Source organism: Paraburkholderia aspalathi (assembly GCF_900116445.1).
Classification (GTDB): domain Bacteria; phylum Pseudomonadota; class Gammaproteobacteria; order Burkholderiales; family Burkholderiaceae; genus Paraburkholderia; species Paraburkholderia aspalathi.
Map to the genome: position 1 here is coordinate 1 of NZ_FPBH01000005.1, position 57671 is coordinate 57671.

47 protein-coding genes and 1 pseudogene (1 of these 48 running past the window's edge) are annotated in these 57671 nt (G+C 58.0%); 17 read left to right on the plus strand and 31 right to left on the minus strand.

Annotated elements, in window-relative coordinates; all coding sequences use genetic code 11:
* Nucleotides 1-214 precede the first annotated feature (214 nt).
* Nucleotides 215-1072, minus strand: coding sequence for a DMT family transporter (locus tag BM438_RS09750; protein WP_244179329.1), 858 nt, complete (start codon nucleotides 1070-1072; stop codon nucleotides 215-217).
* A gap of 409 nt (nucleotides 1073-1481) precedes the next feature.
* On the opposite strand from BM438_RS09750, the gene BM438_RS09755 reads away from it, so the two are divergent.
* A complete protein-coding gene (locus tag BM438_RS09755; protein WP_093634088.1) occupies nucleotides 1482-2543 on the plus strand; it encodes a methyltransferase in 1062 nt (353 codons plus the stop codon).
* A gap of 409 nt (nucleotides 2544-2952) precedes the next feature.
* Here BM438_RS09755 and BM438_RS09760 read toward each other — a convergent pair whose 3' ends face one another.
* Nucleotides 2953-3855 (minus strand): LysR substrate-binding domain-containing protein, encoded by a 903-nt coding sequence (locus tag BM438_RS09760; RefSeq protein ID WP_093634089.1) that lies wholly within the window; start codon nucleotides 3853-3855, stop codon nucleotides 2953-2955.
* A gap of 103 nt (nucleotides 3856-3958) precedes the next feature.
* Between BM438_RS09760 and BM438_RS09765 the strand changes: the two genes are divergently transcribed.
* On the plus strand, nucleotides 3959-4843 hold the full coding sequence (locus BM438_RS09765; protein ID WP_093634090.1) for an alpha/beta fold hydrolase: 885 nt from the start codon (nucleotides 3959-3961) through the stop codon (nucleotides 4841-4843).
* Between the two features lie 100 nt (nucleotides 4844-4943).
* On the opposite strand, the gene BM438_RS09770 is transcribed toward BM438_RS09765, so the two are convergent.
* The 4 genes from BM438_RS09770 to BM438_RS09785 all read right to left on the minus strand — a co-directional run bounded on the left by BM438_RS09770 (nucleotide 4944) and on the right by BM438_RS09785 (nucleotide 9213).
* On the minus strand, nucleotides 4944-5954 hold the full coding sequence (locus tag BM438_RS09770; protein ID WP_093634091.1) for an Ldh family oxidoreductase: 1011 nt from the start codon (nucleotides 5952-5954) through the stop codon (nucleotides 4944-4946).
* Between the two features lie 154 nt (nucleotides 5955-6108).
* Nucleotides 6109-6849 carry a FadR/GntR family transcriptional regulator gene (locus tag BM438_RS09775; RefSeq protein WP_093634092.1) on the minus strand — a complete coding sequence of 247 codons (741 nt, stop codon included), beginning with the start codon at nucleotides 6847-6849 and terminating at the stop codon, nucleotides 6109-6111.
* A gap of 198 nt (nucleotides 6850-7047) precedes the next feature.
* A complete protein-coding gene (lhpH, locus tag BM438_RS09780) occupies nucleotides 7048-8055 on the minus strand; it encodes a trans-3-hydroxy-L-proline dehydratase (protein ID WP_093634093.1) in 1008 nt (335 codons plus the stop codon).
* 36 nt (nucleotides 8056-8091) lie between these two features.
* Nucleotides 8092-9213: a branched-chain amino acid ABC transporter substrate-binding protein gene (locus BM438_RS09785; protein ID WP_093634094.1), complete on the minus strand. Its 1122-nt coding sequence runs from the start codon at nucleotides 9211-9213 to the stop codon at nucleotides 8092-8094.
* Nucleotides 9214-9373: 160 nt separating this feature from the next.
* Here BM438_RS09785 and BM438_RS09790 point away from each other — a divergent pair, with 160 nt between their 5' ends.
* The 3 genes and pseudogenes from BM438_RS09790 (at nucleotide 9374) to BM438_RS09810 (ending at nucleotide 14813) form a co-directional block, all read left to right on the plus strand.
* On the plus strand, nucleotides 9374-11596 hold the full coding sequence (locus BM438_RS09790) for a N,N-dimethylformamidase beta subunit family domain-containing protein (RefSeq protein ID WP_093634095.1): 2223 nt from the start codon (nucleotides 9374-9376) through the stop codon (nucleotides 11594-11596).
* A gap of 1459 nt (nucleotides 11597-13055) precedes the next feature.
* Complete coding sequence (locus tag BM438_RS09800) at nucleotides 13056-13274, plus strand: hypothetical protein (protein WP_093634097.1); 219 nt, start codon at nucleotides 13056-13058, stop codon at nucleotides 13272-13274.
* An 821-nt stretch (nucleotides 13275-14095) separates the two neighbouring features.
* Nucleotides 14096-14813 (plus strand): annotated as a pseudogene (locus BM438_RS09810) (transposase).
* Nucleotides 14814-14998: 185 nt separating this feature from the next.
* Here the strand turns inward: BM438_RS09810 and BM438_RS09815 are convergent.
* Entirely contained in the window at nucleotides 14999-15718 is a 720-nt protein-coding gene (locus tag BM438_RS09815) for a carboxymuconolactone decarboxylase family protein (protein ID WP_244179349.1), read from the minus strand.
* Between the two features lie 198 nt (nucleotides 15719-15916).
* On the opposite strand from BM438_RS09815, the gene BM438_RS09820 reads away from it, so the two are divergent.
* The 3 genes from BM438_RS09820 to BM438_RS09830 all read left to right on the plus strand — a co-directional run bounded on the left by BM438_RS09820 (nucleotide 15917) and on the right by BM438_RS09830 (nucleotide 18833).
* Nucleotides 15917-16813: a LysR family transcriptional regulator gene (locus BM438_RS09820; protein ID WP_093634101.1), complete on the plus strand. Its 897-nt coding sequence runs from the start codon at nucleotides 15917-15919 to the stop codon at nucleotides 16811-16813.
* A gap of 184 nt (nucleotides 16814-16997) precedes the next feature.
* Nucleotides 16998-18011 (plus strand): aldo/keto reductase, encoded by a 1014-nt coding sequence (locus BM438_RS09825; protein ID WP_093634421.1) that lies wholly within the window; start codon nucleotides 16998-17000, stop codon nucleotides 18009-18011.
* A gap of 57 nt (nucleotides 18012-18068) precedes the next feature.
* Nucleotides 18069-18833 (plus strand): SDR family NAD(P)-dependent oxidoreductase, encoded by a 765-nt coding sequence (locus BM438_RS09830; RefSeq protein WP_093634422.1) that lies wholly within the window; start codon nucleotides 18069-18071, stop codon nucleotides 18831-18833.
* A gap of 93 nt (nucleotides 18834-18926) precedes the next feature.
* On the opposite strand, the gene BM438_RS09835 is transcribed toward BM438_RS09830, so the two are convergent.
* The 4 genes from BM438_RS09835 to BM438_RS09850 form a co-directional block, all read right to left on the minus strand.
* The gene (locus BM438_RS09835; RefSeq protein WP_234487135.1) at nucleotides 18927-19505 is read right to left on the minus strand and encodes a hypothetical protein; all 579 of its coding nucleotides are present in this window, start codon (nucleotides 19503-19505) and stop codon (nucleotides 18927-18929) included.
* Nucleotides 19506-19677: 172 nt separating this feature from the next.
* A complete protein-coding gene (gene lhpH / locus BM438_RS09840; RefSeq protein ID WP_093634103.1) occupies nucleotides 19678-20685 on the minus strand; it encodes a trans-3-hydroxy-L-proline dehydratase in 1008 nt (335 codons plus the stop codon).
* 313 nt (nucleotides 20686-20998) lie between these two features.
* The gene (locus BM438_RS09845; protein WP_093634104.1) at nucleotides 20999-21952 is read right to left on the minus strand and encodes a PDR/VanB family oxidoreductase; all 954 of its coding nucleotides are present in this window, start codon (nucleotides 21950-21952) and stop codon (nucleotides 20999-21001) included.
* Nucleotide 21953: 1 nt separating this feature from the next.
* Entirely contained in the window at nucleotides 21954-23003 is a 1050-nt protein-coding gene (locus BM438_RS09850; protein ID WP_093634105.1) for an aromatic ring-hydroxylating dioxygenase subunit alpha, read from the minus strand.
* A 100-nt stretch (nucleotides 23004-23103) separates the two neighbouring features.
* Between BM438_RS09850 and BM438_RS09855 the strand changes: the two genes are divergently transcribed.
* Entirely contained in the window at nucleotides 23104-24039 is a 936-nt protein-coding gene (locus BM438_RS09855; RefSeq protein WP_093634106.1) for a LysR family transcriptional regulator, read from the plus strand.
* 206 nt (nucleotides 24040-24245) lie between these two features.
* Here the strand turns inward: BM438_RS09855 and BM438_RS09860 are convergent, their stop codons facing one another.
* The 5 genes from BM438_RS09860 to acnA all read right to left on the minus strand — a co-directional run bounded on the left by BM438_RS09860 (nucleotide 24246) and on the right by acnA (nucleotide 31366).
* Entirely contained in the window at nucleotides 24246-24989 is a 744-nt protein-coding gene (locus tag BM438_RS09860) for an ABC transporter substrate-binding protein (protein ID WP_093634107.1), read from the minus strand.
* Between the two features lie 49 nt (nucleotides 24990-25038).
* The gene (locus tag BM438_RS09865) at nucleotides 25039-26385 is read right to left on the minus strand and encodes a 2-hydroxycarboxylate transporter family protein (RefSeq protein ID WP_093634108.1); all 1347 of its coding nucleotides are present in this window, start codon (nucleotides 26383-26385) and stop codon (nucleotides 25039-25041) included.
* A 113-nt stretch (nucleotides 26386-26498) separates the two neighbouring features.
* A complete protein-coding gene (prpF, locus tag BM438_RS09870) occupies nucleotides 26499-27680 on the minus strand; it encodes a 2-methylaconitate cis-trans isomerase PrpF (protein WP_093634109.1) in 1182 nt (393 codons plus the stop codon).
* A gap of 9 nt (nucleotides 27681-27689) precedes the next feature.
* A complete protein-coding gene (locus BM438_RS09875; protein WP_093634110.1) occupies nucleotides 27690-28763 on the minus strand; it encodes a lactonase family protein in 1074 nt (357 codons plus the stop codon).
* 2 nt (nucleotides 28764-28765) lie between these two features.
* Nucleotides 28766-31366, minus strand: a complete 2601-nt coding sequence (gene acnA / locus BM438_RS09880; RefSeq protein ID WP_093634111.1) for an aconitate hydratase AcnA — start codon at nucleotides 31364-31366, stop codon at nucleotides 28766-28768.
* Nucleotides 31367-31683: 317 nt separating this feature from the next.
* Between acnA and BM438_RS09885 the strand changes: the two genes are divergently transcribed.
* Together BM438_RS09885 and BM438_RS09890 are read left to right on the plus strand one after the other, a co-directional pair.
* Complete coding sequence (locus tag BM438_RS09885; protein ID WP_244179330.1) at nucleotides 31684-32682, plus strand: GntR family transcriptional regulator; 999 nt, start codon at nucleotides 31684-31686, stop codon at nucleotides 32680-32682.
* Nucleotides 32683-32942: 260 nt separating this feature from the next.
* On the plus strand, nucleotides 32943-34235 hold the full coding sequence (locus BM438_RS09890; RefSeq protein ID WP_093634112.1) for an MFS transporter: 1293 nt from the start codon (nucleotides 32943-32945) through the stop codon (nucleotides 34233-34235).
* A 52-nt stretch (nucleotides 34236-34287) separates the two neighbouring features.
* Here the strand turns inward: BM438_RS09890 and BM438_RS09895 are convergent, their stop codons facing one another.
* The 7 genes from BM438_RS09895 to BM438_RS09925 form a co-directional block, all read right to left on the minus strand.
* Nucleotides 34288-35571, minus strand: a complete 1284-nt coding sequence (locus BM438_RS09895) for an MFS transporter (protein WP_208620644.1) — start codon at nucleotides 35569-35571, stop codon at nucleotides 34288-34290.
* 187 nt (nucleotides 35572-35758) lie between these two features.
* A complete protein-coding gene (locus BM438_RS09900; RefSeq protein ID WP_341865750.1) occupies nucleotides 35759-37048 on the minus strand; it encodes an MFS transporter in 1290 nt (429 codons plus the stop codon).
* Nucleotides 37049-37273: 225 nt separating this feature from the next.
* Nucleotides 37274-37789, minus strand: a complete 516-nt coding sequence (locus tag BM438_RS09905) for an SRPBCC domain-containing protein (protein ID WP_167378361.1) — start codon at nucleotides 37787-37789, stop codon at nucleotides 37274-37276.
* 60 nt (nucleotides 37790-37849) lie between these two features.
* Nucleotides 37850-38125: a lysozyme inhibitor LprI family protein gene (locus BM438_RS46185; RefSeq protein ID WP_244179332.1), complete on the minus strand. Its 276-nt coding sequence runs from the start codon at nucleotides 38123-38125 to the stop codon at nucleotides 37850-37852.
* A 289-nt stretch (nucleotides 38126-38414) separates the two neighbouring features.
* Nucleotides 38415-38666 (minus strand): GlsB/YeaQ/YmgE family stress response membrane protein, encoded by a 252-nt coding sequence (locus BM438_RS09915; protein ID WP_093634115.1) that lies wholly within the window; start codon nucleotides 38664-38666, stop codon nucleotides 38415-38417.
* 112 nt (nucleotides 38667-38778) lie between these two features.
* Complete coding sequence (locus BM438_RS09920; protein ID WP_143131682.1) at nucleotides 38779-39717, minus strand: NAD(P)/FAD-dependent oxidoreductase; 939 nt, start codon at nucleotides 39715-39717, stop codon at nucleotides 38779-38781.
* Nucleotides 39704-41833, minus strand: a complete 2130-nt coding sequence (locus BM438_RS09925) for a hypothetical protein (protein ID WP_143131683.1) — start codon at nucleotides 41831-41833, stop codon at nucleotides 39704-39706. The genes BM438_RS09920 and BM438_RS09925 overlap by 14 nt, the downstream gene beginning before the upstream one ends.
* A gap of 526 nt (nucleotides 41834-42359) precedes the next feature.
* On the opposite strand from BM438_RS09925, the gene BM438_RS09930 reads away from it, so the two are divergent.
* The 5 genes from BM438_RS09930 to BM438_RS09950 all read left to right on the plus strand — a co-directional run bounded on the left by BM438_RS09930 (nucleotide 42360) and on the right by BM438_RS09950 (nucleotide 48962).
* The gene (locus tag BM438_RS09930; protein ID WP_093634118.1) at nucleotides 42360-44756 is read left to right on the plus strand and encodes a xanthine dehydrogenase family protein molybdopterin-binding subunit; all 2397 of its coding nucleotides are present in this window, start codon (nucleotides 42360-42362) and stop codon (nucleotides 44754-44756) included.
* Nucleotides 44663-45121 carry a (2Fe-2S)-binding protein gene (locus BM438_RS09935; RefSeq protein ID WP_093634426.1) on the plus strand — a complete coding sequence of 153 codons (459 nt, stop codon included), beginning with the start codon at nucleotides 44663-44665 and terminating at the stop codon, nucleotides 45119-45121. Before BM438_RS09930 ends, BM438_RS09935 begins: the two co-directional genes overlap by 94 nt.
* Nucleotides 45122-45428: 307 nt before the next feature.
* A complete protein-coding gene (gene hutH, locus BM438_RS09940) occupies nucleotides 45429-46991 on the plus strand; it encodes a histidine ammonia-lyase (RefSeq protein WP_093634119.1) in 1563 nt (520 codons plus the stop codon).
* A gap of 143 nt (nucleotides 46992-47134) precedes the next feature.
* On the plus strand, nucleotides 47135-47941 hold the full coding sequence (locus BM438_RS09945) for a transporter substrate-binding domain-containing protein (RefSeq protein ID WP_093634120.1): 807 nt from the start codon (nucleotides 47135-47137) through the stop codon (nucleotides 47939-47941).
* A gap of 91 nt (nucleotides 47942-48032) precedes the next feature.
* The gene (locus BM438_RS09950) at nucleotides 48033-48962 is read left to right on the plus strand and encodes a LysR substrate-binding domain-containing protein (RefSeq protein ID WP_143131684.1); all 930 of its coding nucleotides are present in this window, start codon (nucleotides 48033-48035) and stop codon (nucleotides 48960-48962) included.
* A gap of 34 nt (nucleotides 48963-48996) precedes the next feature.
* On the opposite strand, the gene BM438_RS09955 is transcribed toward BM438_RS09950, so the two are convergent.
* Nucleotides 48997-49581: a TetR/AcrR family transcriptional regulator gene (locus BM438_RS09955; RefSeq protein WP_093634122.1), complete on the minus strand. Its 585-nt coding sequence runs from the start codon at nucleotides 49579-49581 to the stop codon at nucleotides 48997-48999.
* Between the two features lie 216 nt (nucleotides 49582-49797).
* On the opposite strand from BM438_RS09955, the gene BM438_RS09960 reads away from it, so the two are divergent.
* Nucleotides 49798-50574: an SDR family NAD(P)-dependent oxidoreductase gene (locus BM438_RS09960; protein ID WP_093634123.1), complete on the plus strand. Its 777-nt coding sequence runs from the start codon at nucleotides 49798-49800 to the stop codon at nucleotides 50572-50574.
* 134 nt (nucleotides 50575-50708) lie between these two features.
* Here the strand turns inward: BM438_RS09960 and BM438_RS09965 are convergent, their stop codons facing one another.
* From BM438_RS09965 to iolG, 7 genes are all read right to left on the minus strand, one after another.
* The gene (locus BM438_RS09965) at nucleotides 50709-51770 is read right to left on the minus strand and encodes a maleylacetate reductase (protein ID WP_054033903.1); all 1062 of its coding nucleotides are present in this window, start codon (nucleotides 51768-51770) and stop codon (nucleotides 50709-50711) included.
* A gap of 38 nt (nucleotides 51771-51808) precedes the next feature.
* On the minus strand, nucleotides 51809-52105 hold the full coding sequence (locus tag BM438_RS09970; RefSeq protein ID WP_093634124.1) for a Dabb family protein: 297 nt from the start codon (nucleotides 52103-52105) through the stop codon (nucleotides 51809-51811).
* A 139-nt stretch (nucleotides 52106-52244) separates the two neighbouring features.
* The gene (gene mmsB / locus BM438_RS09975; RefSeq protein WP_093634125.1) at nucleotides 52245-53453 is read right to left on the minus strand and encodes a multiple monosaccharide ABC transporter permease; all 1209 of its coding nucleotides are present in this window, start codon (nucleotides 53451-53453) and stop codon (nucleotides 52245-52247) included.
* A complete protein-coding gene (mmsA, locus tag BM438_RS09980) occupies nucleotides 53446-54984 on the minus strand; it encodes a multiple monosaccharide ABC transporter ATP-binding protein (protein WP_093634126.1) in 1539 nt (512 codons plus the stop codon). Before mmsA ends, mmsB begins: the two co-directional genes overlap by 8 nt.
* A 91-nt stretch (nucleotides 54985-55075) precedes the next feature.
* Nucleotides 55076-56146 (minus strand): multiple monosaccharide ABC transporter substrate-binding protein, encoded by a 1071-nt coding sequence (chvE, locus tag BM438_RS09985; protein ID WP_093634127.1) that lies wholly within the window; start codon nucleotides 56144-56146, stop codon nucleotides 55076-55078.
* A 96-nt stretch (nucleotides 56147-56242) separates the two neighbouring features.
* Nucleotides 56243-57331 (minus strand): Gfo/Idh/MocA family protein, encoded by a 1089-nt coding sequence (locus BM438_RS09990; RefSeq protein ID WP_093634128.1) that lies wholly within the window; start codon nucleotides 57329-57331, stop codon nucleotides 56243-56245.
* A 24-nt stretch (nucleotides 57332-57355) separates the two neighbouring features.
* Nucleotides 57356-57671: the 3' portion of an inositol 2-dehydrogenase gene (gene iolG / locus BM438_RS09995; protein WP_093634129.1), read on the minus strand. Its footprint extends 677 nt past the window's final position; 316 of the gene's 993 nt are visible here — the last part of the coding sequence; its start codon lies off the right edge, out of view — the gene reads right to left on this strand; its stop codon occupies nucleotides 57356-57358.

Below are 57671 nucleotides of genomic sequence, written 5' to 3' on the forward strand. Positions count from 1 at the left end.
AGGCTCCCTGCGCGATTGGCACGATGTCAGTGTGCGCCGACGATGGGGAGTCCAATCCGTTAAAAAGAAGCCAATTTTGGAGTTAATCCGTCGCCCCGCATAGGGAGCCAGGAGTTCGGCCTTATGGAAAGCTTCGCATAAGACCGATGAAGGAGCGTTGAAGCAGGCAAGCGCGATCGTCAGTCCCAATACATCCACGTCGTCCACCGCCCTCTTACGCCCGCCTGCCGTGCTGGGTTCCCCGACGCACCACAACCAGGGCAATACCTCCGAGGATTGCTGCCGAGGCCAACACGATTCGGATGGTCACGCTCTCTCCAAGAAATATGACTGCGCCGAGCGTCGCGATCACCGGCACGCTCAACTGCACCGTGGCCGCATTGCCGGCTTTCAAACCAGGTAACGCCGCGTACCAGATGGCGTAGCCAATGCCGGAGGCCACCGCGCCGGAACCCGTTGCGTACCAGAAACCGGCGCTATCAATCGAAGCGTGGGCGGACATGGCGGCGCTGAGCGCTGCGGCAAGTGGGACTGCGCGCAGGAAGTTGCCGGCCGTCACCGCGGTGGGATTTCCTGCGCCCTTGCCGCGCAACGAATAGACGCCCCAAGCGACGCCGGCGCAGAGCATAAGGACCGCACCTCCGAGCGGTGGCGCCGAGAGGCCGGGAAGCAGCAGCCCGGCAAGGCCTGCCAACGCGCATGTCAATCCGATCCATTGCTGACTTTCGAAGCGTTCACCCTTTCGGATGCCGTAGCCGATCATGGTCGTTTGCACAGCGCCGAACAGAAGTAGGGCTCCAGTGGACGCCGGCAGGCTCAGGTATGCGAACGAGAAGGCGGCAGCATAGGCGAACAGCGCCAGCGCCGACAGCCAGTTTCCGGCGCCGCTCACCCTGCAGCCCCGGAGCCGCACTATCAGCGAGAGCGAGAGGGCGCCCGACGCGATACGGATCGACGTAAAGGTCGCTGCATCGATCCCGGTGCCTTTGAGGGCTAGCCGGCATAGCAATGAATTCGCTGCAAACGCGACCATTGCAAGCAGCGTCAGCACAGTGACACGCACGGGTGACACGGAAATCCCCCAAAAAACCTGAATCTTCCGCCAGTATCCGGCCATTGCGCTGCCAGTACGAGCGATGATGGTGGCGGAGCGATCCACATCGACGGTTGGAGCGACTGATTGTGTTTAGAAAGACGGCACTAAATGCGCGCTGATCGACCAGTTGATGGGCGTCAGTGACCAGTCGTCTCTGGCCCGAACGCGGCCTTTTGCAATCGGCTCATGCCGACCCAAAGGAACGCAATCCGTCCGAAACCGTACATCTGTTTAAAACGCGCTGGCCCCCGGGGCGACAGAAATCCGCTTTTGACCAATACATCAGGGGGTGGATTTCGCCTTGTACGTTAGCTATGCTGAACAATACCAGTTCACCCACCATGGCACCTGGCCCTTCACCACACGTCCGCTCTGGGAGTAGTTTATGCAAAGCACACCAAACGCGGGTCGGCAGGAATCAGGCGCTAACGGCGCGTCCCAGCCCGAACTCACGCCTGAGCGATTACTCCAACTGGGCATGGGATTCTGGGCGTCCAAGACATTGCTTTCCGCTGTCGAACTCGGCGTGTTCACGCGCCTGGCGAGCGGTCCTCACAATGCGGCGGAACTCACTGAAGCGCTCGGACTGCATCCGAGATCGGTTCTCGATTTCCTCGACGCGCTGGTCGCATTGAATTTGCTGGAACGTGAAAACGGGACCTACCGCAATACGCCGGACTCTGACCTGTTTCTCGACATGGCCAAGCCCAGCTATGTGGGTGGATTACTGGAAATGGCCAACGCCCGGCTATATCCATTCTGGGGCTCGCTGACCGAAGCGCTTCGCACCGGACAGCCACAGAACGAGGCGAAACAGGGTGGTAACCTCTTCGACTCGATTTATCACGACGAACACACGCTGCGAAGTTTCCTGCGAGCGATGAGCGGGGTCAGTCTGGGTGCAGCCAAGGCGATTGCGCAAAAATTCCCCTGGCAGAATTACGGCACCTTCATCGACATCGGCACGGCACAAGGTGCCTTACCCGTGCAGGTCGCGCTCGCCCATCCCCACCTACGCGGCGGTGGCTTCGATCTGCCGGTGGTGGGCCCCGTGTTTGACGAGTACGTGACGTCGCACGGCCTGCAGGAGCGACTCCTTTTTCATCCGGGCGACTTTTTCAAGGATTCCTGCCCCTCGGCCGACGTGCTCGTTATGGGACACATCCTCCATGACTGGGACCTTGAACAGAAGCTAGTACTCCTGGCGAAGTGCTACGCGGCACTGCCTCCTGGAGGTTGCCTGATCGTCTACGATGCGGTGATTGACGATGACCGCAGGCGGAATGCCTTCGGCCTTCTGATGAGCCTGAACATGCTTATTGAGACGTCCGGTGGCTTCGACTATACCGGCGCGCAGTGCTGCACATGGATGAAGGAAGTCGGCTTCACGCAGATACGTGTCGAGCCTCTTGCCGGCCCGGACTCGATGGTGATAGGAATCAGATAGAAGCGGGGCGGCAGCCCCTCAGCATCCTCCGCTGCGGACGTCGACGCCACGCTGTCAACGAGCCATTGCGCGCATTCCGTGACCGTCCGCAACGGCCGGCGAGTGTAGTTGTCGAACGAAGGTCGGCTTGCCGGACGGGAAGCCGACGTTTGAATGTCCATCCGAGAGCGCCGGCCAGCGGCCGTAGATGGCCGAACTCAGCCGGATGATGAGAGACTCAGTTCGACCCCGAGCAACTCTCTCCGAGCGACTCGAACATGCCCGCCTCAGTGGCGATAACAGCCCCATGTTCACCGCAAGGCCACTGTTGCCAACCGATAAAGCGGCTCGCCAAACCGCACGCCATATCGTCGCGGTTACCTGCAACTTCTCGTTGACTATGTCGACGCCCAAGGATGCGATCGATCAATCAGCCACGAAGTGCACGTGGACTGAAGCGGACCTGCTGGCCGGCGCGGCGTGCAGCATCTATCAGGGCCATGCTGGCGGGCGAGTCTGAGCGAGGAAACGCGTAGAAACGTGCAACCGGCAACTTGGGTAATCCTTGTTCGCGACCCATCACGCACAGGCCTTCGACTCGCTGACTTTCGGCGATGACCGTAACAGCAAAACCCGAGCGCGCCGCCGACAGGCAGCCCGCCATGCTGCTGCTCTCGAACACCAACCGCCACGCCCGGCCCGCCTTGTTCAGTGCTGTAATCGCAGACTCCCGATAGATGCATGGATCGGGAAAGACGGCCAGCGGCAGCGGCTGGTCAGGATCCAGTGGTTGATCCTCCGAGAACACCCAGATTAGCGGCTCTTCCCACAGCAGTTCGCCGCCTTTCTCGACGCGGTTGCATTGCTTGCCGAACACAAGATCCAGACGGCCGCGCTCCTGCTGGCGCAATAGATCGGCCGTGACGCCGACTTTCAGATCGATCGTCGCCTCCGGGTGCCATTGGCGAAAACGCTGCAATACCTTAGGTAGCCACGTTCCAGCAAAGTCTTCCGATGCACCGACCCGCAGCAGCCCGCGCAACGGCGCGCCGCGCAGTTTCGCGCGGACCTCGCGCTCCAGATCCAGGATATTGCGGCCGTAGGCGTACAAGGTGTCGCCGCCCTGCGTCAACTCAAGGCGGCGAGTCGTGCGTGTCAGCAGGCCAACCCCGACGATCAGTTCCAGACGCTTGATATGTCCGCTTACGGCCGACGGCGTCAGCGCCAGACGCTCGGCGGCCATGGCAAAGCTGCCGCTGTCCACGACTTCGAGAAAGGTGCGCAGCAACACGGTATCGAGCGGAACACCGTCGGCGGCAGTCAGAATGTCCATCAAATCATTCGACACGAAAAATTATCAATGGTGAATGATTATTCAGCAATCGACACGATAAGTCGAGCTATCGTGGCACATCCCTGATTGCACGAGGAACACCATGCACACCTATCGCCACGCCGCTACTGAGCGGCTCGACATCGCCTATCTCGAATGGAACCCACAGGGGCCGCGCACAACAGTGCTGCTGCATGGCTGGCCGGACAGCCCGCAGTGCTGGAAGAGCGTAGCGCCGATACTGGCCAGCTCGGGTTACCGTGTGCTCGCGCCGGCGCTGCGAGGCTTCGCGCCCACCCGGTTCCGCGATACGGCCACGCCTCGAAGCGGCCAGTTGTCCGCGCTGGGCCGCGATCTGCTGGATTTCCTGGACGTGCTGGGTGTGGAGCGGCCGGTTTTAGTCGGCCATGATTGGGGCGCACGCGCGGTCGCAAATGCTTGCGGCTTGCGAGACGGCGTGGCTTCACATCTGGCGATGCTATCTGTGGGATACGGTACCAACGCCCCGGACCAATTGTTGACCCTGCAGCAGGCACGCAATTACTGGTACCACTGGTTTATGGCCACGCCGCGCGGCGCGCGCGTAGTGCGGAACGAACGTAAGGCCTTTGCCCGACAGATGTGGGACACCTGGGCACCGGCCGGCTGGTATGCGGAGGCCGACTTCGACGAGGCAGCGCAGGCATTCGAGGGCGACGATTGGGCCGAGATCGTGCTCCATTCTTACCGCCACCGTTGGGGTTTTGTCGACGGCGATCCGGCCTATGCCGAGGACGAGACACGTCTGAATCCCGCGCCGGGGCTATCGGTTGCAACGCTGGTGCTGCACGGCGGGGCGGACACCTGCAACCATCCCGATAGTTCCAAGGGACGGGAGGCGTTCTTCCTCGGGCGCTATGAGCGAAGGGTGCTCGATGGAGTGGGACACTTCCCGCAGCGCGAAGCGCCGCAGGAAGTTGCCGATGCCATTCTGCAGTTCTGTCGATAGGAGACGGCGAACGTCCGCACGCAATCTGCTGAGAGAACATTCGCGGCGATTGCTGCACTCGAGGTATGGATTCAGGACGCGACCTATCACGCGAAAAGTCTCACGAAATCAGCTGGGTAAGTTCGTCGTGGAGTTCCTTTGAGAGCGACACGCCGTGCTCAATGCTACGCTGTCGCGCATCGAATCGTCGCTGGGAGGGCAGACGTGCGCCCTGACCCACGATTCCTTCAAACAGAGTCTCAGCGCGCTGCAGATTGTCTGCAGGGGCAGCGCCAGCGAAGACCGCTGGGTCGAACGCGATGACAATTTCACCATGGCAAGGGGCCGCTCCTACGCCTTCGTCAAAAGCCAGCGACTCCGGGCTGAGCATATCGCTGATCAACGGCCCAGCCAGCAATTCAACCATCGCTGAAAGCGCGGAACCCTTATAGCCTCCGAATGTAAGCATGGCCCCCCGCAATGCTTTGTCGGGGTCGTCGGTAGCTTGACCGTTTTCGTCAATCGCCCAATCGCTCGGAATCCTGGAGCCGGACCGCTTGTGCAGTTCGATGTCGCCACGGGCGATTCTGCTTGTAGCCATGTCGAACACAAACGGAAAGGCGCCTGGACGCGGCCAGGCGAACGCGATCGGGTTGGTTCCAAAGAGCGGCTTGTTTCCGCCAGCAGGTGCTACACAGCTATGGGTAGGCGTCATGGCCAGAGCGGCTACGCCTTCAGCAGCGATGGCCTCAACCTCCGGCCACAAAGCGCTGAAGTGAAAGCAGTTGTTGATTGCCAGAGCGGCGATACCCGATTTTTTCGCCTTTTCAACGAGTACCCGACTCCCCAATTCAAACGCAAGCGGAGAGAATCCGAACCGCGCGTCGACCTTAACAAGCGAAGGCGAGACATCGTTTATCTGCGGTTCAGCATCAGCATTGATTTTGCCCAACTTCAGTGTTTTTACGCACCCAATAAGGCGCCATACACCGTGTGAGTGGCAATCGTCCCGCTGGCCCGCAACGAGCACCTTCGCCATCGCGTCGGACTGATGGGCACTTAGACCATTGGATGCCAATACGTCAAAGGCCAACTTGTGCAAGTGATCAAGTGAAAGAACTATTTCTGCCATGTCTTCTGAAGTCCGTCTCTCATTAGTAGCCGCGCGGCCATGCGCGTTCGATTGGTATCCAGAGTCTGGTGATGATCGGCGGGGACATCGCCGCGGCGATCGCTTTGTCGACGATGGTGGAGTGTTCGAGGCCAGCTAATTGATCAAGCCGGCTCTACTTGGGCGCAATATCTCGCCGCACCCGCTTGATATGCTGCTCCACGTAGAACCCTGCTGCGTCAGCATCACCGCTCACGATTGACTCGTAAATAAGCCGATGCTCGGACGCATACAGACGTATCCGTAAGGGATCGAAGATTCCGTCGTCTTTGAGCCTTTTCCACAACGGTTGATCCATTGTTTTCGCTACTTCGTCTGCGATCTTGACGAGCAAAGCGTCACCGGTCATTACCGCTAGTTGGCGGTGGAACATTCTGTCGCTGTTGTTCCAAAGTGCGCGCTGCTCAGGATTGTCAATGTCCTGGATCGTCTCCATCTCCGCAAGGTATTGCTCAGCGAGGCGGTCGCGCTTGCCTCGTGCGGCGGCTCGTCGTGCGATTGCCGGTTCGAGGATGAATCGCGTTTCGAGCGTTCCCGTTGGACTAAAATCTGGTTCCGCGTTCTGAGCGCCATGATTGCCGTCGTCATTAAGTAAACGCTCAGAGGCCGCAGAGGACACGTAGGTACCAGAATTCCGTTTCGTCACAACGAGGCCTTCATTCTGAAGAGCCCCTATTGCCTCTCGAACAGCAGGTCGGCCGACACCATAGAGCGCCGCAAGTTCGCGTTCCGATGGCAGGCGGGACTCGGCCGCGAACCGTCCCGTGCGGATTTCCTCCTTGATCTTCTCTTCGACCTGCTCATAAATCTGCAGTGGTCTGAAATTCGATTCGAGATCCTGCCGTGTCGTACCCATCTCACTTCCTTTCATTTCCTGACGCCCGATGCGAGGGAGTTCACCTGTCATTGACGGATAATTATCATACGTCGTGGCGACATGATGCCACCTCCTGATGCGGCCACGCGTGAAGTGTTCCCCGTGGCTCACACAAGGCAAAAAGGTGTCACGTCAGTGCGGCAGTTGCCGTCGAAGTGAGCCTGGAATCTGCCCTCTCTAGCGCACCAGGAACCCGTAGGTCAAAGGATCGCGCTCGTCGATCAACCACGTCCCGTAGCCGCAGATAAACGCATTCCCTTCGATCTCTGGAATCACTGCGTCGAATTCACCGCATTTCGTCTCACCAAGCACGCGGCCTCTGAAGATCGTTCCGATAATCGACTCGTTCACGAGCGTTCCATCCGAGGGTAGCTTGCCACGCTGGTAGAGCTGAGCGACGCGTCCTGCCGTGCCGGACCCTGTTGGCGATCGGTCAACCTCGCGATCGGCGAAGATACAGCAGTTCGCCTGAGTCGATCCCGGATGACGGGGCGTATTCGAAATGATCGTGCCGTAGAGCCCTCTGATTTCCGGAATCTCTGGATGAACGATGTCAAACGCTGCGTTGGTTGCCTGTGTGATCTCGTCGCCGAACTGCTTCAGTCGATCAACGTTGCTTTCGCCTACCGCCATATCGTACTGCGCACCGTCGACGTAGAAATAGAACGCGCCTCCGTAAGCGATGTCTCCGGACACGGGGCCGAACGTTGGCGTATTGACGGTGACGTCCTTTTTCCAGACGAACGACGGCACGTTCACAAAACGCACATTCCCTGCATTTTCGCCGTCCCACTGGACGAAAGCTTCGAGGAATCCGCAAGGCGCGTCGATGCCGACGCGCGTTTCCGGCGACGTGCGCTCAATCCACCCCAATTCAACCGCTGCGGTGGCCAGCGCAATCGTCCCATGGCCGCAATGGGGACTGTAGTCTTTATTCTGCGTAAAGATGATGCCGAAGTCCGCGCCTTCGGTTACCGGCTCAGTGAGGAAGCCTCCGTACATATCGGCATGGCCTCGAGGCTCCAGCATCATGGCGCTCCGCAACTCATCCGCATGCCTCTGGATCCACTCCCGCCGCTCCACGATGGTTTTCCCCGCGAGACGCGGAAAACCATTGGTGATAATGCGAAACGGCTCACCACCGGTGTGCATTTCGATCGTGTTAAGTGTCCTGGTAATTCGCATAGATACTCCGTCTTGCTTACTATTTTCGTTGAGACCTTAGTTGCCGTAAGTTACGACAGCGCCATCCTTGAATGTGTACACGGTCGTCGCCGAGCTTTTCAGATCATGATGTACGTCGAACGAGTACTCGCCGGCCACGCCGGTGTAGGTGGACTTGGCGAGTTGCGCACCAATTTTGGCGCGGTCGGATGTCGTGCCAGCCTTCACCATCGCGTCGGCCAACAGCTTCATGCCGTCGTAATAGCTCACGCCGTACACCTGCGTATCGACGTTGAAGGTTGTCTTGTACTTTTTCAGGAACGCGCTACCTGCTGGCGTCTTGTCCAGCGAGACCCCACCTTGTGAGCAATAAGCATTCGTCGCTGCGGGACCTGCGATTTTGGCCATATCAGACGTACAGATTCCGTCGCCGCCCAGCAGCTTCGCCCGCAATCCGAGCTGACGCATCTGTTTGACTAGCGGGCCGCTTTGCGACGCGTAACCACCATAGAAGATGACGTCGGGATTCGTCGCCTTGATCTGGGAGAGGACGCCCTTGAAATCGACGGCCTGACCATTCGTGTATTGCTGGTCGATAATCTTCAGCCCGCGTGCCTTGGCCACGCTCATGAACTCCTCAGCCACGCCCTGTCCGTAGGCCGACCGGTCGTCCATGACTGCCGCTGTTTTCGCTTTAAGCTTATCGATGGCGAAATTAGCCATCGCTCCGCCGAGTTGCCCGTCACTAGCGCCGATACGAAATACCTCGTTGAAACCTTGAAGAGTCAGCGCCGGGTTCGACGCAACCGAAAGCATCGGAATGCCGGCGTTCTGGTAGAGCCGCGAGGCTGGGATTGCGACTCCAGAATTGTATGGACCAAGAACGGCAGCCACCTTGGCGTCGACCAGTTTTTGCGCGACCTGCACGCCAATCCGGGGATCCGCCTGGTCATCTTGCGATACCAATTTGAATGTTATGTTTTTACCGGCGATCGTCGTCCCGGCGCTATTTAGCTCGTCAACCGCCATGCGTGCGCCATTTTCGTTGTCTTTCCCTTCTGACGCTTGGGGACCGGTCAACGGCCCAGAAACCCCAACAAGAACAACCTCTTGAGCGCTCGCACTACCTAAGGCGAGAAGTGCAGCAACCGCCATTACCGAAGAGACAAATTTTTTCATCGCACACCCCAGTGGTTAAAGTACACTGGATTCGATAGTGACCACTTTTGGTTCTATTTTCAACCATTGCAAAATAAAATCTCACAGGGGGTTTCCCTGGGCGTAGGTGGTCGCAGAACAGCGTCTGGGACCACCACCAAGAATGATTGATCATTTGACTATGACTACTTCAGACTCCCAAATTCCCGCGATCGTCGGCTATGTGACCCCGTGGAGCGCACACGCCGGTCAGGAACTGGCGTTCAAAATCAGTTCGCGCGGCAGTCGCACTTTTACGGCAACGGTCGAGCGCATAGATTGTTGTGACCCAAACCCTGACGGGCCCGGGATGAAACTGGTCCCGATTGATGTCCAGTTGGAAAGCACCTACCCAGGAGAGGAGCAGCCAGTGTTTCCCGGCTCCTGCGCCTACGGCCCAATGCCGGTTCTGGAGGGCATTCAGCACGTCAAGCTTGACCTGACGGTTCAGCCCACACTTGAGGACGCCACCCTTCAGACATTGGTCGCTCTTCAGAACCATGATGGGACGCATGGTGTAGCGATTGCTCTCAATCGCGGCGAACTCGTTTTCCAGAGCCTCGCAGCAGGGGAACAGATCACAACTGGCTTAGCAGTCGCCGCCGATTTATGGACAAACTTGCGGATATTGATCGACCGTGACGGGCATGTTCAAGCAATCAGCTCAGGCACGAACGCGCGCGAAGAGGCGTTCAGGAACGTGGCAGACTTTGAAGCGCCGTTCTCTGCTGCCGCGTTTGACGGTTCGACGGTGTGCTTTGCGGCTATCTGGAGAGGACACCCAGAGCATGCCTTCAACGGCTTCATCGAAAGCCCGGCATTGCGTGCGCCCGGCAGCGATGCACGCGGCGATCAGCGCGAGGACAACGTGTTGGCACATTGGGACTTCACGCCAACGCTCGTCCACACGAATGTACCGAACAGGCTTGATAGCGACGCCCCATTGACGCTTGTGAACGCACCAATGAGGGCAGTTCGGTCGTCAGGGTGGACCGGACATGAGCTGGACTGGAAGCATGCGCCAGAGGAATACGCCGCGATTCGATTCCACGCCGACGACCTGTCGGACTGCGGCTGGCAAACGTCCATACATCTAAAAATTCCGGCCGACATGGCATCGGGTGTCTATGGACTGCGCGTGGACAATGGCGAGGGAGTCGATACGATCCCGTTTTACGTCACGGTTGCGTCGGGCGGGAAGCACGCGCGCATTGCGTACCTCGCGCCCACGCTGACTTACCTGGCCTATGCCAATAACGCCCGTGGAAATTTTTCGGGGGCGCTTGCTGCTCGCGTTGAAGCATGGGGGGCGTATCCGCACAATCCGGACGTCGTCACTTCATTCGGCACATCAACGTACAACTATCACAGCGATGGTTCAGGCATAAGCCTCTCCTCCCGCTTGCGCCCGGTTCTCACCATGCGTCCAGGCTATCTGACGTTCCTTGACGAGCATGGCTCGGGTCTGCGCCACTTTTCCGCGGACTCTCATCTGACCAACTGGTTAAGGGAAAAGGGATTTGAATTTGACGTCGTTACCGACGAGGATCTTGATGAGCGAGGCGTCGACGCGTTGAAGCACTACGACGTTGTCCTGACCGGATCGCACCCGGAATACCATACACGCCGAATGCTGGACGCGCTTCTGGCCTATCGGTCTGCGGGCGGAAGCCTGATGTATCTTGGTGGAAACGGTTTCTACTGGAAAATCGGGCGCGCCGTATCAGCGCCACATCTGCTTGAAATTCGTCGAGCCGAGGCGGGCATGCGGGTATGGGAAAGTCAGCCCGGTGAGTACTACAACCAGTTGGATGGCGAGTATGGGGGGATGTGGCGTCGCAACGGATTGCCGCCGCAAAAAGTTGCGGGAATCGGGTTTACAGCGGAGGGAGACTTTCGGGGCACATTCTATCGGCGCACGCCAGCCTCGTTTACCACCGAACATGCCTGGCTGTTCGCGGGGGTTAAAGCAGGAGCAGGAGAGCCACTTGGAAACTTCGGGTTGTCGGGCGGCGGCGCTGCAGGCTTCGAAATTGACCAAACTGCTGCCGATCTCGGCACGCCCGCCTACGTGACAGTGGTCGCGTACTCCGACAATCACGACGCCAGTTTCGTGACCGTTCCCGAGGAGCTACTCTTCAATCGAATGGTCGGCAAACCGAGAGTGCATAGCGGCATTCGAGCCCACATGATCTGCGGCTTCAGCCCGAGCGGCGGCGGACTATTCGCAGTCGGCTCAATCTCCTTTCTCGGAAGTCTTTACTGCGCCGGTTACGACAACGACATTTCAAAAATTGTCGAGAACTGTTTGCGCCGCTTTCTAGCCGTCTCCCTCACCTCCAACTCGAGCAAGTTGCCCGTATAGGAAGTGTGCTTGGAGGCGAGGTCATCAATGAAGGTCATTCCGTGACGCTGGCGTGCACAAGGTCTGGGGATCATCGATTCATAGACAGCGCGCAATCGGAAATAGGCATTACACGCCCGCAACGGCTGTTGCGCGCCGAGCGCCAGACATCCTGGCGTCGGTCACGAAGGTCACTAAATGGCCGACGGCCGTCTTATGCCCGACGGACGAGAGCAGGATCAATTGAGATCCGGCGCTGCTTGAATCAGAGTCCTTGCCACGTAAAGGACTCTCCCGATTGAACGTCGACGCCTATCGGACCGGCCTGGGAGTGGTGACTGAACACGATCGCGCGTGAGTGTGCCCCAGACAACCTTAAGAACGTAAGAATTGCATCGCGCTGCTGCTTGCCACGATAAGGAGAAATCTTCATCTTCTGTTCGTCTGATCGCACGATTACCACGTCGTTATGCTTAACAAGTCTCTCGATTTCATCGAATCTGAACGATGCCACGTTGACCCTCCATTAGCTGCAATCAGCCACATGAATGATCGCTATATCGGTCACCGCTCCAATCAGCTTGAGCGGCCGAAAGTTGCCGTAATGATGTTCTCCGGAGGAATATTCGGACGATCGCGATGGCTTTCTCGCGTCCGCGATACCGGGACGCGGGTGATCCGCAGATCGAGGTTGAAATCCTGATCAAGGTTGCAAGCCACGGCCGCCATACTAGATCGAATTATTCTCGGGGTCGTCGTTCCCCAACTTCCCGATTCTCCGTCACGACTCGGCGAACGGCTTCCAAAAAATCGGGGCGCGCCTCGGGGTCAGGGACTTCGATCAGCTTGCGCGGAGCCTTGGCTTGGGGCTTCAGTGTCACACCGTAAAGTTTTTGCGGCGCAGTCATAGTTCGTCTCCGGCTTCGATCACAGCTAATTCGGAAGGCAGGTTCGGTCTTGCTTCTGGTTTCCGAAAATCAGGCTTTCGGAACTTTACTGAGTTGGGGACTGTGGACTCCGTGCGTCGTGCGTCTCCAGGCTTCGTCGGCACGTTGCTGGGCTGATTTCACGGTATATGCGACCCCTTGCTTGCCCTTCGGACCTGGCGAAAACGCCGAAGTCAGACCGGAAAATGTCCGGCGGACGGTCTTGGTGACCATGGCGCGCTCCGCGTTTGTGTCGGAGTTACAAGTCTAGGTCTTTACGTGCAACCCGCGATACTGTACGTTTACACAGTACTTTGGCGAGCCCACCATCGGCGCGAGACGACGTCTCGAGCGAAACGGCGCCCGTACGATCACTCCGCGCCAGGTGAGTCAGCGCCAATCCACTACGCCCTTAAGAGAGTGCTAATGGAAATCAGGGAAGCGCGCCGGATTATCCGCGGTCTTCGGCATCAGCAACGAGTGCCAAGGCGCACCGAAGTCGCTGGAGCGAGTCCAGTACGAACAGCATGCGTTCGTCCGTCAGGAGGATTGAAATGACAGATGACCTGCGGCGACAACTCGGCGAAGTTGAGCAAGCCTTGGTGGCACTTGAGGGCGTGATTGCAGTGCGACGGGAGTACATCTCGCTGCTTCAGCGTTTGGGAACTCGTGACAAGGAGCTAGCGTCTCTCGACGCGCTTATAACTGCCTGGTCACGTCTGCAGTCGCAGCGAGACCGCCTCGCCGCAGCTATCGCCAACGGGGCGCAATGATAGCGTTGGGGAATGAGGCGATCTACCGACGTTTGTGGAAGAGTTCGCGCCCCGCGTAGACGGCAGAAAACAGGCCGACGATGACGGCCGCTACGGCCAACGATTCATCTTGTCGCCCAGAGGAGGCCGGCGACGTCGCATAAAACCAGAGGCCCATTCCGATTGCCGTCATGAACATGCCAAAGACAAGCCCCCACACCGGCCCCGCCGTATCGGAGCTTCCTAATCTGTGAGACATTTTCATCGCTATACTCCCCGTCCCGCACCGACATTTGCTGATTGCCGCAGCCTGCGAGTTCCGCATTGGCAAGATTTTACGGTAGCGTACGCGACCAAAAAGACGTCATCAACAAGCTAAATAATGATTGAGGTCTTTCAAAGTCTTGCGATCAAACGGACAGACATCCATATTAGCCGCCGCCCAAGGCCTCGGATTGGAGTCAACCGTTATCGTTCGGATACCTACTGATTGAATTCGCAAACCACATTACGCTGGGCTTTGACCGGTTCAGGTGAAATGCGAATGGAGACCATGGCGCTTCGACCGCCGCTCCGTCGTGCTACTCGATGTATTGGTGCCGGATGACGCGCAGGCAAAGCGTCTGGAGGCGTATAGCGCGGCGCTGCTATTCAGCGGTTGCATAAATCAGATGTTTGTAGCGGTCGGCAAATCAGTGAAAAGAGGCCAGAAAAAAGGCCTGTTCGCGATGCAGACGCACGCATATGACCGATAGAATTTCACCCTATACACACGTGACGCAATGTCGCGCGTTCGAGATCTGTCGGATCGCTTTCTCACATCGGATTTCCGGTAATTCAGCATGGCACGGCTTGCACGGCATTACGTCCCAGAACAACCTCAGCACGTTATCTTGCAGGGGCTCACGGGGCCCGCATTCCTGGACGAAGGAGACTACCTGTACTTCCTCGCCTGCCTGGCAGACGCAGCGCGCGTCGCCGATCTGGCAGTCCACGCATGGGTGCTCATGCCTGACGCGATACAGTTCCTCGTCACGCCTTCATACGAGTCGAGCGTGCCCGTGGCGATGCAGGCGGTCGGCCGTCGCTATGTCGAGACCTTCAACCGCCGCCATGGACGCCGCGGCGCGGTGTGGCGTGGCGAGTACCGGGCAACAGTGATTGAGCCCGATCGATATTTCCTGCTCGCGAGCCAGGTCATCGATCATGCGCCGGTGCGCAACCGCCTTGTAGCCGAGCCGGGAAACTATCAATGGTCTAGCTACACGCACCACATCGGGCTGCGTGTCGATAACTTCATCAAGGACCATCCACTCTACCGAGCGCTCGGCAATACGCCGTTCGAGCGCCAGCAGGCTTACCGCGATTTGAGCGCACAGCTTCTTGACGAACGCGAGGTCAATGACCTGATGCAGTCGACGCTCAAGGGCTGGGTGCTCGGCAGCGCCGCGTATTGCGAGTGGGCGGCCCAGACAGCCAACCGGCGTTTGATGCCCCTGCTGCTACGCGACCGGGCGCCCCAAGGTTTGCACGACACGCCCCCTCGCACACGCGGGCTAACCAAAAGATAAACCAGCAAGGAAACCTTGCTCGGATGCCTGATCGCAGCATTAGGAAGAAGTGGACATTCGGATGGGCTACAAGATCGTCGCATTCTCGCCGCCCCGGCGACGTTGAGTCGGTGGTCGGCTAAGCGCTTGGACAGATTTTCTCGCCCAGCAAAGCTCGTGGCGCCAAGGAGTGAGTTAGCCGGGACGCTTCTCAAGCACGTCCTTCACAACTGGAAGCGCCGTAAAAACATTCGGCCAGCCCGCATAGAACGCTAGTTGCGTCATGACTTCGGACGCCTGTGCCTTGGACAGTCCGTTATCCATTGCCCGGTTCAGGTGATAGGTCAGTTGCGCGACCTGTCCGGTGGCGACCAACGCGCTGACCGTGACGAGACTACGATCGCGGGGCGCAAGACCAGGCCGCAGCCACAGGTCGTTGAACAGCGCATCTCGGGTGAATTGAACAACTCCAGGCGAAACGGCGCCGAAGTTTTGCTGAACTGTGCTTTCGCGCTGGGCTTCGGCAGCCTCGTCGAGCGGCAAAAGGTCAACTGCTGCTGGCGGGAGTTGCGCCACCGCAATCCCATGTCTCTCGAAAACGGCATTCGTTACCTTCACAGCCGCGGTCGCGTTGGCCCAACCGGAGTAGAAAGCCAGATGCGTGATGATTTCCGAAATCTCGCCGGGCTTGAGGCCGCCCTCGAGCGCGAGATCGAGATAGAACGGCAACTCCGCGCTCTGATTGCGCGCAATCAATACTGAGAGCGTGACCACGCTGCGATCCCGCACGGACAACTGTGGACGTTTCCACAGGTCGCCCAGCACCACATCGTTCGTATAGCGCTCAAGAGCGGGTGAAACGGTGCCCATTCCGGTGAGCAAGTTGCTGGCGGACGCGCGATCCAGGCTTTCCATATCAGTTTTCCTTTCGAACTGCGAACAGGCAGCGGTACCGAGCGCAAGCGACATCATCGCGACAACGAATATCCTCATCGGCAGTTTCCTCGATAGCGCCTGACTGCATTTAAATGAGTCGATATCCGGAATCTAACGTGTCCACTCATGCTCGACTAGGCGCTAGAATCGGCAAACACCTATGAAATGAGTTCATCAATGCGTCGCGAGAGCTACAACGACCTGCTTGCACTGATTGCCGTCGCGCGCGAGCGCAGCTTCACGCGCGCCGCCGCGCAACTCGGCGTATCGCAATCAGCCTTGAGCCATACCATCCGGGCACTCGAAAGCCGGCTCGGAATGCGACTCCTGACCCGAACCACGCGCAGCGTCGCGCCGACGGAGGCTGGCGAGCGCCTCATTCGGACCATCACACCCCGTTTTGAAGAGATCGATTCCGAACTGGCGGCCGTGACGGAGTTTCGGGACAAACCTGCGGGCACGATCCGCATCACCGCGACCGATTACGCGACGGAAACGGTTCTGTGGCCCAGGTTATCGCCGGTCCTGCATGAATATCCAGACCTCAAGGTGGAGATCATCACCGACTACGGCCTCTCAGATATCGTGGCAGATCGGTACGACATCGGCGTTCGCCACGGCGATCAGGTAGCCAGGGACATGATCGCGGTCCGCCTCGCGCCCGAAATGCGCATGGCGATCGTCGGGACACCGGAGTACCTGAAGACGCGTTCGTTGCCAAGGAAGCCCCAGGATCTGACCGCGCACAACTGCATCAATCTTCGTTTGCCGACGTTGGGCGGCTTTTATCCATGGGAGTTAAAGAAGGGCAGTCGCGAGGTGCAGGTTCGCGTCGACGGACAACTCGCTTTCAACGGGACCTACCAGATGCTGGCTGCCGCGTTGTCGGGATACGGTCTGGCTTACATTCCGGCTGACCTCGCCCAGTCTCATGTCGAAGCGGGTCGCCTCGTGAAGGTATTGGAAGAATGGTGCCCCACCTTTCCAGGGCTGCACGCCTGCTATGCGACTCGACGTGAGTTCTCGCGGGCGATGACCGTGGTGATCGATGCAATCCGTTATCGCAAGGAATAGCCCAGGAACTGGAATGAAATTCATGAATGCAGTTCATGAGGGTTTGCCGTTTTACTGGCTTTATCACTAGATACCATCAACCTATCATCCTCCATACAGACGGCGATCAAAGCGCCCGCTGATGCGCCTTTCCGGCGTGCACGTTCTGTTAACCGCAGGCGCGGCCTGCATGGAGATGATGAGAGTGGACTATGGATATCTGGGGCGCAGCGCCCTCAAGGTTTCGCCCCTGTGCCTGGGTGCAATGATGTTTGGCGGCGAAACGGATGAAGCGACCTCGCGCCGGATTATCGACAAGGCTTTCGACCAGGGCGTCAATTTCCTCGACACTGCCGATGTGTACCACGCTGGCAGATCTGAAGAAATCGTCGGGCGGGCGATTGCGGATCGGCGGGATGACTGGGTCGTGGCAACCAAGTTTGGCTATCCGGCTTCAGTTAGCGCCCGCCCGAACGAACAGGGCCAGTCACGCAAATGGATCAACCAGACGGTCGACGCCAGCCTGAAGCGCCTTGGCACCGACTACATCGACATTCTCTACTTCCACCGGTCGCTCGTTGACGCGCCGCTCGAGGAAGGGATTCGTGCCATCGGCGACCTCATTCGCCAAGGCAAGGTGCGTTACTTCGGTCTGTCCAACTTCCGAGCCTGGCGTATTGCGGAGATCGTGCGCCTTGCCGATCAGTTGGGCATCGATCGCCCCGTTGCGATCGAACCGGTCTACAACATGGTCGACCGTACCGCCGAGGTCGAGCTGATGCCCGCGGCTGGACACTACGGCATTGGCGTCGTGCCCTACAGCCCGCTCGCCAGAGGTGTATTGACCGGCAAATATGCACCCAATGGTGCGCCTCCTGCCGACTCCCGTGTCGCGCGCGGTGACAAGCGCATCCAGCAGACCGAGTGGCGTCCGGAATCTCTCGCCATCGCACAGAAGGTCGCGGCATACGCCGCTGAACGCGGTACCACCTCGGTAGCGTTCGCCATTGCGTGGGTGCTCAGGAACAAGCTTGTGAGTTCCGCTATCGCCGGGCCACGCACGGAAGCGCACTGGGACAGCTACATGGACGCGTTGACGCTGCAACTGGGACCGGACGACGAAAAGTTTGTCGACAGTCTGGTACCTGCCGGGCATGCATCGACGGCTGGCTATACCGATCCGAACTATCCGGTTGAAGGCCGCCGCGTGACCGGTTGATCCGGCGGCAGAGAGCACTGCTGAATACCTTACCTGTACGAATTGAGGGAATTGATTGTGAATATAATTTTTGAGAACAAGGTTGCACTCGTCACGGGTGCAGGTTCTGGCCTTGGTTTGGCGACGGCGAAAGCATTTGCCTTGGCAGGGGCTTCCGTCGTGCTGGCAGACTGGGATAGAGAGAGCGTGGAGTCGGCGGCCGACGAACTGAAGGACCAAGGTTGTGCGGTCCTCGCTGTGCAGTGCGACGTGGCCGACGATGCACAGGTAGAGGCAATGGTCGCGCAAACCGTGTCGACCTTTGGAAGATTGGATATCGCCTACAACAACGCTGGCGTCCAGAATGTCCTTGCTGAAACAGCCGATTCGACTCGATACGACTACGACCGCGTGATGTCAATCAATCTGGACGGTGTCTGGAGTTGCATGAAATTCGAATTGCAACAGATGCGCCGGCAGGGCAACGGTGCGATCGTCAACTGCTCGTCTTTGGGCGGCCTCGTCGGCGGCGCGGAGCGTGGCACCTATCACGCGGCGAAGCATGGTGTACTGGGGCTGACCAAGAGTGCTGCCCTTGAGTATGCGGCACGAGGTATCCGGATCAACGCGATCTGCCCGGGTCTGTTCTGGACGCCGATGTCCGAGCAGATGGCGGCCTCCGGCCAGAGCGAAGCGCTTGATGCACTGCTGAAGGCGGTTCCAATGGGCAGATATGGGAAACCGGAAGAGATCGCCGACGTCGTTCTCTGGCTTTGCAGCGATGCTTCGAGCTATGTCACCGGTCAGTCCATTTCCGTCGACGGTGGCTTCATCATGCGATGAGCGAGGGGCAGCGCTTCAAAGCGCGTACCTTGAAGGTGATCGGCAGCACGCGTCCCTGAGGAGATGGCCGTGCTGCCAGGGAAGTCGGTTACTTTACTTAGGCGGCGGCAGCGAAGGATCGAGCTTCGCCGATTCCTTGACGAGCTGTTCCGTCATCGCGGCCGCAACCGGATTCGAGCCCTTGCCAGGCTTCGTGCTACTTTGGTCCGTGGCGACGCGAGCGGCCGACATATCCGGCGGAGGCAACGATGGATCGAGCTTCGCCGATTCCCTGACCAGTTCGTCCGTTTCCGGTGTCGCGCCTCGAGTCGTTATCGCGCGATGGTCCACGCCGTCTTGTCCACGCTGGGCGCGCTGCGCCGGAGTCACCTTCGGCGCACCCGAGTCCTGTACGTTCACCGACGCGACTGCCGTCGATGGCGCCTGCTTCGGTCGTGCTTCAGGTTTCGGTTGCGCAGTAACTTGTGCGGCGGCCGGGCCGGATGCGGGTGCTACTGCCAAAGCAGGAGCAGGAGCGGGAACCACCGGCTCCTGCGCATTGGCAGTGCTTTTTGTGATCGAACCGGACGGCTGCGATTGGTCGATGCTGCCGGCCGTCACATGATCGCCTGGGCGCGAATCGACGACGGCAGGGGGTGCGGACTCATGCATGGCGCCCGTGAGTTCTGCCATTGAGCGGCGGTCCGCCTGAAGGAGCATCAGGTACGTGACCCCTACTGCTACGAGCAGGAGCCCTCCAACGATCATCAAAATCTTTCGGGTATTCATCATACTTACTGACCGAGCCTGCAAACGACGTGAGATGGTCATGGTAAACCATTGATCGTAGCATTTGTCAGACGAATCAACGTACGAGGAATCCATACTTGAGCGGATCGCGCTCGTCGATGATCCAGTTGGCGAATCCACAAACGTAGGCTGAGCCTTCGATCTCGGGGATCACGGCGGGGAATTCACCGAGCTGCGTTTCACCGACAACACGCGCACGAAACACCGTGCCGATGATCGATTCATTCACGAGTACGTCGTCTCGCCCAATCTCGCCACGCAGATACAGTTGCGCCACGCGGCCTGCGCTGCCCGAACCCGTCGGAGAACGGTCCACTTCCCGATCCGCGAAAATGCAGCAGTTCGCCTGAGTGGATTCGGGAAATCTCGGCGCGCCGTGAATAATGGTGCCGTAGATATGATTGATTTCCGGAATCTGCGGATGCACGAGGGAAAACGCGCGATTAGCGGCGATCTTCACTTCCGCACCGAATTGCTTGAGCGCTTCGACCGACGACTCACGAATCGCGAGGCCGTGCGGTGCGCCGTCCGTGTAGAAATAGAACGCCCCACCGAACGCGATATCTCCCGTCACCGTTCCGTAGGTCGGCGTCTCGACACTCACGTCGCGCTTGTAAATGAACGATGGCACGTTAATGAATCGCACACCGTTGGCGTGCATGCCGTCCCACTTGACGAACGCTTCGATAAAACCACACGGTGCGTCGATGCCGACACGCGTCTCGGGTGATTCACGCTGCACCCAACCGAGCTCCACCGCAGCCGTTGCCAGTGCGATCACGCCATGTCCGCAGTGGTCGCTATATCCTTCGTTATGCAGGAAGATGACGCCGAAATCAGCTGTGGGTGAAACGGGCGGCGTCAGATAGCCCCCGTACATATCCGCGTGTCCGCGCGGTTCGAACATCAGGGCCTGGCGAATATTGTCAGCATGTTCGCGTACCCAGGCACGGCGCTCCACGATCGAATTGCCCTGCAGGCGGGGAAGACCCGAGGTGACGATCCGGAACGGCTCTCCGCCGGTATGGACTTCGACGGTACTGATTGTGCGAGTGACCTGCATATCCTTTATCCTCCACGTGATGTCTGCGCGCCGCTACGAACGCCATGCGGCGTACGTTATGCTGCCACGGGCTCAAGCAGTTGTCCTGCCTGTTTGACGCAGACTCCGGCCTTGATCACCATCGGGAATCCGGGTGGTGGCAGCGAGGTTAGTGCCATGAGTCGTGGTCCTCACCCGGGCGGATGGTAGCGGGAGTATGCACTTCCTGATCCACGAAGCTGGAATCGCATGGAATCTGCAGAAAGTGTTCGTTTCGTGGTCGCGTGTCGAAGATCGCAACGCTGCACGTAATAGCGAGGTGAACGTGCAGGAATTAAAGGTCGATTACCAGTTCGTCAGATTTTGCGCGCGACACGCAGATCATCAGCGATTTGCTGGACATCTGCTCGTGTTCACTCAACACGTAGTCGCGATGCTCGACTTCGCCCGATAACACCCCCACCTCGCAACTGCGGCACAGTCCTTCCCGGCAGGAAAACGGTGGGCAGACGCCGTGACGTTCGAGGCTCTCCAGAATCGACTCGCTGGGTTCGACCACGCATCGCATCCCGAGCTTTGCAAGCACGATCGTGAATGCCCGCTCGCTCCTGTCGGCGACTTGCACGGGCGATGCGGTAAACCGCTCGAAATGCAGATTCTCGCGCGGTATGCCGGACTGCTGGCCGTGATGCGATACGGCGTCCATCAGTCCACCCGGTCCGCAACAATAGACGTGCTCGCCAGGTTTTATGTCACCGATCAAGGTCTGAATGTCAGGCGTCCCACTGGCTGATTCGTCGTTGGCGTGCACATGAACCTTGCCACCGAAAGCGCGCAATTCGTCGAGGTACGCCGCACACATCCGCGACCGCACGCAATAGTGCAATTGCCAGGGTACGGCATGGCGCACACACCATCGGATCATGCTGAGGATAGGCGTGATGCCTATACCGCCTGCAATGAAACGATGAGATGTCGCCTCGCGTGACAAACCGAACAACGTGCGAGGCTCACTGATCGTGAGCAAGTCGCCTTCGCGAAGCGATGTGTGCAGATAACTCGACCCACCGCGCGATGTCGCGGAAAGCCCGACGCCCAGACGATAACGATCTGTTTCTGACGCATCATTGCAGAGCGAATATTGTCGCGTGAGGCCGCCGGCCAGATGGACATCGATATGAGCACCGGGCTCGAAAGGGACAAGCGTTGCGCCGTCTGCTGCCCGCAATTCGATGCCCAGAATCCCTTCCGCTTCGCGCGTCAGCTGCGTTACTTTCACCTGAATCATCTCAGGCTCCTCGCACTGCTTCCGGCATCTGCCGTTTCTCTTCTTCAAGCCGTTGATTGACTGTCCAGCGGAACTGGGACAGTGCAGCGTCGATGCCAAACGGCATCATCCTGAAGCCAGGATCCAGTGCAAGATTCTTCTGCTGCGCAGTGATGATGTCGCGGTCCTCGTCGAATGCATCGACAACCGCCTGATGGATCGCTCGCGTGACCTCGGGCTGATCAATTGCAAAGTTGTGCGGATGGCCGAAGAAGTAGTGAGTGGAGTTTTCCGTTTCGGGCGTGAGCGCCTGGCAACCACGGAATTCTGCTGCGTCGACACGTGCACCCTCTTGCGCGCCGGTACCGACCGGCGCCATGCCGGAATCCATTCGCAGAATCGCTGGAATCGTGAAATCGTAGAAATTCCAACGGTCGACCTTGCCAGGCCAGTTCTTGACGGCCGCGGCGAACGGAGGCGCATCCGTATTCAACGTCCATCGCGTGATGCGAACGCCGCCATCGATCCGCTCAACGTTGGGCTGTACCTTTGCATAGTCTTCGGGGCCGCCTAGCGTGGTTGGATGCACGAACGGCAAATGCGAGAAGTCCAGCAGGTTGTCGCAGATCAACAGGTAGTTCACGTTGTAGTGAATGTAGCCGGGCAAGCTGCGCCACTGCGGATCGTCGAGCCAATGGGTATCAGGAATGCTCTCTGGGTCGGCAAGCAAAGGATCGCCCATCCAGATCCAGATCCAGCGGTGCCGTTCGACAACCGGAAACGTTCGAACCTTCGCCTGCGGCGGAATGCGCTGTTGGGCAGGCGCTTCAACACAGGTTCCAGTGCTGTCGAACTTCAGACCGTGATACATGCAGCGGACGCAATCGCCTTCGCGCCGGCCAACCGACAGCGGCGCGCCGCGATGGCAGCAACGATCCTCGAGCGCAACGACACCGCCGCCTTCCTCGCGATACAGCAGAACCGGGATACCGGTAATGACGCGAGCGAACAGCGCTTCGCTTTCCACCTCATGCGACCAGGCGGCTACGTACCACGTGTTTCTGATAAACATCCTTGTCTCCATCATGTGGGTGCGGCCTATCGTTGGCACGCTTGACCTCAAGATAGATTCGGCACCATCATGCGTCAAGCCAATGGGACTAATGCAAGGAATGCACGCCGTGCATATACGTGATCTCGACCTGAATCTGCTCGTGGTGTTCGACGCGCTGCTTCGCGAACGCAGCGTGACTCGAGCGGCATCCGAAGTGGGGCTGTCACAGGGCGCTATGAGCCATGCGTTGAATCGCTTGCGAGCGTTTTTTGAGGACCCTCTATTCGTCAAGACGCCATCGGGCATGGAGCCGACGCCGAAAGCAACCATGCTTGGCGTTTCGATCGTTGAAGTCATGACGACCTTGCGTCAGGACGTCGTCTCGCAGGCGCGCTTTGATCCCTCGACGGCGCGGCGCACCTTCGTACTTTGCATGACGGACATGGGCGAACTGGTATTTCTGCCACCGCTCATCCGAAGGTTGCGAGAGGAGGCGCCAAACTGCACGCTGCGATCCGTGCAAGTCCCGATCGAACAGATCGAGGGGTTGCTTGCGTCTGGAGAAGTGGATCTCGCGTTGGGGTCGATCCGTGCCGCGCCTGATGATCTCTACCAGCAACAACTCTTCTTGCACTCTTTCGTGACGATGGTGAGCGTGCGAAACAAGCTAATCGGCGAATCGATTACGCGTGAACAGTTCGAAACGATGCCGCAGATTGTCGTTTCCCTGACTGGGCGCGCGGGTGCGGCTTATGACAGCGCGTTCGACGAGTACGGCATCAATCGAAATGTTTATCTGACCACACCGCACTTCCTGGTCGTGCCACTACTGATCGACGAACATCCCGAACTGATCGCCACGGTGCCACTGGAGCTTGGGAATGTCTTCGCCAAACTCGGGACCGTCAAGATTGTTCCGCCGCCGGTGCCGCTTCCACCGTTTGCGCTTCGCCAGCTCTGGCATCCTCGATTTCACGACGAACCGGCGAACATCTGGCTTCGACAACTTATCAAGCGTACGTTTGAGCACTATCCGGACTTACCGGCGAGATAGTGACTGACTGGGGACGCGGGTATTCATGGTTATTGTTGATACTGGATTGTATGGACGGAACGCTCTTGGTCCATCGACGCGATGTCAGCGGCTGTCAACAGTTGGCCTTTCCCTAAAGCGGCCATTCATGCGCTGCGGTCCAGCATCTACTCGGATGCTTTCCGAGCCCTCGACCCTTTCCAGAAGGAAGATCGCACACCGCGCGGTCATCCTTTTGAGGATAAAGGCGCAACCAGCGCGCCCTTGGCGCCATGAGTGCAAATGGCATTGGCCACGAAGCCGCTTTCAATCATTGTGCGCAAGAACACGCTTAGAAACTCTGCACCAGCGGGACGCCCCTTTGGTATGCCCATCGCTTGCTCAATGACCATGAAACGGCCTTCCAGCAATCGCAGCCCGGTCACTCTTTCGGCATCGCTCATTAGCTGCTGCTTCACTCCGGCAGCAACGCCATAGCCGTCGGCAAGCATCATGTCCACAACGCCAGGCGATGTCGGTGACCTGACGAGCGTTGCTTTCGTCATGGTCCGCGTCAAGAACAGGTCATAAGCGCTACCCCTGCCGACGACGACCGTGTTCCAGGATTGATCCACTTCATCGTTCGACCTGATTGGCGAGTCCTCGCGCACGAGGTAAGCCCCTTCGATGATGATGTACGGGAAGGTTTGCTCAATGCCCTTGCCCCGTATCGGGTCTCGCGCGACGAATGCAACGTCCCACTCGTTCTGCTCAAGAGCGGCTACTACCTTGCCTGCCGCGTCGTACGGGACTAAATCAACCGACACACCTAGCTGCCTGGCGAGCGCTCGGGCTAGATCGACGGAGATACCCTTGGGTTCGTGGGTAGCGGCGTCCTTGTTCGCCAGGATGGGATTGCCGTAGTTAATTGCGGCACGAAGGCGACCGTTCGGCGCCAGATCGGCCAACACGTCTTGAGTAACAGGAATCATGGTCGAGGAAAGTAGTGTCTTGAAGGTGAAAGCGCCATCAGCAACTCGATCAGTGCAGCCTTGACAGTACAAGCAGCGTTACAGTGACTGTCAGCGCGCCTCCAATCCGCGTCGCGATCTGTGCAAAAGGCATCAAAGCCATCCGGTTGCACGCCGTCAGGATCGCTACGTCGCCAGTACCACCCTGTCCGCTGTGGCAGGCGTTGACGATCGCTGCATCGATCGGATACATCCCGAGCTTTTTCCCTACTACGAAGCCGGTGGCCATCAAGGTTGCGACCGTACAGACAATCGTGATTACGTTCGGCACGTTAATCGCGGCCATCAATTTGTCCCATGGTGTCATCGCCGTGCCGATCGCGAACAACAACGGATAGGTCACTGCTGTCGAAAAGAACTGGTAGACGATGCGGGCACCGCCTTGCAGATTCGGAGACACGAAGCGCCCGATCTTGATAAAGACCGCCACGAACAGCATCGCAACAGGCGCAGGCAAACCCAGCAGGCGGTGACACAACAGCCCCACCAGGTAGAGCGATATCGCAGTGATCGCTGCCGCCGCGACGGTGTTGACATCCGGCGCACTAGGAATCTCTTCTTTCGGAGCATCGCTATGTCGATCCGCCTCGGGCTGGAGCATGCCGTTGCCAGTCAGGTGCGGCTTTTTTTCACCGAGCCAGCTCAGCAGACCGGAGAACAGGATCGCGGAAAGACTGCCGATCATCACTGACGGCAACACCTGGGCGAACACCGGACCCTGCGCGACGTTCAGAATTTCGGAGTAGCCCATTGACAGCGGTATTGCACCTTCGCCGACACCGCCAGCCATAATGGGAACAACGATGTATAGCAGCGTGTGCTGTGTACCGAGACCCAATGCAGTACCCACTGCCGTTCCTACGATGCCGGCCATCACGGACCCCGTTGCCAGCGGGACAAAGATCTTCACAAAGCCACGGATCAACACATACCGATCCATGCTGAAAATACTGCCAACAATGATCGATGCAATGAACAGATACATGAAGTTGCTGACGTTGGTGAACGTAGTCACCATGGTCAGCAGTTTGACCGGAAGCAGATGGTGAAACGCAAGCGCTGAGGGCAGGAATGTCGCCACGATTGCTCCCGCGCCGATCTTCCGGAAGAACGGCAGGCGCTTGCCAATTTCCGCGCACGTGAAACCACATACAACAAGTACCGCGATTGCCATCGAGATCTCGCCGGGAACCTTCCCCGTAACCACGAACGCGATAATCAGACCGACCAGAAGTACGTAAATAGGCAAAGGAATGATGCCGACGCGCAGCTCCACGATGGCCCACCATCCGTTCGGCCAGAATGGAACGCGCTCTGCTTTCCGAGCTTCCATCGACAATTCACCATTGCGTTCCATGCGGTGTCTCCGTAGTCATACTAAGTATGGATCGGTCTTATGCGCCGATTCGTTAATGTGGACATTGCGGGCGAGGGGCACAGCGCCCACGGGAAGCGCTGTATAAGGGAGAGTTAGTTGTTCGCCGGATCGAGAGAGGACGGCACGAATACGTGGCCTTCCATCAGGCGGCGTGCGCTACGGCTCATGATTGCTTTCGTGACAACCCACGTACCATCGCGCTGCTCGGCTTCTGCACCGACAGCCATCACGCCGGATGGATGACCGAAGCGGATCTGCCCGGACTTCTTGCCTGCCACAAGCTGGTTGACGACTGTGCCCGGAATCGCACCGGCGACAGCAATCGCCACCGCGCCGGTGCCCGTCATCGCATGGTGAAGTTTCCCCATCGAAAGGATTCGCGCGTTGATGTCGACCATCGACGAATCAATGGTCTTGCCACTCGATGCGACATAGCCAGTCGGCAACGACACGAAAGCGAGCTTGGGTGTATGAGGCCGCAGCGCTGTCACTTCTTCGGCCGTAGCAGCCAGACCCATGCGTACAGCGGCGTGCGAGCGAATCGCTTCGCACTTTTCAAGTAATGCCGCATTGCTGTTGACGTCCGCCTGCATCTCGTTCCCGCGCAGGCCGAGGTCTTCAGCGTGAATGAAAATCGCGGGATTGCCGGCGTTGATCATCGTGACCTGAAACGCGCCATAACCAGGAACATCCAGCGCATCGACAGGATTTCCCGTCGGGAACATCCCTCCGGCCGTTTCTTCACCGTCTTCCGAGCCACCCGGATCAAGGAACTCGATCCTGATTTCTGCCGCGGGAAAAGTCACGCCGTCCAGTTCGAAGTCGCCCTCTTCAACGACCTGGCCATCTTTCATCGGCACATGCGAAATGATCTTCGCGTTGATGTTGGCCTGCCAGATCCGCACCGTCGCGATGCCGTCACGCGGCGCATCGACCAGCCCCTGCGCAATGGCGAACGGGCCAACGGCGGACGTCAGGTTGCCGCAGTTGCCCGACCAGTCGATAACCGGCTTCTCAATCGATGCGGCACCGAACAGATAGTCAACGTCGCAGTCCGGGCGTGATGAAGGTCCGACTGCGACCAGCTTGCTGGTGCTCGACGTACCCGCGCCCATCCCGTCAATCTGTTTCTCGTAAGGGTCCGGGCTGCCGATCACGCGCAGCAGAATCTTGTCCCGGAGAACCGGGTCTGAAGGCAGGCTGTCTGCGCGGAAGAAGACGCCTTTGCTCGTGCCGCCGCGCATATAGACGGCAGGAATCCGATATTGGCCCACGTGATGCTCCTATTGAGTTTTGAAGGTGATGCACACAGGACTGCCCGTTTTGACAACACGGCCCGTCGGCGACGGAGTCCCGCTGATTGCATCGATCAGGTATTGAACGATCGAGTCGGATAGCTCATTGGCGACGTAGAGCATGCGAGCGTCATGGCTCAGGCACAGGAACCGTGGGCACTGCCCCTGGGCGTCGGTCCACCTTGTTTTCACTGGAATGCCCGTCGTGCCGTCAAGTTTGACCGTAGTGATACTGTCGTGACCACGGTTCGAAACGTATAGCGCGCGGCCGTCGGGGTGGATCGCAATGCCCGCGGCGCGTGAGAGTTCATGACGCCCGGCCGGCAGAAGGGATGTCGTGTGCAGTGGCTCCAGTGCGCCACTCAACGGCTCGAATCCCCAGGCCGTCAACGTGGAATCCAGTTCGTTTGCAACGTAAACGAGTGGCAGCGCCGGATGGAATGCAGCATGTCGCGGCCCTGCGCCTTCGCGACTCCGACCCGAGGTCACGACCGGCGCGTTGCCAATACCGCTCCATCGGATGGCAAAGACGGTGTCGAGTCCCTTGTCTGGCACGATGTGCCAGTCTGTGTTGTATCGCTGAGTCGCGAAGCGCGCGATATGGTGCGGATGCGACGACACTTGCTCGATACGATGCGGGCCCGGCGTTCCCGGCAGTTCGACGAGAGACGCGACTGGCCCAAGCGCACCGTTTGTCTCGATCGGAAACTGGACGGCAGACCCCGTCGCATAGTTCGCGACGACAAGCGCATCACCGTTGCGCGACAATGCGAGGTGCACAGGATTGCGCCCTTGGCAGGTCTGCCGGTTCAGCAGGCTAAGCCGACCAGATAACGCATCGACCGCGAAACTACTGACCTCCGTACCGTCACCATGCACGGCATATAGCACGTCCTGCGCTTCGTTGAGCGCAAGGAAGCTTGGATTGTCGAGTGTCTCGAATGATTCGACCCGCTCCCATGCGCCCGACGCCGGATCGATCGCATAAACGCCAATCCCCTTGCCGCGCGCATTGCGCTCGCGCGTCGTGCGGCATCCAACATAGGCGAAGACGGAGGCCATGTTTATGCAGCCTCGAGCATTTCGCCAGAGATACGCGGCAGCAGGCCGCCAGCGTTGAAGATCTCGGCTTCCTCTTCAGTGTCGATCCGGCATTTGACGGGGGCTGTGACCACCTCGCCATTTTTGCGTGTGATGCGCAAAGTCAACGTCGTGCCCGGTGAAACTTTCCCGCCCACACCTTCGACTGCATAGACTTCCGAGCCATCCAGTGCCAGCGTCGCGCGATCGTAACCTTCAGCGAATTCAAGCGGCAATACGCCCATGCCAACCAGGTTCGAGCGATGGATACGCTCAAAGTTTTCGCACACCACGGCACGCACACCGATCAGACGCACGCCCTTCGCCGCCCAGTCGCGCGACGAGCCTGAACCATAGTTCTTGCCGGCCACCACGATCAGTTCCTGCCCGCGCGAGACGTAGCGTTCCGCTGCATCGAAGAGACGCATGATCGTGCCTTCCGGCTCCATACGGGTGAACGAGCCTTCTTTGCCCGCGGCCATTTCGTTGTGCAGCCGGTTGTTCGCGAACGTGGCACGGATTGCAACCAGGTGATCGCCGCGACGCGTGCCGTAAGAGTTGAATTCGGCCGGCTCTACGCCATGCTGGATCAGATATTCACCCGCCGCGCTTTCCGGAAGGATTGCGCCTGAAGGTGAAAGATCGTCAGTTGTGACGTTATCGCCAAATACACCGATCGCCCGCATGTCCGCGAAGCGTGCGGCGCTCGTGAGGTCGGACTGCCAGTACGGCGGACGACGGATGTAGTTGCTGTCCTCGCGCCACGGAAACTGTGCCGGCACCGCGCTTTGCCCGTCGGCCAGTTCGCTCTTGCGGAACATCTCCGTGTAGATTTCGAGGTACTGGTCGCCGCGTACGCTTTCCTTCAGTAAGGCATCGATTTCCTCATCGGACGGCCAGAGATCCTTCAGATACACCGGTGCGCCGGACGTGTCGGTTCCGAGAACGCCTGCTTCGATGTCAATGTGAATCGTCCCGGCGATCGCATACGCGACAACCAGCGGGGGCGAAGCAAGAAACGCCTCCTTGACGCGCGGATGAATACGGCCGTTGAAGTTCCGGTTGCCGGAAAGCACTGCCACGGCAAGTACGTCGCGACTAACGATGTCGGCCTCGATCTCTTTTGGCAGCGGCCCCGACATGCCATTGCATGACGTGCAGCCGAATCCGATGATGCCGAACCCCAGCGCTTCGAGCGACGTCATCAGGTTCGCAGACCGGAGATAGCTCTCGACCGGCTTCGAGCCAGGCGCAAGAGATGTCTTGACCCATGGCTTGCGCTTAAGACCGAGTTCAACCGCCTTTCGGGCGACCAGACCAGCGGCGATCATGTTGCGCGGGTTCGATGTGTTCGTGCAACTGGTGATGGCCGCGATCACCACCGCGCCATCGGCCAGCTTGACTGGTCCGGCGGTGTCCGATTCAGGAGCGGCGGCTTCCGACGGACGGGCAATACCCTTCGAAATCAGGTTTGAGAGAGGCACACGGTCGTGGGGATTGGCCGGCCCAGCCAGCGCGCGACTCACGCTCGACAGGTCGAACGCCAGTACACGGTCATATTCGGCATCGGCGAAGTCGTCCGCCCACAGTCCTTGCGCTTTTGCATAGTCCTCGGTCAGCGAAATCTGGGATTCGGTACGACCGGTCAGTCGCAGAAAGTCCAGCGTCTTCTGGTCAATGGCGAACAGTGCAGCAGTGGCACCAAACTCAGGCGCCATGTTGGAGATGGTGGCCCGGTCGCTCAGCGTCATCGCGCGAGCGCCTTCACCGTAAAACTCGATGATGGTGCCGACCACTTTCTCCTTGCGCAGGAATTCGGTGATGGCGAGGACCAGATCCGTTGCGGTGATGCCGGGTTGCCGGAAACCTTTCAGCTCAACGCCGACGATGGTTGGCAGACGCAGCCACACAGCACGGCCAAGCATGACGGACTCGGCTTCAATTCCACCGACACCCCAGCCAAGCACACCCAGCGCATTGATCATCGTCGTGTGGCTGTCGGTTCCGACGAGCGTGTCGGGGAACGCCAGCCCGTCCTTCACCTGAATGACAGGGGACAGATACTCAATGTTGACCTGGTGCAAGATGCCGTTGCCCGGCATCAGCACGTCGAGGTTCGTGAAAGCCTGTTTGCACCACGCGAGAAATTCAAAACGCTCTGCGTTCTTGCTCTTCTCGATCGCCATGTTCTTTGCGATCGCTTCCGGGTCTGTACCTGCCACTTCCACGTTTAGCGAGTGGTCCACCACCAGATGCGTCGGCACGACCGGATTGATGGCGCTCGGGTCGCCCCCCGCTTCCGCCACCGCATCCCGCATACCGGCCAGATCGACCAGGGCCGGCGTGCCAAGCAGATCCTGCAGGACCACACGTGCCGGGTAATACGGAAAGTCAATGTCATGCCGGCGGTTGGCCAGCGCGCGCAGATAGGTAACTGCATCAGCGGCGGGCTGTCTGCGAGCGATGTTTTCGGCGAATACGCGAACGCTATACGGCATCTTCGCGAATTGAGTGGCGTCTATCGCGTCAGTGGCGTCGCGGACACTGACGAAATCAACGGACTGGTTAGGAAGACTGCGGGACATGGGGGCTCTCCGAGGGTCGTGCATGTGGTCATGCGCCTTGCTGAAATGCATTTTATGATCACTAAATGCACAATGCAAAGGCATAAATGCCTAGTGTTAACCCTGGACAATAAATGTTTAAAGGGGACATTTCGCCGATTATAGGGGTTTGCGAGAAGGCTATCCGACAGTGCTTGTATCGGAGCATCTTTGCGTTATATGATAACCAAACGCAATAAAAAGATACGACAGCAAAGTGGATCAGGGACGCAAGCATCGTGAGTGTGAAGCCCTTCACCGACTACCAGCACTGCGTGCAATCCAGACGGGAGCGAGTAATGGCAAAATCACAGATCGACTATTCAGATGCACCGTCGTACCAGGCGGTCGTGAACGGTCATGGATTGCCTTCGCGCCCTATGGATTCGACCGAACAAACATCGACCTCGCTCACGCCGCTGCAAACTCGCGTGACGCGGGAGATCCTGACGCTCGTGCGCCGTGACGATCTGGCACTCGGTGACAGGCTCGCGGAATCGGTGCTCGCCGAACGTATCGGTACTTCACGTTCACCGGTCAATGTCGCGCTCCATCATCTGGCCTCGCTCGGCGTTGTCTATTACGACGCAAACCGCGGCTTCTTCATGGCGCAGGCTGCGCGGGAAGTGACCGACGTGGCAGCACAGTTTTTGGACGAGCCCGAGGAGCCGCTGTACCTGAAAATTGCGGCTGACCGGCTTGCACGACGGCTACCTGACGTGATTTCCGAGGCTGATCTGATGCGCCTGTACGAAGTCTCTCGCAGCGCACTGCGGCGAGTGCTGTCACTGATGCAGGAAGAAGGCTGGCTTGAGCGTCAGGTTGGCCACGGCTGGCAGTTCATGCCGATGATCGATTCGGTGGAAGCCTACGAGGAGAGCTATTTGTTCAGGGCGGCGATCGAGCCGACCGGAGTGCTATCGCCGACGTTCAGTGCCAATCGGGTCGAACTTGAAGGGCTGAAACGTCGGCAGCAGTTCATCGTGGACGGCGGTTATCTCACGATGAACTCGATCGAGCTTTTCGAAGCCAATAGCGAATTTCACGAGACGATCGCCAAATGGTCCGGCAATCGGTTTATTGCGCAATCGGTTCGGCGCATGGACCGGCTGCGCCGGCTGGTCGAGTACCGGCAGGCCAAGGCGCGCAAGCCGCGGCAGGAACAGGCGCTCGAACACCTTGCGATTCTTGACGCGATCGGCCGCCAGGATCTGCTCAAAGCCGCATCCCTGTTGCGCGATCACATCGAAGGCGCACGCCGTGCCAAGGTCCACGCTCAAGAGGTATTCGAAGGCTGACCCAGATTGACAGCCGGGCGGTGTCACACCGCCTTTTTTAGTGCCTATGATTGATTTTTATGATCACAAAACACTATAAACAAGAAAAATATATTACCGAAAATCCATATAAATACTGGATTTGTTCTTTTCAGCGTTGCTTTTTATATTCATTTTAATCAATTCTCAACCAGATACGCATCACGAAGGCGGGCACGCGAGGTCGGCAGCGCGAACAGGGTGTCGTCCGCTCAAGGTACTTTGAATATTAGGAGACAACCATGTCATATCGCAGAGGCTGGATTGCTGTTTTTCTCTTCACGCTATCGATGATCAACTACATGGACCGAATCGCACTATCGATCGCGGCCACCCCCATTGCGCGTGAATTCAAGCTCTCCGCAGTTGGCATGGGTTACCTATTCTCGTCGTTCATCTGGAGCTACGCGATCTTCCTGCTCCCGATGGGTTTTCTCATCGATCGATTTGGCACAAAAAAGATGGCCGGTGTCGGGATCTTCATATGGTCAGCTGCGACCGCACTGACAGGAGCCGCCAATTCGTTCGGCGCACTTCTCATGGCAAGACTGGTCATGGGCGGCGGTGAGTCCGTTAGTAACCCCGTCGGCGCGAAAGTCATCCGGCAATGGATTCCGGCGAACGAGCGCGGCACAGTGACATCGATGTTCAACAGCGGCTCGTATGCAGGGCCGGCGATCTGCTCCGTAATTCTTGGGTCGCTCGTCGCACTGTATGGATGGCGGATGTCGTTCGTGGTCGCTGGAGGGATCGGCTTCGTGTGGCTGGCCGCCTGGCTTCTTTTCTTCAACGCCCCGGAAAAAACCAAATGGCTGAAAGCAGATGAGCGCGACAAGATCATCCGCGAGCGTGACACAAAGACGGCCGGAACCGCCGCGATCAGTCCCGATTCTAGTGGTCTGCTTTCACTGATGCGTACGCCCACTCTGTGGGGTCTTGCAATCACGCAAGGCTGCAATGTCTACACGCAGTATCTGTTCTTGACCTGGCTGCCCAGCTATCTGCAGGCGAGCCGCGGCCTCAGCATCTCGCACACAGGGCTTTTTTCTGCAGTCCCCTATGCTGCGGCCGTGATTCTCTGCATCTTCGTGGGTCGTTTGAGTGACACGTATCTGAAAAAATGCGGCGTAGGCAGCGGCAGGCGCCGTAACGCAGTCGCGCTGACCATGCTTGCCGGCGCGGCGATTCTTACTGTGCCGTTCGTCTCGAACCTGACTGTTCTCCTAGTCGTTTTTTCGATCACGCTGACCGGCATCGCATCAACCACATCACTGAACTTCGCGCTGCTGAACGATCTGCTGCCGAATTCGCGTGACGTTGCGAAGGCGATGGCTTTCGTGGTGATCGGCGGCAACATCTTCGGCATGATTGCGCCGATTGCAACAGGGTATGTCGTGTCTGCAACGGGAAGCTATGACTGGGCATTTGGCATTGCCGGCCTGTTGCTCCTTGCTGGAGCGATTGTCGTTCTCACGATGACCCGCTCTCCGATGACGATCCGATCCCATTCTGCGGGCGCTGGCGCTACCGTCTGAGGACACGTCCATTACGCAGTGGTGACAGACGGTTCGCACGTAGCGTCAAATGTTACGCAACCGGTGCGGTGCTATCCAGTGCCGGTCTTCGGCGCGTAAGAACCAGCAGCAGAATCAATGCAGTTCCGGAACACAGAGTCGTCACTTCTAACAAGACGGTGCTTCCCAACCGGGTGAGTAGTGCAATGAAAAGCGGCGGTGCGGCGGCAGAAATCACGTTGAGAGGGAGTGCGATGCGCGACGCGGCCGATACGTAATCCACCTTGTCATAAAACACAAGCGGGATCGTTGCGCGTGCAACCGCAAGTGCTCCGCTGCCTAGACCATAAAGAACGACAAAGATTGCAACAGCAGTATGCGAGCCGCGGTTCAACATGAGCAACACCATCGACAACGGAAGAACAATTCCCGCAAAGATGCCCGTCGAAATTCCGTCCCACCTTGCGCCACCCAGAAAATCCACTGCCCTCGCGCCCACCTGAATTACTCCGAGTGCAGAACCAAGGGCTACAGCTTGCGTTGCCGGCAAGCCCACTGCTTTGAGTAGTTCGAAGAATATTGCGCTGTACCCGAAGGTGACGAATGCGTTCAACGTGATCGCTGCAGCAATCAGATAAAACGTGCCTTTCCGTGCAGGAGCACTGGCTGTTGTGTCGGCAACCTGGTGCAGATTTTGATTGATTGGTGCCGTCGCCGCCGGAAGCCCAAATACATAGAGTGGGAGGCATATGAACACCATCATCCCGGCATAAACCACACAGGTTGCCTGCCATCCGACGGCTTTCGCCAAGACTGAGGCTATCGGCCAGAAAATACTGCTCGCCAGCCCCGTGATCAACATAAGGCCGCCGATCGCACGCTTTGCATTCGATCCGGCGAGTTCGTTGAGCATGATATAGGCTGCTGTCGAGAGCGTAGCGCTACCCGCTGTTCCAAGCGTCACCCAGCCGGAGAAATACAGCAGGGGCCCGCGACACACCGCCAGCAAGAGGAAACCGAGAGCAGACAGAATCGTGCCGGCGATCATGACGCGCTTCGCACCGAACCGGGCAAAGACTTTGGCCAAAAGCGGAGCCCAAAGCCCCATGACAACATAAAGCACCGAGTTGGCGGCGAAGATGTAAGAAATGTCGATCCTCAGATCCTCGGCCATCTGCCTTCCGACAATCGATGGCAAACCCACGGTTCCCCAGCCGATTATCTGCGTTACAGACAGCACAAAAAGTGGGATCGCGACCTTTCTGTCAGATAAGGATATGCGCATCGACTTGTCCGTCATCAAAGGGGCTGTGGGCCGGCTTTTGGCTTCCCGGTTTTGAGCACGCTCGACACGCATTGTCGACGATCCAGAAAATCGTGTCGAACGACTGAAATCGACGGGTTCCTGCCTGTCGGCGGCCGGCTGCACGCGTCCCGAAGCGGTTGATAAAATCTCTCCAAAGCATTCACTCGGTCACGTTTCAGGTTGAGACCAATCCGCTCATATACGCGCGGCGTCCCTAGACTTCCTGTCGCGTTGCAATCTACGTGATTTGTCTCGATTCGGGCACTCTAGGTGCTTCGAATGCATGGGGATATTCGTGACGAAACCAGTCTTTCACCTGATCGTGATTGAGCGCAAAGAATTCGCGCGATCGCGGTATCAAAACGAAACCGAAAGCGAGCAGACAGGTGGCGAGACCGAAGCATGTATAAACCTGCCCCACCGCCCAGTGCGTGAGCGCCGCGCCTGCGATCATCGGTCCAAGAATGCCAGCAATCTGCGTGGTCATCATGCTGGCAGCAAGAATGCGCACACGGAAATTCTGCGGGATAGCCAATGAGCGGTGAGTCGCGCCAACGAGCCCCATCGATGCATTGGCGAAACCCACACAGGTAAGCGTCAACACGAGAACGATAGGTGAATGGGCCCAGCCGGAAGCAGCAAGTGCCAGCCCTTCGCACATCGCAGCCCCCACCCGGACATTGAATCGGCCAAACCACCTGACCAGTGCGTCAGAACCACGAAAGCTACCGAGTAGCAAACCTACAGATAGGGCCGCTTCGCAACCACCGAGCCAGAGCCCCGACAGCCCCAGTGATTGAACTTTGAGCGGAATCAGCATGCCGACTGCAGGGCCCTGGAATATCCAGACGAGGAAATTGACAAGTGTCCAGCCGCGCTCCAACGGGACGATCCATTTAGCATGCAGTCCGGCGCGCAGGTCTTCCCACCAACGGGCCAAACCGCGAGGATGTTCACGATGCTGAGACCGGGATGGAAGCTGCAAGGTCACGTACGCAGCAACGCCAAGCAGAATGCCGTTCATCCAGAAGGTTGCAGCAATACCACCCAAAGCCAATGCCGCGCCAGCCAGTGCCGGCCCTAAGGCACGTCCAGCCGCTTGCGTCGATTTACGAAGACGAAGCGCTTCGGCCAAACGATTCGCGGGAACAAGTTCGGCCGAAATAGTGGAACTGGCCGGATCGATGAAAGCTTTCGCAATAACAGTGACTACGCCTATGCAGATGATGAGCGTAAGCCGGTAGTCGGACAGCGAGGCGAGCGTAGCGAGGGTAAAGGCGACGACCATTAAGGCGCAGATACCCCATACAATCTGCGGTCTCTTTGCGTACCGATCCCCGAGTGGCGAAAGCAGCGGCATTGCGAAGATCGTGGTGACGGCAATGCTTACGCCGTAGATCGCAAGGTGATGTGCGCCGCCCTGATGAACGATCCACCAAGGGAGCGTGATATAGCCAACCATGTCTGCCAGGATCGTAAAAAGATCGCTGAGAAGCAGACAGGCAAGAGAGGGGGCGATTGCGTTTATGCGAGATTTGATTCCCCAAAGCACCGGTTTCCCCCTGTTGAGTTCGATGATGCTACCTCAACATTTCTCCCAAAACTTAGGTGAATGTTTCCAGACATCGTCGTTTTATTAATGGGGCGATGAACGGCGCGATTCACAAGAGGATCCCGACTGAACGAAAGTAGCCGATCAGTGACGGTCGTCGCTCCGATTCCGTTGGGCCCCACAAGAAGCAGGCGCGAGCACTCAGGGTGCCTTGGATTCGGCGCGCAGCTTGACCGCAGTATTCATCGCCTGAAAACTTCGCCGAGTGTCTTCGACTACGTCTTTCGTCAACGGCCCGACAAGTAATCCAGAGAAACGCTCAGTTTGCTCAAGATGGGTGCCACCGGGCACAGCCGTCAGGTGAATGCAATGTTTGCCGTCGAAGACGCCGCGAATCCACACGCTGCCACGCCAGCAAAGGTCCTGCCCTGGACGAACGAGTAGGACGGTCGGCTTGAATACCATCGAATCCGATCCGCTGCCTAGCACAATGCGAATTGTCGCGCCCTCCCTGAAGTCGCCGTCAACTCGAGTAATGAAGGGATTCCAATCAGGATACGCGGCACTATCCGAAATAACGTTCCAGACATCTGAAGGCGGCCGAGCGATGAGAACATCCGCACGCACACTACTATCTTCGTGCATGATGAAAAAGACTCCAACTATGCCGACCACACTGGCGATGACGCTTTTCAACCACCACTTCGGCAAGCTCATATTCGCCCCGTAATCCGTTGCAGTTCTTTTTCTGCTGCCGGCCATGCACCAACTTATCGATCAATCGCATCGACGAATCGACCCAACAACCTTCGTCATGTGATCAGTTTCCGCAGTCTGGCAAGCGGCAATTTCCATCGGCAAGATGGAACCCCCTCCGTATTTTACCTCGGCGGACTTCTTGCAACTCGCATCGCGTCGCTTCTTCCACCCCGCGATTTTCTTCTCCAAGCGCGCTTTGCAGCTAGGGAATTTTGCGGACTTATCTTCGACGACGTCCTGCAGCTTTTGCTCGGCAACCACCCTGTCGCGCCATGCACAGAAGTTCAGGCTCATCTGGTTCGCGTCGCAGTTCGCGAGCATGCCTCGCACCTCGCTCGCAGGCAGTCCGCTCTGCTGCGAGATGACGTCAGCGGGATCCGGGGCGCCAGCAAATGCGGGCGAGCACGCGAGTGCAAGAAGTACGAGGAGAGCGCGGTGAACGAAGTGCACTCGGCAAATTGGTTTGAATGCAGATCGCATAATGATCCCCTTTCGCGGGAACAAATCAACGTACCGGGTCGCATTTTCATGCGAGCGCGCCACCGTTCTACCGCCACCCGCAAGTGCGTCATCGCATCGCGGCCTAACTCCGTCGGCGCACCAATCCGTAAATGATCAGCAGAACGATAGCGCCAATCACCGACGCAATCCAACCTGCCGCCTGGCCTGGTTGATACCAGCCCAGCGCACGCCCCACATAGCCCGCAATCAGCGAGCCGGCAACGCCGAGCACGATAGTCATAATGAGCCCCATGCTGTCGTCTCCTGGCTTCACCGCCCGTGCAATCAATCCGACGACCAGCCCTACAATTACCGTACCGATGAATGAAAGCATGCTGACCTCCCGAGAGTGTGAGTGCTACGGTTTGCTTTTACTACTGGCTACTGCTCCACTGCGACGCTTTTCGAAGCATACGCGCTAAATGTGGCAGTCGGCCAGTCCCGCATTAGCTCCGCCAGATATCCAGATGCGCATCGATATAGACTCGTTGCAGTACTTCTTTGGTGGCCAAATAGTCCTGCAAAGCCCAATCTGAATAGAGCGCTGCCGCAATACTCGATCTGCCTGGATGCTTCGATACCTCTGCGGCAAGTGTCCCCGCACGTATGCCGGATTCAATCGCGAACCGAAGGCCATCTCCTGAGGCGGGATCGAGATATCCCGCAGCATCACCGCATACGAAATAGCCAGGACCGGCGGCCTGATGAAGATGCCGCCAGCGCCGGCATTGTTGCCACACAGTTCCAATGACGGATATGCCTGAACGCAAGCCGATATGCGTGTTCCGTTGCACGGACAACGAAGTCCACATGTATTGCGCTGATGTCGGCCGTAGCCAGAGCCAGCCGCCCCGCGCGATCTGCCAATAGGTGTCACGCTGCGACGAACATCCGCTCGCGAAACCGCGACGAAGCCAGATGGGTGACGAGTCGACGGTTTCGTCGAGTGAAAGTGCGCGACGCAGGCAGCCGGTGATTCCCGTCGCGTCTATGACGATGCTCGCCCTGCACTCATCGCTTCCGCACGTCACACCGACGACATGTCCGCTTTCAATGCGAGGCAAAAGCGGATACAGACACTTGCGCGTATAGGCTACCCCAGCCGCGGACGCATCGACGCGCAAACAATCGTCGAGTCGATTGCGCACAACCGCGCGGCCCGGACTAGATTCGGAATCGACATCGAGCCATACATCCGACTGCGCGATCACTGCGGGAGCCAGCAACGCGAGTAACTTCAATGCGTTGTTCGATACACACTCCGGCGCCGCATGCGATAGGCCGCGACCCAACATCGTGACATCGCATCCTGCGTTGGCGGCGACAATTGCCGCCGCGCACCCGGCAGGACCATCGCCAATAACCAGAACGTCACACGGACTCATGCCTTGAGTAAAGCCGAAGTGCCTCAGGTCCGGGTGGGCATCGTTGAACGGGCCCTTTCAGCATCGAATCGGTCACGTTACAACTGATCGCCTCGCCGTATCGAATGCGCAAGCGTCCAGGCACATGCTGCACCGGTTTCGCACCGTCTTCGGGAAGAACGAACAGGAAGTGATAGGTCTTCTTGGCCGCGCCTGCCAGCTGATCAACCTCCGTTGCTGATACAAGCCATAATTGGGTCTTTGCGGGAGTCCGCGTTGGATCGCACGCTGCCACGGCGAGGCGCAACGCCTTGATCCTGCGAATGAGTTCGGCTGCGTCGACATGTTCGAAGGCGCCATACAGCATATTGCCGCCCAGCGCGTTCGCGACGTAATCCGATCGCTCGATATCCGCGTAATCAACCGTGCCCGCGGCCGTAAGAAAAGGACCGTACTCGCCGTCCCATCCGGCGCGCGTGTTATGTACAAGGCCGCCTTGCACCAAAGGATGTTGCGGGTGAAATCCAAGTTCGCTGTCCAGCATTGGAATGGCCGTTGGCGCATCGCTCCGGTTGAAGGTTCGCGATGCATCCGGACTGACGGCAGGCCAGAAACTGTTTGACGCTGCGCACAACTTGATGTCTTCCGCGAATGGACTGCCCAGGCCAAACGTTGCGAGATAGATCCCTTTACGATGTCCCCCCGCATAGGTCACGTCCCAGCCCGGCGCAAAAACACTCGATGATGCATCGGATAGAAACGACACCATGCGAGGCAAATGCGCCTTCTCGTGAGACTCTTTTGATGCGCGTGGTGCAAGACTGAATGAAACGGAAATCGTATCTTCGCTGGTCGAAAACGCCTCTTTCTCGCTGAACGAATCGACGTGATGCGGATTGACGGGAAGCCGCTCAGCGCTGAGCGATATAGGTGAGCCGTTTCTAAACTGAGTCTTGGGATCGATGTGATCTTCTTTGAACCAGCGCTGCAATTCGGACTGGTCCGCATAAGGGAAAAAGTCCGGCGCAGCCACGATCGAATAAGCGGGCAATACGCGTCGATTCACAAGCTCCTTGATTCTGATCGTGACTGCGCCTTCTACACAGTGATCAAGAAACAGTTGCGCATCGTAGCCGCCTTTGATCACCTTCTCGACGAATGCCGATTGGCGGATCGGATGCGTACGCATGTCCGCATACGTACCGTTCTTGTCCCTCATATGGCGGATATTCATGTATTCCGGCGAGTTGCGCGGTTCCGGAAAACGCAGCCAGAACCAGTTCTTTGCGATCGTTGGGAAAAACATTTCATGTATCTGCGCAACGAACGCAAGAAACAACCTGTATAGATCAGTGAACAGACGCATAGTCGTATAGCGCCGATTGACGATGTGTATGAGGCGCCATCGCGCCGGCACTGAGAACCCGCCAACGTTATAGTTCGCCGACGTCACAGGTTCAATGAGGGGCCGCGCCGCCGGCATCAACAGTACGCTTCCGCCACAATGCTTGAGCACGATTGATGGAACGCCCGTCGCGGCCGGCTGCGCCAAGTCCGGATACCGGCATACGATCGAATACGGTGGACGGTCGAGATCTCCCAATGGGACCGGAGAAATGCCCCATCGTGCCTTGACGGCGCGCTTCAGTTTTTCGCCGATATGCCAATGGCCGTAATCCAGATTCAACGTCATGTTTGGCAGGCATTCGGCGGAAAACAGCTTGCGCACCGGCTGAATGAATGCACGATGTCCGTCGTCACGTTGTTTTCCCTCGATCAACGCAAGTCCGTCTGGTCCGGATACACGCCGCACAAGAAACGCTCCATACCGCGCCGGCAACACCCGCACATGCTCGATTTCGTTCTCGACGTGCGGAACGTAGCTCCGTGTCCGCGCGTCGTAGAGTGCTTCCGTGTCGCCATTTCGCGCGATGCCGAGCCGCGAGAAAACCATGTCCGCGTGCTGCTGATGTCCGGTACGGCGCGCGGGACGGTACTGGTAGGCCAGCACGGCAATATCGAGTGTCGACCAGTCGGAAGGCAAAGCTGCAAGCGAGTAGATATAGTTTTCGAGCAGGTCTATATCTTCCAGGCTTATTCCGCCATAGGGCGATGGACACTCGGATAGCGCAAGCATGTGATAAAGCAGGCTCCGCGCGGGGTCGCCCGGTTCTATCGCGCGTTCGGTGCTTCGGCAAAGATCTTGAACGCGCCGATCTTGCCAGTCTATTTTCAGTCCTTCACTCAGCAAAACTGCAGTACGCTGCGGCGAATCCGAAGATGAGAGATCGAGACCATGTCGTTTCAGCACGTCCTTCCACGGCGTCGACAATTTGCCAACCAACGTGTGGATTTCATCGATCAGCATCTACCACCTCCCAATGAGTGGCTCACCCAAGGCTGCGCGGAAATGACTTGTCTGCTGCTTGCGTGCTTTCCCTGGGTCTACTGGCGATTGCTGTGTTTTCAGCGATCGCTCCACTTGCCTGTTGCATTTCGGGTTCGCAATCGCCAAATCCAGTGACTAATATAGGTGATTCGAGAAGAAGAAAAGCGTTCGTTTTGTTTGAAGCAACTCACATCTCTATCGTGAGCAACGCAAGATCCCGGCTTCGGCCTTCGCCGACCTCAATACGCTGTAAGAACATACGGTGGACGATGTCATGCTGGCGCGGCGAACCTTTCTTCTGGGTGGTGCCAGTGTGGCGGGCTTGGGTGTGCTCGCGATCGGATGGTCAGTATCTCCGTCAGACGACAGGCTCGTCCCCAAGACGCCACTCGATACACCTGACAGCAATGCAGCGCTCAACGGCTGGCTGATGATCGATACCGGCAACAACGTCACGATCGTCATGAGCAAAGCTGAAATGGGCCAGGGCATCCACACCGGCGCTGCGATGTTGCTGGCGGAAGAACTCGGCGCGGACTGGTCCCAGGTCCGCATCGTCGATTCCCCTATCGATGCGATCTACACAAACCGCGAAAATCTGCCGCGCTCGCTTGCTATCCGTCCTGACGATCACAGCTGGGAAGCGACGACTAAAGAAGATTTCGCGCGGTTGATTGCCCGCCTGCTGGGCACCATGGTGACAGGCGGATCGACAAGCATCGTCGATCTCTGGAAGCCGATGCGCGAAGCCGGCGCATCGGCGCGCATGATGCTATGCAGCGCTGCGGCAAAGCAGTGGAAAGTATCGGTCAATCAATGCGAAGCACGCTCGGGCCGCATTATTTGTGGTCCGGAACAGTCGGTGACGTTTGGCGAACTTGTCGATGCGGCGAAGCTCGAACCGCGCCCCACCCATGTCACGCTCAAAGACAAATCCAGCTTCACGATTATTGGTCAGCGATTCAAGCGCATCGAGGCGCAATCGAAGATCAATGGGAAAGCGATGTTCGGAATCGATGCACAGCCGCGCGACCTGCTATATGCGAGCGTCACGATGTGCCCGACGCTCGGAGGCACTGCGACCGGCTACGATTCTTCGAACGTGAAGAATAAAGAAGGCGTGCACGCTATTTTCAAATTCGATCCATACAACGGCGGTACCGGCGGAGTCGCAGTCATTGCCGAAAACCCCTTTATCGCAATGCGCACGCTCTGCCAGTTGTCGTACACATGGGACCACGGGCCGGCGGCGAAAGTAAGCGATGCAGACATTAGCGCCACCTTGATCAAAGCGCTCGATGACAACACTCATCCCCGGTCTTTCTACAAGACAGGTAGCGTCGATGAGGTTCTGAAGGAATCGAAACCTCTGGAAATGCAGTACAAAGTGCCATACCTCGCGCACGGAACGCTCGAACCCGTCAACTGTACGGCGCAGGTGACGGATGGCGGAGCGACGATCTGGGTATCCACGCAAATTCCAATGGCGGCCCGCAAGGCAGTGGCAAAGTCCCTGAATCTGAGCGAAGACAAAGTACAGGTGCATCAGTACCTGTTAGGCGGCGGCTTTGGCCGTCGGCTCGAAGTCGACTACATCGTGCAGGCGGTTGCGATCGCAGGTCAAGCCAAAGGACGTCCAGTGCAGACCATCTGGCCGCGTGCGCAGGATATGACACACGACTTCTACCGCCCCGCGTGTGTGTCGCGATTCAAAGGTGCGCTTGATTCCGACGGCAACCTGATCGCCTGGAAGAACGAGTCCGCCAGCCAGTCGATCAACGTGGAAGCGCTGCCTCGTGCGTTCGGCGCCCCTAAGTTCATCTTCGAGGTTCTCAAGGACATCACGACCGCGGAGGGCGCGTTCGATCAGCCATACGAATGCAAAAATATTTCCGTCACGCACAATACGGTCTCACTACCTATCCCGGTTGGTAACTGGCGCTCGGTTGGGCATTCCTACCATGCGTTTTTTGTCGAAAGCTTTATCGACGAAATGGCGACGGCCGCTCACAAAGACCCCATCCAGTTCCGGCTCGACATGCTGAAGAAGCCGGAACATCAACGGCATGCCGAAGTACTCCGGCAACTCATCGATTTTTCCGGCTGGCATACGCCACTGAAGCGAGACGGGAAGACCGCGAGAGGCGTAGCGATGCACGAATCATTCGGCAGCATCGTCGCGCAGGTTGCGGAAGTGCAGAAGCATGGTGACAGTTTCCGCGTCACGCGCGTGTTCTGCATGATTGATTGTGGCATTGCAATCAATCCAAATCTCGTAGAACAGCAGATGGAAAGCGGCATTATTTTCGGCCTCTCGGCCGCATTGCAGCAACAGATCACGATCGTGCAAGGTCAGGTTCAGCAGAAGTACTTCTCTGACTTCCCTCTCGTCGATATGTCGACCTGTCCTGAGATTTTCACACGAGTGATCCAGAGCGGCACTGAACCTCAAGGTGTCGGCGAAGCCGGTACGCCGCCCATTGCGCCTGCTCTGGCGAATGCGCTTTTCGCGCTCACGGGAACCCGGTTTCGCAGCCTTCCACTCATGCAGCCGCCTGTGCCTTGCGGAGGTGACATATGGTGTCAATCAGTGTTAACGGGAAAACCGTCGTCATGCATTCCGCCCCCGACACGCCCCTGCTCTGGGTACTCCGGTGCGAACACCAACTGACGGGTACCAAATTCGGTTGCGGTATCGGCGTTTGCGGCGCCTGCACTGTCCTGCTCGATAACACCGCCAGGCCGGCTTGCCAGATACCGATATCCACGATTCTCAAATCGCGTGTCGTCACCATCGAGGGACTGGACAGCACAGAGGCTCGCGCGTTGAAAAAGGCCTGGATCGAATGCGATGTCGTGCAGTGCGGCTACTGTCAAAGCGCTCAACTGATCGCGGCAACAGCGTTGCTTTATTGCCATCGTCATCCAACCGATTCCGATATCGACGAGGCCATGAGGGACATCGCATGCCGCTGCGGCACTTTTCCCCGCATCCGCAAAGCCATTCACCAGGCGGCCCGGTCGCTGCGCCCATAAACAAAGGCTGAGCAGCACGCCCAGCGATTGATCCGCACGCTCGCGGACTCGCAGGCTCTCGGGCAGGAAAAACCGGAAAAAACAATTTTCTCGGATTAAACAAAACTCATCGCTTATAAAAGAAAACTAAAAAAGCGAGGTAAAAAATCCGGCTTTAGTAAAACTAAACCCGGAACTCAAATCAAATCGTTTGTGCGTCACCCCCGTCGCCGCTACTCTGCCCAGCAATGATCTCAGGCAAACATCGCGCTTTGAAGCGGATTTTGCCTCCCACTTCATTTCATGCATTCGACAGAGGACATTCAGAATGAGTCTGGCGCACACCGAATCTCGACCCAGCAAGATATCCGACGTTCAGCTCGGGGAATCCGATATTTCAATCGAGCAATTCATTGCCGTAGCCCGACATGGCGCACAGATAAAGTTTTCTTCCGTGTATCGCGAGCGCGTGTTGAATTCGCGCCGCCTGGTCGACCTGTTTCTGAGCCAGAACCGGCTCGTCTATGGGGTGACGTCTGGCTTCGGCGCTAATTCGACACGCGTTATCAGCCCGGACGACGCCGAGCAGCTTCAGCGAAATATCGTGCGCTCACATGCTGTCTCGGTCGGCGAACCGCTACCGCGTGAAGTAGTTCGAGCCACGCTGCTAATGATGCTGATCAGCCTCGGCAAAGGTTATTCCGGCGTCAGCCTCGAATTGCTGCAGCAAATCGCCGGGCTACTGAACAACGACATCACGCCGTTCGCGCCGGGCGATGGCTCGGTCGGTTATCTCGCGCCCGAGGCACATATGGCGCTCGTGCTGATCGGCGAGGGAGAAGCGTTCTACCAAGGTGAACGCATGCGCGGCGCCGAAGCATTGGAGCGAGCAGGGCTGAAGCCACACTCGCTGCGCTGCAAGGAGGGGCTTTCGCTCACCAACGGCACCACCTCGGTAACCGCGATCGGGATGTTGGCGCTTTACAACGCGCTCGAGCTTTCGAAGGTTGCCGACATTGCCGCATCGATGTCTCTACAGCCGCTTAAGGCCACCACGCGCTCACTGGACGCCCGGTATCACTCCGTCAAGAAACATGTCGATCAGAGGAACACGGCCGATAACCTGCGGCGGCTGCTGGCCGGCAGTGCGCTATGCGAGCGCTTTGTCGATTACAGACTGCAGGACGCTTACAGCCTTCGCGGCATTGCCCAGGTACATGGGGCATCCAAGCGGGCGATCAAGAACGCGTACGACTCGATTCTCGATGAAGTGGGATCGTCCGGCGACAACCCCATCATCCATCCCGAAGGCGAGGACGGTATCGCGATATCCGGTGCCAACTTCGACGGTACGTTCGTCGGCATCGGGTGCGATCTCCTCTGCATCGCCATGACCACGCTCGCGAAAATCTCGGAGCGCCGGACAGACCGCCTCGTCAACCCGTACCTCAGCGAACTGCCCGCGTTCCTCGCAAAGGATCCCGGGCTGAACAGCGGTTACATGATCATTCAGTACACGGCGGCCGGATTGCTGGGCGAGATGCGCACCCTTGCTCAACCCGCGAGCGTCGATAGCGTGCCGACGAGCGGCAACCAGGAAGACCCCGTGAGCTTCGCTTATCACGCAGCGCGAAAAGCCTACACAACTTCACAGAAGTTGCAGCACGTGCTGGCGATCGAGCTGCTCACCGCCGCTCAGGCGCTGGACTTCTTCGATCCCGCCGACGCATCACCCGCAACCGCTGCGGTGTATGCGCGGATTCGGCAGGTTGCCCCGACAGCAGAAGGCGATCGGTTCTTCTATCCGGACATGATGGGTGTCCACCGCCTCGTCGAACAGGGCGACCTGCTGAGCATCGTAGAGAACATCGCCGGCAAATTGCACAGCTGAAGCAGTAGCGCCAGCAATGCAGCGAACTGTGGCAATCCGAGTATTTCCAATCCAAGCACAACCTTGATTCGACACTTTAGAGGTGTAATGTGAATGCGATTTCAACAAGAGTCCTGAAGACTTCTCTCGTCACTTTTCTCGGCATGCTGGCACTGGCAGGAACCGGCGCTCAGGCAAAGGAATGGAAGACCGTAAAGGTCGCACTGGAAGGCAGTTACGCTCCGTGGAATCTGACCTTGCCGAACGGAAAGATCTCCGGGTTCGAACCGGAATTACTCGACAATCTGTGCAAGCGGGCCAACCTGCAATGCGAGCCAGTCGCCCAGGACTTTGACGGCCTCATTACCGGCCTGCAGGCCGGCAAATTCGATGCCGTGATGGATGCCCTTGCAATCACGCCCGAACGTCAACAGGCCATTGCGTTCTCCAAGCCCTATGCTGCAACGCCGGCCGCGTTCGCGACGGTAGATGGGCATGGACTGGCAAACACCGCAGGGAAAACCTCTTCCCTCAAGCTGACTGGCGACCCCAAAACCGACAGCCCCCTGATCGCCCCGCTGCGCGATCAACTAAAAGGGAAATCGATCGGCATTCAATCCGGCACGGTGTACACCAAGTTCATCAACGACAACTTCAAGGACATCACCTCCGTACGCCTCTACAAGACCTCGGCCGAACGTGACCTCGACCTGGTCAACGGACGCGTCGACATCGCCTTCGACGACGTCACCTACTACGCTGGAATCGCCGACAACAAAGACACCGCCCGAATCCGGGTCGCCGGACCCACCATCGGCGGCGCAGTTTGGGGACCGGGAGAAGGTCTTGGCTTTCGCAAACAGGATGCGGATCTGAAAGCAAAATTTGACGCCGCTATCACGGCAGCACTCGCAGACGGTACCGTGACGCGCTTGTCGGAAAAGTGGTTCAAGACCGACGTGAAACCGTAAGCGTGCGGTATTGCATGACGCCGTTGCGCGTCGAGGCGGAGATCAGTCTTTGCTAGACTGGCTTCACGATGGCATTTGCCAGGTCAACGACATGAACCGCCTTCCTCCTCTTCGAGCCTTGCAGATATTCGACGCCGTCATTCGTTACGGAGGCGTCGTAGCCGCTGCCGAGGCGCTTTACGTAACGCCCGGTGCGATTAGTCAGCAGATTCGCGTCCTTGAGGAGTTTCTCGGGGTCACGCTTTTCGAGCGGGAGAACACGGGCCTGCGACCGACTCCGCTTTGCGAGTTGTACCACTCGCACATCTCCCGGGGGTTCGAGTGCTTTCATAGCGCTCAGGCGGCGCTCAAGGCGCAGACGGGCCCCCGGCTCACCCTGATGACATTCCCGTCAGTCGCGACCCATTGGCTCGCCTCCAGATTGGACAAGTGGCACACCATCTGCCCGCACGTGCAGGTTCATGTCGAGGTCGTCGACCACGAAACGAGTATCGCCGCGAGAAGTGCCGACGTCCGGCTAACGTATGGTGCACTACCGAGTGACGGAACGCCCTATAAGGTCGTCTTTACGGACAAGGTTGCACCCGTCTTTGCACCCTCGCTGCTGCAGCCGGAAAAACCGATCGCTCAACCGGCGGATATCTTGCGCTACCCGCTGATTCACGTCGAATGGGGATGGGCAAACTTGTCACCGCCGACGTGGGGACACTGGTTGCATGCGGTTGGCGTGCCTCTACCCGAAGGTCTGGCGCCACTCACCTACTCCGTTTCCGGCATGGCGATCGACGCGGCAATTCGGGGAAGAGGCATTTCGTTGGGACAGGGCTTTTTTGCCATCGACAGCATCAAACGACACGAACTCATCGCGCCGTTCAAGGTCGCCCTACCCATGCCTTTCCCCTACTTCATTTGCTGGAAGCGAACGGCCGCAGACTCCCCCGCAACGAGGCAATTTCTCGACTGGCTAATTGAGGAAGCCGAGCAGACGGGACGCGACATTAAAGCCATGTTTGGTGAGTGAGGCGTCAGTCCTCGCCGGGCAACGGCAGCACCGCTCAGCTAACCGGCGATGAGTCGCGACTCATAACCAGAGCGAGCGACTCGGAGAGAATCGATTTCGCCAGTTTGTCGTCGTCAACGGCGCGCGCAAGCGTAATGGCCCCCACGATGGTCGCGACGATACCTAAGCCAGCCTCTTTGCTATCACTGGATATAGCGTGCGCTATTCGTGACGCCAGTTTGCGCACGTAATCCGTGAGCTGTTCCCTGACATCCGGATTTGCATGCCGCGCCTCCCCGGCGAGCGCACACAGCGCACATCCATTGCCGGGATTCTTCACGTGACGCTCATTGAGGAAAGCTTCGGCAATAGCCTGCAGAGGCGTTTCCCCACGCCTTGCCGCACCGCTTGCGATAGAAGCCATGCGCTTCTCGCTCTGACTCACCGCGTGCTCGAGCGCCTCCAGGATCAACGCATCACGCGACGAAAAATGGCCATAAAACGCACCGTGCGTCAGCCCCGCGCTGCGCATGCACTCGGCGACGCCGAGCGCCTCGATGCCGTTTTCGCGAATCTGCCGTGACGCGTTCTCCAGAACCCGCTGCCTGCTCTCAGCCTTTTGTGCCTGCGAATAACCCATTTTTCCGCCTCATCACGCTTGACAAACTGCATGATGAGCATAATACTGAATTTCTGCATGATGATCAACATACAGAATGAGATGTTGAGGACGTTCATGCCAGCTTGGATGCAGCGGCAATCCTGCGCTGCTTAATAGAGATTTTGCGAAGTTTTTGCTCCGCCAGCACGTGCGACTTGGGACGTGATCTCGCGGCGTAATACATAGGAGAAGGAAATGCGTTTTACTGGAAAGACAGCGCTCGTCACTGGCGGCAACAGCGGCATTGGCTTTACGACAGCGAAGCTTTTGATTGCTGAAGGCGCCCGTGTTGCCATCACCGGCCGCGATCGCGCCAAACTGGATCAGGCCGTATCCGAGCTCGGCGAAAACGCGCTTGGCATTCAGGCCAATCTCGACGATGAAAGCGCGATCGAGTCGACCTTCAAACAGATCCAGGCAGCCTTCGGGTCGCTCGACATCGTGTTCGCCAACGCCGGAATCTCCGGTCCGACGCCGCTCGGCGGCACGACCGCTGCTGCATTTGAAGCGATTCTTCGTACCAATCTCACCGGTGTTTTTCTCACGGTTCAAGCGGCTCTGCCGCTGATGAGCGCCGGAGGCTCGATCGTCTTGAACGGTTCCGTGATGCGCGAACTGGGCTCGCCCGGATCGGCCGCTTATTCCGCAACGAAGGCGGGCGTCACCGGCATGGCGAAGGTGTTTGCGTCCGAACTCGTGCGGCGTGGCATTCGCGTCAACACCGTGATTCCCGGCGGAACACGCACACCGATCTGGACGCGCGGCGCACGGGCCGGCGCAACGCTCGACGCGACCGAAGAAGCGTTGGCACCGGGCATTCCGATGGCTCGCCTCGCGGAACCTGAAGAAGTTGCCAAGGCCGTGCTGTTCCTCGCGTCCGATGATGCTTCGGGAATCACGGCGGCTGAGATCGTTGTCGACGGCGGCACGATCGGCGCGCCGTGGGGAGCGCCGGTATTCCGCAAGGGGTGAAGGCACTCGAGTTTCCAGTAGCGGGTCGACCAGCTTAGGGCCGCAACGCGCAGTCCTAAGCTGCCGGCAAGTTCGCTACCGCCAGATCGAAGGCTCGTTCCGGCGGACCTCCTTTGGGCGCCCCTTTCCAAAGGCTACACGGACGGACGAGCGCCCTCCCAGGCACGCTGTAGCAGTGCTCTAAGCGGCTCCTCCTCAATCGGCCGCGGATTCCAGTATGGATTCGACAATGCCACCTTGCAGGCGTGATCAAGGTCGGCTTCGCCCAACCCAATCTCGCGAAGCCCTCGCGGAACGCCAAGTTCCTCGTTGAGCTGGTAAAGACCATCTGGCGCTGAGTCAACGTTCAACGCCCTGGCGATTCGGCCCATCGCCTCATCCGCAACGGTACTGTTATAAGCGAGAGAATGCGGCAGAACGATTGCGTGCGTCTCAGCATGAGGGAGGTTAAATGTTCCACCCAAGGTGTGGCACAGCTTGTGATGAAGCGCCATGCCAACATTGCCGAGCACCATTCCGCACAGCCACGCACCATAGAGGCACTCGCTGCGCGCCGCTTTGTCCTTGCTGTTCTTCTTCACGCCACGCAGGCCGTTGGCAAGTGAGCGAATACCCTCCTCCGCCATGAGCGACATGACGGGGTTTCCGTCCTGTGCGTACAGCCCCTCGGCAGCATGAGCGATAGCGTTGAGGCCGCTGACAATCGAGAGACGGACCGGGAGCCCGATGGTCAACTCCGGGTCGTACAGGACCGTCTTGGGGATGACTTTGACATCGCGACCGGTTTTCTTCAGGCCGTTTTCAGTTATGCCGTAGATGGGAGTCATCTCCGACCCGGCATACGTCGTAGGTATTGCGATAATCGGCAACGAAGATTCGAGCGCAATCGCCTTGCCGAGTCCAATCGTCGAACCGCCGCCAATAGCCACTGCGCAGTCTGCGTCGACTGACTTCGCGTGTTCGCGCGCGCGGCGAGCGTTCTCGATAGGAACATGCATCTGGGCGCCGTCGAACACGCCTGCGCTCGCAGGTCCAAGAAGAGACGAAACCACTTCAGCCTGGGCCTTTTGCTCGGGCGTGCAAAGAACAAGCGCCCGGCGAGCACCCAACGTCTCCACTTCCTGTTGAATCAGCTTCATGCTTCCAGCGCCGAATACGACTCTCGACGCCTGCGTGGTATAGGTAAACTCATACATGAGATTAGCTCCCTGTGTGGTCAAACGGTACGGCTCGCTTAGACGTAGTCGACCTGGTGGCGAGCGATACGAATGTCACCCACGATCTGCTTCACTCGCAGATGCTCAGGATGCGACGCATACGCGTCGAGCGACTCCTGGCTTTCGAACTCTGTGTACAAGACCACATCGCAGGCGTAATCCACGGCGCTTACATCCAGCCCGACCTCCAGCCTGGTAAGTCCGGGAATCTTTCCGCTCAGACTCTCGAACGCAGTCTTTACGAGCACAGCGGATTCCTTCTTTTGCTCGGGAGTCTCACCGCGAACGTTCCACATCACGATATGCTTGACCATATTCGATTCCATTAGTGTTGCTTATTACCAGGCCAAATGTTCGAGATGCAATCTCATGACTCAAGTATGCATGTCAGTGGGGCCTCGCCACGCACCAGGCCCCGCTGAGTTCTAAATCCGGTCTGCCATAGGAAAGTAGTTACGCTTTGTTCTTGTTATACACGTCGACGAACACGGCCGCGAGCAGAACGATGCCTTTGATAACCTGCTGATAATCCACGCCGATGCCCATAATGGACATGCCGTTGTTCATCACGCCCATGATAAAGGCGCCCACAACTGCTCCGACGACCTTCCCGACACCGCCGGAGGCGGAAGCGCCGCCGATGAAACACGCTGCGATGACGTCGAGCTCGAATCCCGTGCCAGCCTTCGGCGTTCCACTATTCAGACGTGCGGCGAAAATCAGACCTGCCAGCGCAGCAAGGACACCCATGTTCACAAAGGTCAGGAAGCTCACTGCCGGAACGCTGACACCCGACAATCTCGCTGCCTTTGCATTGCCACCAACCGCGTAGATACGTCGACCGATCGTGGTGCGATTCATGATGAACGTGTACACGCCAATCAGCACAGCCATGATGACGAGCACGGTAGGCAGGCCACGATAGGATGCAAGCAGGTAGCAGAAGAACACAATCAGTGCCGTCAGGACGAGATTCTTCGCCACGAACATCGAGAATGAGCCACTCTCGACACCATGTTTCGCCGCGCCGGCGCGATGCCGAAGCTCAATCGCGAAGAAAAGCGCACCGACAAACGCGCCGAGGACAATCGAAGTGATGTGAAGCGTCTGTCCGTGAAAAAGGTCAGGGATGAAACCCGAGCTCACGGCGCCGAATGCATCAGGGAACGGGCCGATGGACTGGCCTTGCAGAACGAGGTTTGTCATGCCACGGAAAACCAGCATGCCGGCCAGCGTCACGATGAACGAAGGCATCCGCCAGAACGCAATCCAGTAGCCTTGCAAGGCGCCAATCAGCGCGCCGGCCAGGATACAGATGATGGTTGCCCAGATGTAGTTGACCTCGAACTGCACCATCAAAACTGCTGCCAACGCGCCCACCAAACCGGCCGTTGAACCGACAGACAAGTCGATGTGGCCTGAAACAATCACCATCAGCATACCAAGGGCCATGATGACGATGTAGCTGTTCTGAAGCACCAGATTGGTCAGATTGAGCGGTTGCATCAGTACGCCGCTCGTCGAGACCTGGAAGAAGGCCATGATGATGACGAGCGAAATGAGCAGTCCGTACTCGCTGCCAATACGCTTCACCACACCCAAAACTTCGCTTTTCTTAACCTCGGCGCCTTCGGCGACCACTGGAGAGAGTGCCTTACGCATTTTCGATGCCTCCGTTTCGCATAATCGCCCGCATAATCTTTTCCTGCGAGACTTCTTCTGAGGTGAATTCGCCGACAAACCGGCCTTCGTTCATGACGTACACGCGGTCACACATACCAAGCAGTTCGGGCATTTCCGAGGAAATCATGACCACACACTTACCTGCCGCGACCACCTGATTGATGATGTTATAAATCTCGTACTTCGCTCCCACATCGATGCCTCGCGTGGGCTCGTCGAGAATCAGTACCTCGGGTTCAGAGAACAGCCACTTGCTCAGCACCACCTTCTGCTGGTTGCCACCCGACAGGTTGCCAACGACGTGGGTAACGCCTTGAGCACGGATCCGGAGCTTCTTTAGAAAATCGGTCGCAACCTTTATCTCCTCGTGCTCGTCGACGACGCCGAATCTCGACACTCCGATCAGGTTCGCCAGCGTGATGTTTCGCTTGATGTTGTCGTCAAGGAGCAGACCGTTGCCTTTCCGGTCTTCTGTCACGTAAGCGATGCCCGCCTTGATGGCCTTCTGTACCGATGAAACGTCGACCTGCTTTCCGTGCATCAGCACCTGGCCCGTGATGTCCTGACCATAGGTGCCACCGAAGACGCTCATGGCGAGCTCCGTACGCCCGGAACCCATCAGCCCTGCGATGCCAACGATTTCGCCCTTGCGCGCTTCCAGATTGACGCCTTTGATGACGGCACGGTCCCTCTGCGTGGGATGCTGGACACGCCAATCCTTCACTTCAAAAATGACTTCGCCGATGTTCGGCGTACGTGGTGGGTACCGGTCAGACATCTCGCGGCCGACCATCGCCTTGATGATGCGGTCTTCGCTCACGCTCTCGGCTTTGCAGTCGAGGGCGTCGACCGTCGAGCCGTCACGGATCACGGTGATTCCATCCGCGACACGCGAAATCTCATTCAGCTTGTGCGAAATGATGATTGACGTCACACCACGCGACTTGAGTTCGAGCAGAAGACTAAGCAGTGTGTCGCTGTCTTTTTCATTCAGGCTTGCGGTAGGCTCGTCGAGAATCAACAGGCGAACCTCTTTAGATAGCGCCTTTGCAATCTCGATGAGTTGCTGCTTGCCAATCCCGAGCGTGCCGACCGGCGAATCTGGCGAGTCCGTGAGGCCGACCTTCGCCAGCAGCGCCTTCGCCTTCGCGCGCGACACCTGCCAATCGATGACACCGCGCTTCGACTGCTCGTTACCCAGATAGATGTTCTCGGTAATCGAGAGCATCGGTACGAGGGCTAGCTCCTGGTGAATGATGATGATTCCGACTGCCTCGCTGTCGGAAATATCGGCGAATGCCCGCTCCTGACCGTCGTAAAGGACGTCGCCAGAATAGGAGCCGTGCGGATAGACCCCACTGAGGATCTTCATCAGGGTCGATTTTCCCGCGCCGTTTTCTCCGCAAATGGCGTGAATCTCGCCCTGACGGACCTTCAGATTGACGTTATTCAGGGCTTTGACAGCGCCAAAGCTTTTCTGAATTCCGCGCATCTCCAGAATGGTATCCATGGTCAAATTCCTCTGATTGGTCACGCTCGCGAGCGTGTCTGCGTGAAGCGAGGCGCTGGTGGGCGTCCCGCCACGCGGACGTTCAGATGCCTTACTTGATTTGGGCCTGCGTGTAGTAACCGCTGGTCACCAACTCCGACTGGTAATTGGCCTTGTCGACGAGGATTGGCTTCACGAGATAAGTCGGAACGATCTTCGTTCCGTTGTTGTAGCTCTTCGTGTCGTTGACAGGCACCTGCTTGCCGCTCAGCGCGTTGTCGACCATTTCGGCGGTCACGCCCGCAAGCTTGCGAGTGTCCTTGAACACGGTCGAGGTCTGGTCGCCGCGAACAATGTTCTTGACGTTCTGGATGTCTGCGTCCTGGCCAGTGACAACGGGCATGGTTTGCTGGGCCGAACCGTATCCGATGCCCTTAAGCGACGAGATAACGCCAACTGCGATTGCGTCATTGGGCGTCCAGACCGCGTCGAGGTGGTCCTTGCCGTAGAAAGCGCTCAGCAGGTTGTCCATCCGGGCCTGAGCCGTCGCGCCATCCCAATTGCGCGTCGCGACTTTATCGAAGGCAATCTGCTTGCTCCGAACCACGAATTTGCCGCTGTCAATGTACGGTTTGATAACTGACATACCGCCCGCGTAGACCATATGGGCGTTGTTATCGTCCGATGAACCACCGAACACTTCGATGTTGAACGGGGTTTTGCTGCCGGCCTTCTGCCAAGCGCTGACGATGCTCTGCCCTTGAAGAACGCCCACGCCATAGTTGTCGAAGGTTGCGTAGTAGTCGACATCCTTGGTCTGGCTAATCAGACGGTCGTACGAGATGACCTTGATGCCTTTCTTCTGCGCGAGCGCCAGAGCGTCAGAAAAGGTCTTGCCGTCGATCGGTGCGATGACCAGTGCTTTGACACCCTTCGCAAGCATGTTCTCGACCTGGTTCACCTGCGTCGGAACGTCGTAGTTTGCGTACTGCAGGTCGGCCGAATAGCCTTTCGCCTTCAGTGCATCGACCATGCTTTTACCATCGGTAATCCAGCGGGATTCCGTCTTGTCGGGCAGCGAAATGCCAATAACACCCTTATCCTGGGCGAAAGCAGCGCCAGACATGGCCGAGAAAGCTGCCGAAGCAGCCAGGATGACCGCGACACTCTTCAGAATTTTCATGACTTCGTCTCCTATTTAGGAATGCGTATTTGTGTTGCCGGTTTATGAAGTACGGAATCCCAGGCCGACGCCCGAAGACGTCAGCCATTCAAACGCTCAACCGATAAAGACCTCTGCACCCGCTTCTTTGGACGAAGCAAACATGGCCTCGATGACACGGCTAATGTTGTACGCCTGCGTAGCCGGCACAACCGACTGCGTGCCGTTGCGCAACGCGTCGAAGAACGCGTTCGACTCCCGGTCGAAGTACACCGGGTTGCCGATTTCGGCGATATCGGGCGAATACTCCGTCTTTTTTGTTGCCCAGATTTCCGGGAAGCTGGTCTCTTGCCACTCGGTCCAGCCCTCCGGATGGTCACCCTTGCCCGCGTCATAAATCTTGTAACTCGCGGGCAGCGAGCGGGAAGACATAATGCCTTCCGTTCCGTAGGCGGTGATGTCCCAGCTCTCGGTCCACGGCAGGACGTCCCACGACATGAAGTCGACCGTGACAATCTTGTCTTCGTAGTTCAGGACCGCGCCTGCTGCGTCTTCACGCGATTCGTCACCGTGGAAGTTCGGAAACTTCGTGATACGCGCGTTGACCGAGCGGGGCAAGCCGAAGTGCAGAAGGATGCGGTCCACCAGGTGACATCCAATAACGAATACCGCGCCGCCAATATCGCCTGGCTGGGTCATATGCGGCGTTCCGGCCTCGTCGTGCGAGCAGCCGCCGTGGGCGCGCACCTGAACGACTTTGCCGAGGCGTCCGCTCTTGAGTGCCGCCTGCATGGCATCGACCGATGGTGCGAAACGCCAGCAATAGCCGACTTGCACGAGTCCGCCGGTACGCTCCACAGCCTCGACGATGCGCTTGGCGTCGACGGAACTGCGGCCAGCAGGTTTCTCGCACAACACTGCCTTGCCCGCTTCGAGCGCTTCAATGGTCAGATCGGCCATCTTCTCGCTCTTGGAGTGGACGAGCACGACATGAACATTCTCGTCCGCCAGGATGTCTTCCTTCGAGCGCGCCTCAAGACCGAGCGCGTCGACGAACGGTGTGAGCAGCGGGCTTTTGTCCCACGCGCCGAGCATCTTTGCGTCGGTGCGACGCTGGATTGCCTTGACCCGCCCCGACGTATGGGGGTGAGTGATGCCAAGACATGCTACGCCGAGCGTTTCGTTGGGACCGATCTTTCGCGTCATGACTTATCTCCTCCAGATTTCCCGTTACACCTTGACGGTTTTGCCCGACAACGCCGACTCGAGCGCGCAGTCCGCCAGACGCAGCGCCTTCAGCCCATCCTGAACGGAGGTCGGCAAAGGCGAATTGGCGTTCAGTGCGTCGACGAAGGCTTCAAGTTCGGCCTTGTATGCAGCCTCGTAGCGCTCGAGGAAGAAGTTGAGCAGCGGCTCGCGGACATCAGTCGCTTCCTTGGACCAGCGTCGAATCGTCGAAGGACGCAGATTTTCTTGCAGGAGCATTCCCTTCGAACCCGACACTTCCATGCGCTGGTCGTAGCCGTACACCGCTTCGCGACAGCAG

Excerpts from the sequence above, each read along its gene's own strand:
- BM438_RS09755 (WP_093634088.1), top strand. The coding sequence starts at position 1,482 with ATGCAAAGCACACCAAACGCGGGTCGGCAGGAATCAGGCGCTAACGGC.
- BM438_RS09760 (WP_093634089.1), bottom strand. The coding sequence starts at position 3,855 with ATGGACATTCTGACTGCCGCCGACGGTGTTCCGCTCGATACCGTGTTG.
- BM438_RS09765 (WP_093634090.1), top strand. The coding sequence starts at position 3,959 with ATGCACACCTATCGCCACGCCGCTACTGAGCGGCTCGACATCGCCTAT.
- BM438_RS09770 (WP_093634091.1), bottom strand. The coding sequence starts at position 5,954 with ATGGCAGAAATAGTTCTTTCACTTGATCACTTGCACAAGTTGGCCTTT.
- BM438_RS09775 (WP_093634092.1), bottom strand. The coding sequence starts at position 6,849 with ATGGGTACGACACGGCAGGATCTCGAATCGAATTTCAGACCACTGCAG.
- lhpH (WP_093634093.1), bottom strand. The coding sequence starts at position 8,055 with ATGCGAATTACCAGGACACTTAACACGATCGAAATGCACACCGGTGGT.
- BM438_RS09785 (WP_093634094.1), bottom strand. The coding sequence starts at position 9,213 with ATGAAAAAATTTGTCTCTTCGGTAATGGCGGTTGCTGCACTTCTCGCC.
- BM438_RS09790 (WP_093634095.1), top strand. The coding sequence starts at position 9,374 with ATGACTACTTCAGACTCCCAAATTCCCGCGATCGTCGGCTATGTGACC.
- BM438_RS09800 (WP_093634097.1), top strand. The coding sequence starts at position 13,056 with ATGACAGATGACCTGCGGCGACAACTCGGCGAAGTTGAGCAAGCCTTG.
- BM438_RS09815 (WP_244179349.1), bottom strand. The coding sequence starts at position 15,718 with ATGGAAAGCCTGGATCGCGCGTCCGCCAGCAACTTGCTCACCGGAATG.
- BM438_RS09820 (WP_093634101.1), top strand. The coding sequence starts at position 15,917 with ATGCGTCGCGAGAGCTACAACGACCTGCTTGCACTGATTGCCGTCGCG.
- BM438_RS09835 (WP_234487135.1), bottom strand. The coding sequence starts at position 19,505 with ATGGCAGAACTCACGGGCGCCATGCATGAGTCCGCACCCCCTGCCGTC.
- lhpH (WP_093634103.1), bottom strand. The coding sequence starts at position 20,685 with ATGCAGGTCACTCGCACAATCAGTACCGTCGAAGTCCATACCGGCGGA.
- BM438_RS09845 (WP_093634104.1), bottom strand. The coding sequence starts at position 21,952 with ATGATTCAGGTGAAAGTAACGCAGCTGACGCGCGAAGCGGAAGGGATT.
- BM438_RS09850 (WP_093634105.1), bottom strand. The coding sequence starts at position 23,003 with ATGTTTATCAGAAACACGTGGTACGTAGCCGCCTGGTCGCATGAGGTG.
- BM438_RS09855 (WP_093634106.1), top strand. The coding sequence starts at position 23,104 with ATGCACGCCGTGCATATACGTGATCTCGACCTGAATCTGCTCGTGGTG.
- BM438_RS09860 (WP_093634107.1), bottom strand. The coding sequence starts at position 24,989 with ATGATTCCTGTTACTCAAGACGTGTTGGCCGATCTGGCGCCGAACGGT.
- BM438_RS09865 (WP_093634108.1), bottom strand. The coding sequence starts at position 26,385 with ATGGAACGCAATGGTGAATTGTCGATGGAAGCTCGGAAAGCAGAGCGC.
- BM438_RS09875 (WP_093634110.1), bottom strand. The coding sequence starts at position 28,763 with ATGGCCTCCGTCTTCGCCTATGTTGGATGCCGCACGACGCGCGAGCGC.
- acnA (WP_093634111.1), bottom strand. The coding sequence starts at position 31,366 with ATGTCCCGCAGTCTTCCTAACCAGTCCGTTGATTTCGTCAGTGTCCGC.
- BM438_RS09885 (WP_244179330.1), top strand. The coding sequence starts at position 31,684 with ATGGCAAAATCACAGATCGACTATTCAGATGCACCGTCGTACCAGGCG.
- BM438_RS09890 (WP_093634112.1), top strand. The coding sequence starts at position 32,943 with ATGTCATATCGCAGAGGCTGGATTGCTGTTTTTCTCTTCACGCTATCG.
- BM438_RS09895 (WP_208620644.1), bottom strand. The coding sequence starts at position 35,571 with ATGCGTGTCGAGCGTGCTCAAAACCGGGAAGCCAAAAGCCGGCCCACA.
- BM438_RS09905 (WP_167378361.1), bottom strand. The coding sequence starts at position 37,789 with ATGAGCTTGCCGAAGTGGTGGTTGAAAAGCGTCATCGCCAGTGTGGTC.
- BM438_RS46185 (WP_244179332.1), bottom strand. The coding sequence starts at position 38,125 with ATGAGCCTGAACTTCTGTGCATGGCGCGACAGGGTGGTTGCCGAGCAA.
- BM438_RS09915 (WP_093634115.1), bottom strand. The coding sequence starts at position 38,666 with ATGCTTTCATTCATCGGTACGGTAATTGTAGGGCTGGTCGTCGGATTG.
- BM438_RS09920 (WP_143131682.1), bottom strand. The coding sequence starts at position 39,717 with ATGAGTCCGTGTGACGTTCTGGTTATTGGCGATGGTCCTGCCGGGTGC.
- BM438_RS09925 (WP_143131683.1), bottom strand. The coding sequence starts at position 41,833 with ATGCTTGCGCTATCCGAGTGTCCATCGCCCTATGGCGGAATAAGCCTG.
- BM438_RS09930 (WP_093634118.1), top strand. The coding sequence starts at position 42,360 with ATGCTGGCGCGGCGAACCTTTCTTCTGGGTGGTGCCAGTGTGGCGGGC.
- BM438_RS09935 (WP_093634426.1), top strand. The coding sequence starts at position 44,663 with ATGGTGTCAATCAGTGTTAACGGGAAAACCGTCGTCATGCATTCCGCC.
- hutH (WP_093634119.1), top strand. The coding sequence starts at position 45,429 with ATGAGTCTGGCGCACACCGAATCTCGACCCAGCAAGATATCCGACGTT.
- BM438_RS09945 (WP_093634120.1), top strand. The coding sequence starts at position 47,135 with ATGCTGGCACTGGCAGGAACCGGCGCTCAGGCAAAGGAATGGAAGACC.
- BM438_RS09950 (WP_143131684.1), top strand. The coding sequence starts at position 48,033 with ATGAACCGCCTTCCTCCTCTTCGAGCCTTGCAGATATTCGACGCCGTC.
- BM438_RS09955 (WP_093634122.1), bottom strand. The coding sequence starts at position 49,581 with ATGGGTTATTCGCAGGCACAAAAGGCTGAGAGCAGGCAGCGGGTTCTG.
- BM438_RS09960 (WP_093634123.1), top strand. The coding sequence starts at position 49,798 with ATGCGTTTTACTGGAAAGACAGCGCTCGTCACTGGCGGCAACAGCGGC.
- BM438_RS09965 (WP_054033903.1), bottom strand. The coding sequence starts at position 51,770 with ATGTATGAGTTTACCTATACCACGCAGGCGTCGAGAGTCGTATTCGGC.
- BM438_RS09970 (WP_093634124.1), bottom strand. The coding sequence starts at position 52,105 with ATGGTCAAGCATATCGTGATGTGGAACGTTCGCGGTGAGACTCCCGAG.
- mmsB (WP_093634125.1), bottom strand. The coding sequence starts at position 53,453 with ATGCGTAAGGCACTCTCTCCAGTGGTCGCCGAAGGCGCCGAGGTTAAG.
- mmsA (WP_093634126.1), bottom strand. The coding sequence starts at position 54,984 with ATGGATACCATTCTGGAGATGCGCGGAATTCAGAAAAGCTTTGGCGCT.
- chvE (WP_093634127.1), bottom strand. The coding sequence starts at position 56,146 with ATGAAAATTCTGAAGAGTGTCGCGGTCATCCTGGCTGCTTCGGCAGCT.
- BM438_RS09990 (WP_093634128.1), bottom strand. The coding sequence starts at position 57,331 with ATGACGCGAAAGATCGGTCCCAACGAAACGCTCGGCGTAGCATGTCTT.